General features: G+C 62.0%; 50 protein-coding genes (1 of these 50 running past the window's edge). 29 read left to right on the plus strand and 21 right to left on the minus strand.

Annotation, left to right across the window (positions count from 1 at the left end; all coding sequences use genetic code 11):
- Positions 1-235: 235 nt before the first annotated feature.
- The 3 genes from THIDRDRAFT_RS16740 to THIDRDRAFT_RS16750 form a co-directional block, all read right to left on the minus strand.
- Complete coding sequence (locus THIDRDRAFT_RS16740; RefSeq protein ID WP_007042072.1) at positions 236-613, minus strand: sulfur globule family protein; 378 nt, start codon at positions 611-613, stop codon at positions 236-238.
- Between the two features lie 223 nt (positions 614-836).
- On the minus strand, positions 837-1,646 hold the full coding sequence (locus tag THIDRDRAFT_RS16745; protein WP_007042073.1) for a uracil-DNA glycosylase: 810 nt from the start codon (positions 1,644-1,646) through the stop codon (positions 837-839).
- Between the two features lie 10 nt (positions 1,647-1,656).
- Entirely contained in the window at positions 1,657-3,207 is a 1,551-nt protein-coding gene (locus tag THIDRDRAFT_RS16750; RefSeq protein ID WP_007042074.1) for a 2-isopropylmalate synthase, read from the minus strand.
- Positions 3,208-3,351: 144 nt separating this feature from the next.
- Between THIDRDRAFT_RS16750 and THIDRDRAFT_RS16755 the strand changes: the two genes are divergently transcribed.
- Both THIDRDRAFT_RS16755 and THIDRDRAFT_RS16760 read left to right on the plus strand, forming a co-directional pair.
- On the plus strand, positions 3,352-4,866 hold the full coding sequence (locus THIDRDRAFT_RS16755; RefSeq protein WP_007042075.1) for an AAA family ATPase: 1,515 nt from the start codon (positions 3,352-3,354) through the stop codon (positions 4,864-4,866).
- 138 nt (positions 4,867-5,004) lie between these two features.
- Complete coding sequence (locus THIDRDRAFT_RS16760; protein WP_007042076.1) at positions 5,005-5,925, plus strand: DnaJ C-terminal domain-containing protein; 921 nt, start codon at positions 5,005-5,007, stop codon at positions 5,923-5,925.
- A gap of 5 nt (positions 5,926-5,930) precedes the next feature.
- On the opposite strand, the gene nadC is transcribed toward THIDRDRAFT_RS16760, so the two are convergent.
- Positions 5,931-6,764, minus strand: coding sequence for a carboxylating nicotinate-nucleotide diphosphorylase (gene nadC, locus THIDRDRAFT_RS16765; RefSeq protein ID WP_007042077.1), 834 nt, complete (start codon positions 6,762-6,764; stop codon positions 5,931-5,933).
- Between the two features lie 143 nt (positions 6,765-6,907).
- Between nadC and ampD the strand changes: the two genes are divergently transcribed.
- Positions 6,908-7,492: a 1,6-anhydro-N-acetylmuramyl-L-alanine amidase AmpD gene (ampD, locus tag THIDRDRAFT_RS16770; RefSeq protein ID WP_050984752.1), complete on the plus strand. Its 585-nt coding sequence runs from the start codon at positions 6,908-6,910 to the stop codon at positions 7,490-7,492.
- A 5-nt stretch (positions 7,493-7,497) separates the two neighbouring features.
- Here the strand turns inward: ampD and THIDRDRAFT_RS16775 are convergent, their stop codons facing one another.
- Together THIDRDRAFT_RS16775 and THIDRDRAFT_RS16780 are read right to left on the minus strand one after the other, a co-directional pair.
- Positions 7,498-9,183: a hypothetical protein gene (locus THIDRDRAFT_RS16775; RefSeq protein WP_007042079.1), complete on the minus strand. Its 1,686-nt coding sequence runs from the start codon at positions 9,181-9,183 to the stop codon at positions 7,498-7,500.
- A 296-nt stretch (positions 9,184-9,479) separates the two neighbouring features.
- Positions 9,480-10,124 carry a GNAT family N-acetyltransferase gene (locus THIDRDRAFT_RS16780; protein WP_040845182.1) on the minus strand — a complete coding sequence of 215 codons (645 nt, stop codon included), beginning with the start codon at positions 10,122-10,124 and terminating at the stop codon, positions 9,480-9,482.
- 369 nt (positions 10,125-10,493) lie between these two features.
- On the opposite strand from THIDRDRAFT_RS16780, the gene THIDRDRAFT_RS16785 reads away from it, so the two are divergent.
- Positions 10,494-11,132: a pseudouridine synthase gene (locus THIDRDRAFT_RS16785; protein WP_007042081.1), complete on the plus strand. Its 639-nt coding sequence runs from the start codon at positions 10,494-10,496 to the stop codon at positions 11,130-11,132.
- Here THIDRDRAFT_RS16785 and THIDRDRAFT_RS25735 read toward each other — a convergent pair.
- Positions 11,102-11,410 carry a hypothetical protein gene (locus THIDRDRAFT_RS25735; RefSeq protein ID WP_007042082.1) on the minus strand — a complete coding sequence of 103 codons (309 nt, stop codon included), beginning with the start codon at positions 11,408-11,410 and terminating at the stop codon, positions 11,102-11,104. The genes THIDRDRAFT_RS16785 and THIDRDRAFT_RS25735 overlap by 31 nt on opposite strands.
- A 455-nt stretch (positions 11,411-11,865) precedes the next feature.
- Between THIDRDRAFT_RS25735 and THIDRDRAFT_RS16790 the strand changes: the two genes are divergently transcribed.
- The 4 genes from THIDRDRAFT_RS16790 (at position 11,866) to THIDRDRAFT_RS16805 (ending at position 17,796) form a co-directional block, all read left to right on the plus strand.
- Positions 11,866-13,998, plus strand: a complete 2,133-nt coding sequence (locus THIDRDRAFT_RS16790; protein WP_007042083.1) for an HAD-IIB family hydrolase — start codon at positions 11,866-11,868, stop codon at positions 13,996-13,998.
- Positions 13,995-14,837, plus strand: a complete 843-nt coding sequence (locus THIDRDRAFT_RS16795) for an HAD family hydrolase (protein ID WP_007042084.1) — start codon at positions 13,995-13,997, stop codon at positions 14,835-14,837. The genes THIDRDRAFT_RS16790 and THIDRDRAFT_RS16795 overlap by 4 nt, the downstream gene beginning before the upstream one ends.
- 67 nt (positions 14,838-14,904) lie before the next feature.
- A complete protein-coding gene (locus tag THIDRDRAFT_RS16800) occupies positions 14,905-15,798 on the plus strand; it encodes a carbohydrate kinase family protein (protein WP_007042085.1) in 894 nt (297 codons plus the stop codon).
- A 24-nt stretch (positions 15,799-15,822) separates the two neighbouring features.
- Positions 15,823-17,796, plus strand: coding sequence for an amylosucrase (locus THIDRDRAFT_RS16805; protein ID WP_007042086.1), 1,974 nt, complete (start codon positions 15,823-15,825; stop codon positions 17,794-17,796).
- A gap of 122 nt (positions 17,797-17,918) precedes the next feature.
- On the opposite strand, the gene THIDRDRAFT_RS16810 is transcribed toward THIDRDRAFT_RS16805, so the two are convergent.
- Entirely contained in the window at positions 17,919-18,263 is a 345-nt protein-coding gene (locus THIDRDRAFT_RS16810; protein WP_007042087.1) for a phenylpyruvate tautomerase MIF-related protein, read from the minus strand.
- Positions 18,264-18,355: 92 nt separating this feature from the next.
- Positions 18,356-19,168 (minus strand): UDP-2,3-diacylglucosamine diphosphatase, encoded by an 813-nt coding sequence (locus THIDRDRAFT_RS16815; protein ID WP_007042088.1) that lies wholly within the window; start codon positions 19,166-19,168, stop codon positions 18,356-18,358.
- Between the two features lie 327 nt (positions 19,169-19,495).
- On the opposite strand from THIDRDRAFT_RS16815, the gene THIDRDRAFT_RS16820 reads away from it, so the two are divergent.
- Positions 19,496-20,713: an argininosuccinate synthase gene (locus THIDRDRAFT_RS16820; protein WP_007042089.1), complete on the plus strand. Its 1,218-nt coding sequence runs from the start codon at positions 19,496-19,498 to the stop codon at positions 20,711-20,713.
- A gap of 100 nt (positions 20,714-20,813) precedes the next feature.
- Here the strand turns inward: THIDRDRAFT_RS16820 and THIDRDRAFT_RS16825 are convergent, their stop codons facing one another.
- Positions 20,814-22,031 carry a PQQ-dependent sugar dehydrogenase gene (locus tag THIDRDRAFT_RS16825; RefSeq protein ID WP_007042090.1) on the minus strand — a complete coding sequence of 406 codons (1,218 nt, stop codon included), beginning with the start codon at positions 22,029-22,031 and terminating at the stop codon, positions 20,814-20,816.
- Between the two features lie 46 nt (positions 22,032-22,077).
- Positions 22,078-22,509, minus strand: coding sequence for a gamma-butyrobetaine hydroxylase family protein (locus THIDRDRAFT_RS16830; protein ID WP_007042091.1), 432 nt, complete (start codon positions 22,507-22,509; stop codon positions 22,078-22,080).
- A gap of 610 nt (positions 22,510-23,119) precedes the next feature.
- On the opposite strand from THIDRDRAFT_RS16830, the gene THIDRDRAFT_RS16835 reads away from it, so the two are divergent.
- From THIDRDRAFT_RS16835 to THIDRDRAFT_RS16840, 3 genes are all read left to right on the plus strand, one after another.
- A complete protein-coding gene (locus THIDRDRAFT_RS16835; protein WP_007042092.1) occupies positions 23,120-24,049 on the plus strand; it encodes a hypothetical protein in 930 nt (309 codons plus the stop codon).
- Positions 24,036-24,233, plus strand: a complete 198-nt coding sequence (locus tag THIDRDRAFT_RS25740) for a hypothetical protein (protein WP_139058783.1) — start codon at positions 24,036-24,038, stop codon at positions 24,231-24,233. The genes THIDRDRAFT_RS16835 and THIDRDRAFT_RS25740 overlap by 14 nt, the downstream gene beginning before the upstream one ends.
- An 83-nt stretch (positions 24,234-24,316) precedes the next feature.
- Positions 24,317-24,640, plus strand: coding sequence for a hypothetical protein (locus THIDRDRAFT_RS16840; RefSeq protein WP_007042093.1), 324 nt, complete (start codon positions 24,317-24,319; stop codon positions 24,638-24,640).
- A 146-nt stretch (positions 24,641-24,786) separates the two neighbouring features.
- Here THIDRDRAFT_RS16840 and hemH read toward each other — a convergent pair whose 3' ends face one another.
- From hemH to THIDRDRAFT_RS16860, 4 genes are read right to left on the minus strand one after another with little or no spacing between them, the layout of a single operon-like run.
- The gene (gene hemH, locus THIDRDRAFT_RS16845; RefSeq protein ID WP_007042094.1) at positions 24,787-25,887 is read right to left on the minus strand and encodes a ferrochelatase; all 1,101 of its coding nucleotides are present in this window, start codon (positions 25,885-25,887) and stop codon (positions 24,787-24,789) included.
- Positions 25,884-26,450 (minus strand): hemerythrin domain-containing protein, encoded by a 567-nt coding sequence (locus THIDRDRAFT_RS16850; RefSeq protein WP_007042095.1) that lies wholly within the window; start codon positions 26,448-26,450, stop codon positions 25,884-25,886. The genes hemH and THIDRDRAFT_RS16850 overlap by 4 nt, the downstream gene beginning before the upstream one ends.
- A 46-nt stretch (positions 26,451-26,496) precedes the next feature.
- Complete coding sequence (locus THIDRDRAFT_RS16855) at positions 26,497-28,203, minus strand: potassium channel family protein (protein WP_007042096.1); 1,707 nt, start codon at positions 28,201-28,203, stop codon at positions 26,497-26,499.
- A gap of 20 nt (positions 28,204-28,223) precedes the next feature.
- Positions 28,224-28,607, minus strand: a complete 384-nt coding sequence (locus THIDRDRAFT_RS16860; RefSeq protein WP_007042097.1) for a DUF6394 family protein — start codon at positions 28,605-28,607, stop codon at positions 28,224-28,226.
- Positions 28,608-28,775: 168 nt separating this feature from the next.
- Between THIDRDRAFT_RS16860 and THIDRDRAFT_RS16865 the strand changes: the two genes are divergently transcribed.
- On the plus strand, positions 28,776-31,460 hold the full coding sequence (locus THIDRDRAFT_RS16865) for a DUF2339 domain-containing protein (protein WP_007042098.1): 2,685 nt from the start codon (positions 28,776-28,778) through the stop codon (positions 31,458-31,460).
- Between the two features lie 40 nt (positions 31,461-31,500).
- Here THIDRDRAFT_RS16865 and THIDRDRAFT_RS16870 read toward each other — a convergent pair whose 3' ends face one another.
- Together THIDRDRAFT_RS16870 and thrC are read right to left on the minus strand one after the other, a co-directional pair.
- Positions 31,501-33,084: an alpha-isopropylmalate synthase regulatory domain-containing protein gene (locus THIDRDRAFT_RS16870; protein ID WP_007042099.1), complete on the minus strand. Its 1,584-nt coding sequence runs from the start codon at positions 33,082-33,084 to the stop codon at positions 31,501-31,503.
- A gap of 111 nt (positions 33,085-33,195) precedes the next feature.
- The gene (gene thrC / locus THIDRDRAFT_RS16875) at positions 33,196-34,587 is read right to left on the minus strand and encodes a threonine synthase (RefSeq protein WP_007042100.1); all 1,392 of its coding nucleotides are present in this window, start codon (positions 34,585-34,587) and stop codon (positions 33,196-33,198) included.
- A gap of 399 nt (positions 34,588-34,986) precedes the next feature.
- On the opposite strand from thrC, the gene THIDRDRAFT_RS16880 reads away from it, so the two are divergent.
- The 13 genes from THIDRDRAFT_RS16880 to pyrC all read left to right on the plus strand — a co-directional run bounded on the left by THIDRDRAFT_RS16880 (position 34,987) and on the right by pyrC (position 51,063).
- Positions 34,987-35,244: a DUF4212 domain-containing protein gene (locus tag THIDRDRAFT_RS16880; protein WP_007042101.1), complete on the plus strand. Its 258-nt coding sequence runs from the start codon at positions 34,987-34,989 to the stop codon at positions 35,242-35,244.
- 14 nt (positions 35,245-35,258) lie between these two features.
- Positions 35,259-37,064, plus strand: coding sequence for a sodium:solute symporter family protein (locus THIDRDRAFT_RS16885; protein WP_007042102.1), 1,806 nt, complete (start codon positions 35,259-35,261; stop codon positions 37,062-37,064).
- Positions 37,065-37,225: 161 nt separating this feature from the next.
- A complete protein-coding gene (locus THIDRDRAFT_RS16890) occupies positions 37,226-39,094 on the plus strand; it encodes a putative nucleotidyltransferase substrate binding domain-containing protein (RefSeq protein WP_007042103.1) in 1,869 nt (622 codons plus the stop codon).
- 25 nt (positions 39,095-39,119) lie between these two features.
- A complete protein-coding gene (locus THIDRDRAFT_RS16895) occupies positions 39,120-39,797 on the plus strand; it encodes an exonuclease domain-containing protein (protein ID WP_007042104.1) in 678 nt (225 codons plus the stop codon).
- Positions 39,798-39,963: 166 nt separating this feature from the next.
- A complete protein-coding gene (acs, locus tag THIDRDRAFT_RS16900; RefSeq protein ID WP_007042105.1) occupies positions 39,964-41,910 on the plus strand; it encodes an acetate--CoA ligase in 1,947 nt (648 codons plus the stop codon).
- 276 nt (positions 41,911-42,186) lie between these two features.
- Positions 42,187-43,020: a LabA-like NYN domain-containing protein gene (locus tag THIDRDRAFT_RS16905; RefSeq protein ID WP_007042106.1), complete on the plus strand. Its 834-nt coding sequence runs from the start codon at positions 42,187-42,189 to the stop codon at positions 43,018-43,020.
- A gap of 183 nt (positions 43,021-43,203) precedes the next feature.
- Positions 43,204-44,922, plus strand: coding sequence for a type IV-A pilus assembly ATPase PilB (gene pilB, locus THIDRDRAFT_RS16910; protein ID WP_007042107.1), 1,719 nt, complete (start codon positions 43,204-43,206; stop codon positions 44,920-44,922).
- Positions 44,923-44,942: 20 nt separating this feature from the next.
- Positions 44,943-46,196: a type II secretion system F family protein gene (locus tag THIDRDRAFT_RS16915; RefSeq protein ID WP_007042108.1), complete on the plus strand. Its 1,254-nt coding sequence runs from the start codon at positions 44,943-44,945 to the stop codon at positions 46,194-46,196.
- A 3-nt stretch (positions 46,197-46,199) separates the two neighbouring features.
- On the plus strand, positions 46,200-47,090 hold the full coding sequence (locus THIDRDRAFT_RS16920) for a prepilin peptidase (RefSeq protein WP_007042109.1): 891 nt from the start codon (positions 46,200-46,202) through the stop codon (positions 47,088-47,090).
- A 9-nt stretch (positions 47,091-47,099) separates the two neighbouring features.
- Positions 47,100-47,708: a dephospho-CoA kinase gene (coaE, locus tag THIDRDRAFT_RS16925; protein WP_007042110.1), complete on the plus strand. Its 609-nt coding sequence runs from the start codon at positions 47,100-47,102 to the stop codon at positions 47,706-47,708.
- Between the two features lie 142 nt (positions 47,709-47,850).
- Positions 47,851-48,105: a hypothetical protein gene (locus THIDRDRAFT_RS16930; RefSeq protein ID WP_007042111.1), complete on the plus strand. Its 255-nt coding sequence runs from the start codon at positions 47,851-47,853 to the stop codon at positions 48,103-48,105.
- A gap of 207 nt (positions 48,106-48,312) precedes the next feature.
- Positions 48,313-49,917, plus strand: coding sequence for a phosphoenolpyruvate carboxykinase (locus THIDRDRAFT_RS16935; RefSeq protein WP_007042112.1), 1,605 nt, complete (start codon positions 48,313-48,315; stop codon positions 49,915-49,917).
- Positions 49,918-50,019: 102 nt separating this feature from the next.
- Complete coding sequence (pyrC, locus tag THIDRDRAFT_RS16940; RefSeq protein WP_007042113.1) at positions 50,020-51,063, plus strand: dihydroorotase; 1,044 nt, start codon at positions 50,020-50,022, stop codon at positions 51,061-51,063.
- Between the two features lie 17 nt (positions 51,064-51,080).
- Here pyrC and THIDRDRAFT_RS16945 read toward each other — a convergent pair whose 3' ends face one another.
- Positions 51,081-51,863, minus strand: coding sequence for an MlaA family lipoprotein (locus THIDRDRAFT_RS16945; RefSeq protein WP_007042114.1), 783 nt, complete (start codon positions 51,861-51,863; stop codon positions 51,081-51,083).
- A 136-nt stretch (positions 51,864-51,999) separates the two neighbouring features.
- Between THIDRDRAFT_RS16945 and rnt the strand changes: the two genes are divergently transcribed.
- Positions 52,000-52,680 (plus strand): ribonuclease T, encoded by a 681-nt coding sequence (gene rnt, locus THIDRDRAFT_RS16950; protein ID WP_040845197.1) that lies wholly within the window; start codon positions 52,000-52,002, stop codon positions 52,678-52,680.
- Between the two features lie 67 nt (positions 52,681-52,747).
- Here the strand turns inward: rnt and grxD are convergent, their stop codons facing one another.
- The 3 genes from grxD to THIDRDRAFT_RS16965 all read right to left on the minus strand — a co-directional run bounded on the left by grxD (position 52,748) and on the right by THIDRDRAFT_RS16965 (position 56,574).
- Complete coding sequence (gene grxD / locus THIDRDRAFT_RS16955; RefSeq protein WP_007042116.1) at positions 52,748-53,083, minus strand: Grx4 family monothiol glutaredoxin; 336 nt, start codon at positions 53,081-53,083, stop codon at positions 52,748-52,750.
- Positions 53,084-53,157: 74 nt separating this feature from the next.
- A complete protein-coding gene (locus tag THIDRDRAFT_RS16960; protein ID WP_007042117.1) occupies positions 53,158-54,942 on the minus strand; it encodes an N-acetylglutaminylglutamine amidotransferase in 1,785 nt (594 codons plus the stop codon).
- Positions 54,943-55,029: 87 nt separating this feature from the next.
- The gene (locus tag THIDRDRAFT_RS16965) at positions 55,030-56,574 is read right to left on the minus strand and encodes a hydantoinase B/oxoprolinase family protein (protein ID WP_007042118.1); all 1,545 of its coding nucleotides are present in this window, start codon (positions 56,572-56,574) and stop codon (positions 55,030-55,032) included.
- 230 nt (positions 56,575-56,804) lie between these two features.
- Here THIDRDRAFT_RS16965 and THIDRDRAFT_RS16970 point away from each other — a divergent pair, with 230 nt between their 5' ends.
- Positions 56,805-57,383, plus strand: coding sequence for a superoxide dismutase (locus tag THIDRDRAFT_RS16970; RefSeq protein ID WP_007042119.1), 579 nt, complete (start codon positions 56,805-56,807; stop codon positions 57,381-57,383).
- Between the two features lie 165 nt (positions 57,384-57,548).
- On the plus strand, positions 57,549-57,671 hold the 5' portion of the coding sequence (locus THIDRDRAFT_RS16975) for an aspartate aminotransferase family protein (RefSeq protein WP_040845184.1). 1,056 nt of this gene lie beyond the right edge of the window; the window shows 123 of its 1,179 coding nt (coding positions 1-123); its start codon is at positions 57,549-57,551; its stop codon lies beyond the right edge, outside the window.

Here is a 57,671-nt window from a genome sequence, read left to right on the forward strand (position 1 = left end):
CCTTCTATGCGGTTTCTGTCCGTCGGCTCGCACTTTTACACTCGGGCTTCCTCCAGACATCCCCTCGCGGGTTTGCCCTTGCCGTCAGCTAGTAGTTACAGTCCACTTCGTGGACACAGGTACTCCTACAGGGGACTTTCACCCCATGAGTTCACGCCCATGCCGGGCGTACACGAAAAAGCCAGGCAAATGCCTGGCTTTTTCGAGCAATGCTCTAGCGCTCTAGCGCTGGGGCTTACTTGGACTCGGACTGAGCCGGAGCAGCCGGAGCGGGAGCGACAGGCGCGTAAGGAGCGGCATAGGGGAAGGCGTAGGGATAGCCGCCACCATAGTAGGGAGCGCCATAACCGCCGTACGGATAACCACCGTAGTAAGGAGCGCCATAACCATAGCCGTAGCCGCGGCCATAACCACGGTTGTAGCCACGACCGTGACCACCACCGCTCATGCTCATGTTGAAGTCGCCGTAGCCATCACCGAAGAAATCGTCCATCCAATCGCCCATTCCATTGCCGTAGCCAGGACCACCCCAGCCCGGACCCCACCATGCGGAAGCGGAAGCGGAAACACCCAGCAAGGCGGCGACGGCGGCAGCAGTAGCAAGCTTCTTCATCTGTATCTCTCCGAGAATTTTATGTCGTTGGCAGCAAGCGCGGCCACGTTCACTCCAGCGGCCACGGGAAAGATTATATTAGAAAATAATTAAATAAGAAATTACATTTAGCTATCGCATTTGGTTTCTTTATTGCCAAAAACGATTAAGACTCCTTCCAGCACCCATCAGGTCACCGAACCGAATCCTCGCCCAATATCCAAGAGGCGTCCAGCGCCAAGGCTCACCCCGTCCCCGATGCATCCAACCGCCGTCGCACGATCGTCAGGTCGCCCCAAACCTTGGCCTTCTGCTCAGGAGAGCGTAGCAAATACGCCGGATGATAGGTGACCCGAACCGGAATCCGCTCGGGTCCAAATTCCAGCCAGCGACCACGCAACCGACCGACGCTCTCGTCCGTCTGCAAGAGATGCTGTGCGGCGATCCGTCCGACCGCCAGGATCAGCTCGGGCCGAATCAGTCGCAGCTGACCGAGCAGAAAGCCCTGGCATCGCTGCGATTCCTCCTGACGCGGATCGCGATTGCCCGGCGGACGACATTTGAGGACATTTGCAATATAGACGCTTTCGCGCGGACAGCCGATCGCCTCCAGCATGCGGTTCAAGAGCTGCCCGGCACGCCCAACGAATGGCTCGCCCAGGCGGTCCTCGTCGGCGCCCGGAGCCTCGCCAATGACCAGCAGCCGAGCCTGGCGATTGCCCACGCCAAAGACCGTTTGGGTACGCGTATCGCAAAGCCCGCAGGCACGACAGGCGACGACCGCTGCCTCCAACGCGTCCCAATCCATGGTCTGCGAATCCGACGCCGTCGTCTTGGCTGGAGCCGCCGGCTCGATGATCGCAGATTCACTCGGCACCTCGACGCTGGGTGGCGGATCCTGCGGCGGGCTCTCCGGGCGAACCGATCGCTCAGGCACGACGGAGGCCGCCTCCTCGATCGGCGAGGCTGCGATCAGAGGCTCCATGCCGGGTCGCAGTGTCCAGATACTGACGCCCATGGCCGCCAGATAGTCTCGGCGGCGCGTCTCATCCATCACACCGACCTCAAACCTGGCCGGTCTGCGGATGGGCGCGCTCGGCCGGCTGCAGAATCTTGTTGCAGGCGTTGATATAGGCCCTGGCCGAGGCGATAAGGATATCGGTATCGGCGCCCTGGCCATTGACGATGCGCCCACCCTTCTCCAAGCGCACCGTCACCTCGCCCTGGGCGTCGGTGCCGCTGGTGATGGCGTTGACCGAATAGAGTTTGAGCGTCGTCTCGCTCTCGACGATCGATTCGATAGCCTTGAAGGTCGCGTCCACTGGACCGCCCCCGGTTGCGGTTCCCGCCTTCTCCACCCCATCGAGCGCGAGCACCAGCTCGGCCGTCGGGGTCTCGCCCGTCTCCGAACAGACGCGTATCGAGACCAGCTTGACGCGCTCGTTGGTGATGCCCAACGTGGTGTCCGTGACCAACGCCTGCAGATCCTCGTCGAAGATCTCGTGTTTCTTATCGGCCAGATCCTTGAAGCGCGAGAAGGCGGCATTGAGCTCCTCTTCAGAATTCAGGACCACGCCCAATTCCTGGAGCCGCGCGCGGAAGGCGTTACGTCCCGAGTGTTTGCCGAGCACCATGCGGTTCTCGGACCAACCGACGTCCTGGGCGCACATGATCTCGTAGGTCTCGCGATTCTTGAGCACACCGTCCTGATGGATGCCGGACTCGTGGGCGAAGGCGTTGGCACCGACCACCGCCTTGTTGGGCTGCACGGCAAACCCGGTGATGCCCGAGACCAATCGCGAGCAGTTCATAATCTGAGTGGTGTCGAGACGGGTGTCGCACTCTAAGAGGTCCTGACGGGTGCGCACCGTCATCACGATCTCCTCCAACGCGGCATTGCCGGCGCGCTCGCCGAGACCATTGATGGTGCACTCGACCTGACGCGCGCCATTGCGCACCGCCGCCAGTGAGTTGGCGACCGCAAGCCCCAGATCGTTGTGACAGTGCACAGAGAAGATCGCCTTGTCGGCATTGGGGATACGCGCGCGCAGGGTCGCGATCAGACTGCCGAACTGATCCGGGATGTTGTAGCCCACGGTGTCCGGGATATTGACGGTCGTGGCGCCCGCGTCGATCACCGCCTCCAGGATCCGGCACAGGAAATCGATCTCCGAGCGCCCGGCGTCCTCGGGCGAGAACTCGACGTCGTCGGTATAGCGACGCGCGCGCTTCACCGCGTAGACCGCCTGCTCCAGGACCTGATCCGGGCTCATGCGCAGCTTCTTCTCCATATGGATGGGAGAAGTCGCGATGAAGGTGTGGATACGCCCGGCGTTGGCACCCTTGAGCGCCTCGCCCGCACGGTCGAGATCATTGTCGAGCGCACGAGCCAGACCGCACACCCGGCTGTCCTTGACCGCCTCCGCGACGGCCTTGACCGCCTCGAAGTCCCCCGGACTCGCGATCGGAAAGCCGGCCTCGATCACATCCACCCGCATGCGCTCCAATGCCTTGGCGATGCGCACCTTCTCGTCGCGGGTCATGGAGGCCCCGGGACTCTGCTCGCCATCGCGCAGCGTGGTATCGAAGATGATCAGTTGCTCTTTTGCGGTCATGGATGATCTCTGAACGTTGACTGAGGTTACATCGAGCATCTCATTTTAGGCGATGAAGCACTCAACGCGAGTCTCTCTTGTGAAACCCTGAAATACCTGATAATCCTGATTCCAACATCGACCGCGCAAGACGACAATCCACCGATGACCCCAGATCTCCACGACCTGGAACTGTTGTTGCGTTCCGACACACCCATCGTACTCATCGAATCCCTGGAGGAATCGCGGGTGTTGGAGCTGTTCGCCCGGCTGGCGATCCGCATCTCCGAGCCCTCGTTCCGCTGGACCGTGACCGATGGGCTGCAGCGCATCGAGTACGACACCAATCCGCAACGTACGCTCGCCGAACCAACCGACGTGCTGAAACACATGCGGGTGACGCCGCAACGCGGCATCTACATCCTGCTCGATTTCCACCCCTATTTGGACGACCCGCTGCATGTGCGTCTGCTGAAGGAAATCGCACTCGGCTATGGCGAATTGCCGCGCACCCTGGTGCTGGTCAGCCATGCGATCGACATCCCACCCGAGTTGAGTCACCTGAGCGTGCGCTTCACCCTGCGATTGCCGGACCGCAACCGCGTCCTGGCGCTCATCCACGAGGAGGCCAAACTCTGGCAGGAGATCGGCGATTCGGGGGCGGTGCGCACCAACCGGACACTACTCAATCAGCTCGCAGACAATCTGCTCGGCATCACCGAATCCGATGCGCGCCGTCTCATCCGCAACGCCATCCGTAACGACGGGGCCATCACCAAAGAGGACGTCGAATCGGTCAAACGCGCGAAATACGAACTCCTGAGCCCGGAAGGGATCATCAGCTTCGAATACGACACCCGCTCCTTCGCGGACATCGCCGGACTGTCCAATCTCAAGACATGGATCGACCGACGGCGCGACGCCTTCCTCGATCCGGAACGCCAGCGCGACCATCCGCGCGGCATCCTGCTGCTTGGCGTTCAGGGCGGCGGCAAAAGCCTGGCCGCCAAGGCCGTCGCCGGCCGGCTCGGCGTACCACTGCTGCGGCTCGACTTCGGCGCCCTCTACGACAAATACATCGGCGAGACCGAAAAGAACCTGCGCAAGGCGCTCGAAACCGCCGATCTCATGTCACCCTGCGTCCTCTGGATCGACGAGATCGAAAAAGGGATCGCCACGGGCTCGGAAGACGAGGGCGTCGGACGCCGGGTACTGGGGACGCTCCTGACCTGGATGGCCGAGCGCAAAAGCCGCGTCTTTTTGGCGGCGACCGCCAACGACATCTCGCGTCTACCGCCGGAGCTCATCCGCAAGGGTCGCATCGACGAACTCTTCTTCGTCGACCTGCCGCCGCCCGAGGTTCGCCGCGACATCTTCGCCATTCATTTACGCCAGCGCGGACTGGATCCGGACCGATTCGACCTCGACCGCCTGACCGAGGCGAGCGAGGGATTCACCGGCGCGGGCATCGAGCAGGCGGTCGTCTCCGCGCTCTATGCCGACTCGACCACCGAGAGCACGCCAGACACCGAGCGATTGCTCGACGAACTGACCAGCACCCAGCCGCTCTCGGTCGTCATGGACCACCAGCTCCAGCGGCTCAGAGACTGGGCTAAGAGCCGCACCGTGCCGGCCCATGCCAACGCCAACACAACCGGCCCGAGCAGCAAGCACCCGTGAGCAGATCCCGGATCCATCAGCTCACGCCCGGTCCATCCCCGGATCGCACGAACTGCAATCCCGCTGCATGCCCCCATTTACAACGCCAAATCGGGCGTCCTCGCCCGATCGCCACCACGCCGACCCTGAGACGCTTTGATGCATTACAAGGACTACTACAAGACACTCGGAGTCGCCCGCACCGCGACCCAAGACGAGATCAAGCGCGCCTATCGGCGCCTAGCCCGCAAGTATCACCCGGACGTCAGCAAGGAACCGAACGCCGAGACGCGATTCAAGGAGGTCAACGAGGCCAACGAGGTATTGCACGACCCCGAGAAACGGGCCGCCTATGACGCGCTGGGCAACAACTGGCGCGCCGGACAGGACTTCCGCCCGCCGCCGGGATCGGCCTATCGGGACTTCGATTTCAATTCGAACGAGAACACCGAATTCAGCGATTTCTTCTCCAGCATCTTCGGCCGCGCCTTCCGTGGCGAAACCGGAGGCACGCGCCAGCGACGCGGAGAGGACAAGACCATCAAATTCGCCATCGACCTCGAAGATGCCTACAAGGGTGCGACCCGCCAGCTCAAAGTAGAGGGCTCCAGCGGTGCCGGCCCCGGCAAACAGAAGGGCAAGACGCTGAACGTCCGCATTCCACCGGGCGTAACACAGGGACGCCAGATCCGACTCACCGGTCAGGGCTCGCCCGGTACGGGCGGTGGTCCAGCCGGCGATCTCTATCTGGAGATCGAACTCAAGCCACACCGGCATTTCACCGTCGAGGGCCGAGAGATCCAACTACGACTGCCGATCGCCCCCTGGGAGGCGGCGCTCGGCGCGCAGGTCACGGTTCCCACACTGGGCGGCACCGTCACGCTCAAGATCCCCGCTGGATCCCAGTCGGGCAAGAAGCTGCGACTCAAGGGGCGCGGACTGCCAGGTTCACCGCCAGGCGACGAGATGATTCTGCTGGAAATCGTCACCCCGGCCGCAACGACCGAGGCCGCAAAGGCGGTCTACCGCGACATGGCCGAACGCCTTCAGTTCGACCCTCGGGCCGAACTGGGGCTCTGACCGACTCACGCCGAGACGAACCGCATCGAGAGGTCCACGGCCCGCACATCCTTGGTTAGGGCGCCGACCGAGATGCGATCGACGCCCGTCTCGGCAATGGGCCGAACGGTCTCCAGATCGACGCCACCGGAGGCTTCGAGCAGTGCGCGCCCCGCGTTCAGCGCAACCGCGCGACGCAGATCGTCGAGCGAGAAGTTGTCCAGAAGCACCATCCCCGCCCCGGCGTCCAGTGCCTCCTGGAGTTCGGCGATGGACTCGACCTCGATCTCGATCGGAACCTCGGCGCCCAAGGCACGCGCCGCCTCCAACGCCGCCCGAACCGAGCCGGCAGCGAGGATGTGGTTCTCCTTGATGAGGATGGCGTCGAAGAGACCGATGCGGTGGTTATGGCAGCCACCGCACAGCACGGCGTATTTCTGCTGAATGCGCAGCCCGGGCAGCGTCTTGCGGGTATCCAGTACCCGAGCCGGTAGACCGGCCACGGCATCGGCATAACGCCGGGCCAGCGTCGCGGTACCCGACAGGGTCTGGAGCAGATTCATGGCGGTCCGTTCGCCGGTCAACAGGGCGCGGACGCTGCCTTCCAACACGCACAGACGCTGACCAGGCTGGACCGTATCGCCGTCTCCCGCCTCCCACCTCAAACGGCAGGCGGAATCCAGCACCCGAAAGACGGTCTCGAACCAGGCGCAACCGCAGAGCGTCGCCGACTCCCGTGTGATGAGTTCGACCCGCGCGATCTGCTCGGCGGGCAACAGCGAAGCGGTGAGATCGCCACTCCCGACGTCCTCCTCCAAGGCGGCGCGAACCTGACGCTCGATCAGGTCCAGCGACGGCATACATCGGCTCGGATCGTCCGCTGAAGAAGGGATCGACTCGACATTCTGACTGGGGTTGGACGTCACTCGGTTGGCTCCTTGGCATCGGACGGGGTCGACAGGATAAGATGGATTCTCGTCCTTGCGGAGCCTGAATGCAGTCAATGACCGAGCGACATGATGAATCGGCGGGCGAACCGGCGTCCGAACTGGATGCCGAGGGCTGGATCGGCGGCGCGCTGCGGCGCCCCTCTCCCAATCAGGACGACCGTCCAGCGGGCACCCAGATCGACCTACTGGTGATCCACAATATCAGCCTGCCCCCGGGAACCTTCGGTGGCGGCTGGATCGACGACCTCTTCCTGAACCGACTCGATCCCAGCGCCCATCCCTATTTCGCGCCCATCGCCCATGTCAGGGTCTCCTCGCACCTGCTGATCCGCCGCGACGGCGCGCTGATCCAGTATGTCCCCTGCGAACGCCGCGCCTGGCATGCCGGGGTCTCGTCATTCGAGGGACGCGAGCGCTGCAACGACTATTCGATCGGCATCGAGCTGGAAGGCGCCGACCTGATCCCATTTACCGACGCGCAGTACCGACGACTCGCCGACTGTACTCACTGGATTCGCACGCGTTATCCCGCCATCACCCGCGAGCGCATCGCGGGACACAGCGACATCGCGCCCGGACGCAAGACGGATCCAGGCCCCGCGTTCGACTGGCCGCGCTATCTGGATCGCAGCCAATAGTCCGCTCAGTTCTCGGCGAAGTCGGTCCAACCCTCCAACCAGCTGGTCCGAGCGCCGGGGCGAATCGCACCGATGAAGCTGGCCGCCTCGTCCCAGAACTCGCCCTGAGGTGGCTGAACGGCCAATCGCACCAATCGCTCGTCGTATTCCGGGACGAAATCGACCGCCGTCCAGACTGGCCCGGCATGCGTGAGAAGGCGCTTCGGGATGATGGCCTCATGGCCGACATCGACGGGTAGGAGACTCGCTTCATCGAAGCCTCCATCATCGTCGCCATCACCCTCCTCGACCTCGAACAGCCAATCTTTGAGGCCCCCGGCGAAGACCAATCCCTCAAGACGCAGCGCCCCCTGCTCGATCTGCTCCACCGTCGAGCGGTCGCGAATATCGATGGCTTCGAGGGAGAAATCGGTGATCAGAACATTCTGCAGCATGCCGGCGGTTCCGCGTCGGAGCACCATACCGCGTTGCCCAACGGCCGGATTGCGACCACCGATGATGGTCACGTTCGAAAGCGTCGGTGCGGATCGCGGGATCGCGTCATGATCGCTATCGAGGTTATCCGCCTCGATACCAGTATCGCCAGCGTTCGAATCCTGCTGAATCACGATGAATTGGCCGAAGCCGGTCCAGCCGCGATCCCAGTCCAGACCATCGTCCGCCGCGCCGGATATGACCACATGGCTCAGGTTTGCGCTGCCGCCAAACAGCTCGATTCCGTCATCGAGCCCCTGATGGACCTGGACGAAGCGAAGAATGGTCCCTTTGCCGCATCCACCGAGCGTCAGTCCATTCAGCTCGTTGTCCTTCGAGATCTCATAGCCGGCATATTCGATGCGAACGTATTGCAAAATGCCGCAGCTATCCGAATCGGCCTGACCGCCGAAGAAGCCGCGCGGATCTCCCGCGTCGATGCCCTCGATATGCGCGACCGGGGTATTGACCGGCGCATTCCCGAGCAGAACCACCCCACCCCAGTCGCCCCGATGACGCTCTCCGACCGGACTGGCGCTGGTGAAAACGATCGGATCCTGAGCCGACCCGTGGGCGTTGATACGGGCATCCCGGGTGACGATCAGCGCGGACCCCGGCTCGCCGATCACCCGAACGCCCGGCTCGATGGTCAGAACCGTATTGCCTTCGACGAAGACCAGACCGCTCAGACGGTAGGTCGATCCCGAGTGCCAATGGGTATCCTGAGCGAGACTCCCCTCCACCCGAACCTGAATCATCCGCTGAAGGAGACCCGTCGCGCTGGCCACATAGATACCGACGCCCAAGGAGACCAGAATCAGCATCAGCAGCAATGCCTTCACCCCACCCTTGCCCGCCGCCGGACCGCGATCCAATGGCGGCGATCCAACTGCGGTAGCGGAGACAGGGCGCGTCAACGGCACAGCATCACGATCGAGGGGCGACGAATCACTATCCCCCTGGTGGATGTGCGCAGAAAACGCCACGACCTCCTCCGCAAGCGAGCGGAGACCGGAATCGGACGATTCCAGCATCTTTCCGAGCAGGTCGTCGCGATAATCCGCGTCCTTGCGCAGGGCATGAAAATGCACGTAGTGAACCCCAGGAACGCTACCGGGCGGCGCCTGATCCACTGCGCGTTTCAGGGTCCAAAGAAGAGAGACGAATCGGGCGTTCTTGCTATCGTCATCTTGACCATCGGGTGCGAACGAAGACATCGGAAACCACCGAGCGAAGACCAGCCTAGCCGGGCGATAAGGGGCAAGAACCTCGGGCCGCGCAAGCAACCTGGATCCCACCGCTTGCCAGCTGAAACCTGGAGAGGAAGAGCATCAGTAGATTCACGCTATCAAGGGATTCTTACCGAATGACGACCTGCTCGCGACGATTTCGCGACCGAGCCCCAAAGTGTGACGAAGTTCGCTTGCGATCGGTGACCGCGCAATTTCCGAGCGCGACCGGTGACCCAGCTCGACACAACCCTGGAGAATCGCGAGGCGATTCGGCCAAACAGCTAGACCCGACCGTGCCCCAAGTGCGAGCCGCTCCGCAGGGAATCGATACTCCAGGGCCAACGCTCCAACCACCGTACCCAGAATGCCTGCCCGAGATCGAAGGTTAGACCCAGCGCATGCGAGGCGATCCGGGAGCCGGACTCGAATGCCAGTTCGGGAATCGCCCAGGGCGCAAGGTTCGCGTCCGCTGACGCCTTCGGTACAGGCGGGGGAAGCTCGTAGTCGAATTCCAGCTCTCCGCCCTCGCGCCAGCTAAACTGTCCATCCAAGCGCGACGCCAGTGCGCGCATGCCCATATTGGACGCCAAAATTTCACAGCGAACGCGCCGGAAGCCCTGCTCCGAGGCAGCCGCGATAAGCGCCTCCAGCAGGGCCGTTCCCACACCACGACCTTGCGCGACGTCGATCACTGCCATGGCCAACTCGCAGCCATCGGAGTCTTGCCCTTGGCGAATGCAGCGCCCTGCCCCCAACGGCTCGATCTCCTCACCGCCCGGACCCAGCCGGACGACGCCCAGCGCGATATGGTCACGACCATCGGCGCTGGTAAAAAAGTCCAGATCGGACTCGGTCAGCGCGGGCTTGATACCGAAAAACCGCATCCGACGGGAGGCTGCGGACAAGCCATCGAAACAGACATTCATGAAATCCCGATCATCGGGACCAATGGAACGAACGCGACATAGAGTTCCATCCTTGAGCCGAACGCGTTTTTGAAAAGCCCTTGCGAACGGATCTTTATCGGACATCGAGAACCTCGGCCATGCGGCCTGTTGCGGTCCAGCCCTAGGTGCCGATCAGGAAACGTGGATCGACAGTGGGCGCCTGGACGATTGTGCACTGCAACACAAGATGGCGGCAGATGCCAAAAGATCCATGGAAATGCGTTTGTACTCAGCGTTCTTCCGATGAATGGTTCCTTCAAGGCGCGCTGTCGCAAGACGACCGTCACGCCCGGAGCCCTGCCGAGACGCATTGTAGAATGGCCCCATTCCGAATCACTGGACTCCTGCATGCCCCGCCTCGTCCTCTTCAACAAGCCATACGGCGTTCTCAGCCAATTCACCGGCGCACCGGCAGGCTCGGGCGTCACGCTTGCCGACTATCTACCGTTGCCGGACGTCTATCCGGCGGGCCGATTGGATAAGGACAGCGAGGGGTTACTACTGCTGACCGACGACGGGGGGCTGCAGCACCGCATCAGCCATCCGAGACACAAGGAATGGAAGACCTACTGGGCTCAGGTCGAGGGCACGCCCAATGAGACTCAGCTGAAACAGCTTCGGCGTGGTGTGACGCTGAAAGACGGGCCAACGCGGCCGGCCCGTGTCCGCAGCCTGGCAGAACCGGATCTCTGGCCGCGCGACCCACCGGTGCGCTTTCGCAAAAGCGTCCCGACTGCCTGGATCGAGATCGAGATCCACGAGGGACGCAACCGACAGGTCCGACGCATGACCGCCGCCGTCGGGCTGCCAACCCTGCGGCTGGTGCGGGCCGCGATCGGAACATGGCGACTCGATACGCTCGCGCCTGGCGACTATCGGGTGATCGAGATGAATTCAACAGCGCGGGGCCGTCGCGAACCGACCCCGGAGGCACGCGAACGCAAAACCCGGCCGCGTCAGTCGCGCCAGCGATCCCGACGACCGTGATGGCCCCAATGACGATGGCCATGACGATAGTCTCGCCGTGACGAGTGACGGTGGCGCCAGTGATGACGCGAAGGCACCTCATAGTAGCGCTCGACCACCACCGGAGCGGGCCGATAGACCCGAGGCGGCGGAGCCGCATCGAGCAAGATGCCGGTGAATAGACCACCGACGAATCCGGCGGCCGCTGCGGCCCCCGCATCGCCCCTGTAGGCGTAGGCGCCAGTGGCACTGGTTGAGAGAACAACTAAGGTTGCTGCCAGAAGTATCGATCGTTTCATTAGGGATGACCTCGCCATTGGGAAACCTTCCACCTTCAATCGAGCCGAACCCCTCGCCCCTGCGTCTGCAATTCACGCATGCGGAGGATCTAGAATCGGCCAAGATGGCTGAAGAATACGCGGGGCAAAATGAACGAAGGCTGAATGGATACGACAGAGGTGTATTGATGCGCCAAGATAAACCCGCGACTGTCCAAGGCGGACCCGCAGACGACGCGGTCCGCCCCGGCTGAACGCCCCTTGTTTGAAGCCTATCTCCCCGGACAACACCGCAATATGCGCTCTGCGCAAAAAAGCTGAATCACAATGGAAGAATCGCGTTTTACATCGATCATCCGCGACTAGAAGACCGGCTCGGATTTGGAATCACGACGCTATCCCCGTATCTTAGAAGGGGTCGACGCTGTAAGACGGCGCCGCGCTCTGCGGTCGCCGAGAACGAAAGGAAATCCCTGATGTATATCCTGCTCCTAAGCATCCATGGACTGATTCGCGGCCATGACCTGGAATTGGGACGCGATGCAGACACAGGCGGACAAACCAAATATGTCGTCGATCTGGCCCGCGCGCTAGGCCGATGCGACGAGGTCACCCAGGTCGACCTGGTCACGCGACGCGTCCAAGATCCGGCGGTCAGCGCCGACTATGCCCAACCCATCGAGACGCTCAGCGAAAACACCCGTATCGTTCGCATCGACGCAGGCCCGGACGGCTACATCCCCAAGGAGCAGCTCTGGGATCATCTGGACAGCTTTATCGACAACCTGGCGGCCTTTCTGCACGAACAGGGACGCTGGCCCGACATCGTCCACAGCCACTATGCCGATGCCGGCTATGTCGGCACCAATCTGGCCAGCCTCATCGGCGCCCCGCTGGTCCATACGGGTCACTCACTCGGACGCGACAAACGCCAACGGCTGCTTGCAGCCGGTCTCGACAGCGACGAGATCGACGCCCGCTACAACATGCTTCGACGTATCGATGCCGAGGAATCGGTGCTCGCAAACGTCGATCTGGTCATCACCAGCACCCATAACGAAATCGAGGAGCAATACGGCCTCTACGACTGTTCGCGACCGGACCGCATGGTGGTCATCCCGCCCGGCACGGACCTGGACCGCTTCCATCCGCCGGCGAAGAACGACCCGCCGATCCCCTTCGCAGACGAGGTGGCCCGTTTCCTCGACGATCCCAGCAAGCCCATGATTCTGGCGCTCTCACGCGCCGACCACCGCAAGAACATCGTCGCCCTGCTCGAAGCCTACGGCGAATCCGCCGAGTTGCAGAAGCAAGCCAACCTGCTCATCGTCGCCGGTAACCGGGACGACATTCGCGAGCTGGAGGAAGGCGCCAGAAACGTTCTGACCGATATCCTCATCACGATCGATGCCTACGACCTTCACGGCAAGGTCGCCGTCCCCAAGCACCACGCCACGGACGAGGTCCCCGAGATCTTCCGCCTCACCACACTCAGCGGCGGCGTCTTCATCAACCCGGCGCTGACCGAGCCCTTCGGCCTGACCCTTCTGGAGGCGGCCGCCTCGGGACTCCCACTGGTCGCCACCGAGAACGGCGGTCCGGTCGACATCATCGGCAACTGCGACAACGGAATCCTGGTCGATCCGCTCGACCGCGCCGCGATCGCCGAGGCCCTGCTGCGCATCCTCAAGGACCGCGCGCTGTGGCAGACATATTCCGAGAAGGGACTGGTCGGTGTGCGCGCGCACTATTCCTGGCAGGCGCATGCCAAGGAGTATCTGCGCCGGATCGAGCCGTTGCGCACCAAGCACGAGCCGATCCCGGACACGCCGCCCATGCGACGCAGCATGATCTATCGCGACCGCGCCCTGTTCACCGACCTCGACCAGAGCCTGCTGGGCGATCCGGAAGGTGTCGAGCAGTTCGTCGCCATGATGCGCAGAAACAAGCGCTGCGCCAATTTCGGCATCGCTACCGGACGCCGGCTCGATAGCGTGCTCACCGAGCTCAAGAAGCATCGAATCCCGATCCCAGACGTGCTCATCACCAGCCTGGGCACCGAAATCCATTACTCGGCGCGACTGGTACCGGACGATTACTGGCACGACCACGTCGATCATCTCTGGAAACCCAAGGCGGTCCGCCGCGCGCTCCAGGATGTCCCCGGACTCATTCCCCAGACCAAGATCGAGCAGAGCTTCTTCAAGATCTCGTATCACTACGACCCCACGATCGCCCCGAGCGTCGAGGAGATCTCGACGCTACTGCGCACGCGCGAGCTGACGGTAAACGTCGTCCATGCCTTCGGCCAATTCCTCGATGTAATCCCGGTGCGCGCCAGCAAGGGCCTCGCCGTGCGCTATGTCGCCCACCGTTTCGGCATCCCGCTCGAACATGTGCTGGTGGTCGGCGGCTCGGGCGCGGACGAGGACATGATGCGCGGCAATACCCTCGCGGTGGTGGTCGCCAACCGCCACGAGGAGGAACTCTCCCAGCTCACCGAGGTGGACAACATCTATTTCGCCAAGCAGGCGCACGCAAAGGGCATCCTAGAGGCCATCGACTACTACGACTTTTTCCGTTCCTGTCGCGTTCCGGGTGCCTCATGATCCAGCCACTCCTGCTCTGCACCGATCTCGACCGCACGCTCATCCCGAACGGGACCGAACCGGAGTCGCCAGAGGCCCGCGATCGATTCCGCCGCCTCGTCGCCAATCCGGCCATCACCCTGGCCTATGTCAGCGGTCGCGACCTCGGCCTGGTGGAATCGGGCATCACCCATTACGCGCTGCCCCGACCGGATTATCTGGTGGGCGACGTCGGAACCAGCCTCTACATGCGCGTCGCCGACGACTGGCAACCCGTCGAGGACTGGGCGACCGAGATCAGCGAACATTGGGGAGAGGAAGGACGCGCGCGCATCCGCGAACTGTTCGCCGAACACCCTGCGTTACGCCCTCAGGAACCCGAAAAGCAGGGGCGATTCAAACTCAGCTATTACACCGCAACGGACATCGACCCCGATCGATTACGCTCGGAGCTCTCAGCCATTCTGTCCGACGCGGCGATCCCCGCCAGCCTGATCTGGAGTCTGGACGAATTGGCCGACCTGGGCCTGCTCGACGTCCTACCCGAACAGGCCACCAAGTTCCATGCGGTGGATTTCCTGATGCGCAGACTCGACCTAGATCACCAGGCGACACTGTTCGCCGGTGACAGCGGCAACGATCTGGAGGTGCTGACGAGTCACATCCCATCGGTGCTGGTCGCCAACGCCCATCCAGGGATTCGCCAAGAGGCGCTGGCAGGCTCCAAGGAGCACGGATTCGAGGATCGGCTCTATTGCGCCAGCGGCGACTGGGAAGGGATGAACGGCAATTACAGCGCGGGAATCCTGGAGGGCGTGGGACATTTCCGCCCGGATCTCATCCCGTTGATGACGCCCTGAACAGCCAGCATAGACCGACCGACAGAGCCGGCGCGCAAAACGACGCACCAGAAGAGGACATCCCATCGTGAAGACACCCTCAATCTGTATCTTCGGCGAGGTGCTGCTCGACTGCTTCCCGGACGGTCGCCAGATCCTGGGCGGCGCCCCATTCAACGTCGCCTGGAACTTGCAAGCGTTCGGCGCCGCACCGCGCTTCCTCAGCGCGGTCGGAACCGACGAGGCGGGCGAACGCATCCGCTCCGGCATGGTCGAGTGGGGCATGGACACGAGCGGCCTGCAGACCGACCCCGACCATCCGACAGGACGGGTCGAGGTCAGTGTTCACAACGGCGAACCCAGTTACGATATCCTCCTCGACTGCGCCTACGATTTCATCCGCGCCCCCAAGGATGCGGGGGACTGCGGGGTGCTCTATCACGGCACGCTCGCGCTGCGCCGCCCGGTATCGGCGGCGGCGCTACAGTCGATCAAGGCATCCACGCCCCATCAGGTCTTTCTCGACGTCAACCTGCGCGAGCCCTGGTGGTCGCGTGACGCGGCGCTGACCCTGGTCACCGAGGCCGACTGGGTCAAGCTCAACCGTGACGAACTCCTGCGTCTGAGCGAGCCGGACGACGCCCGCACCGACATGATCGACCTGGCTCGAACATTCCTCGATCGTCATCAGCTCAACGGCATTGTGGTGACGCTCGGCGAGGCCGGCGCGCTCGCCCTCACGCCCGAGACCGAACCGGTTCTGGTTGCGCCACAGCCAGCCCTGGAGGTCGTGGATACGGTCGGCGCCGGCGATGCCTTCGCCTCAGTGACCATCCTCGGCATCACGCGCGGCTGGCCGCTCGCGACGACCCTGGAGCGCGCCCAATCGTTCGCCTCTCTGGTTGTCGGTCAACGCGGAGCGACCGTCGCCGACCCCGAGTTTTACCGGCCCTTCATCGATCGATGGGGTCTCCACTCCTAGCCTCCAACGCCCTCTGGAGTCTGCATGTACGAACAGGTTTCACACGCCCTGCTGAACGACATCCTCGACGAGTTCAGCCATCGGGTCGTGCGTGAAGATTTACGCCATTTCTACACCCGCCTCGGCGCCAACTTCTACGCGATCCACTCGCTCTTCGAGCATCTCTACGGCCACCGCGAGGACTTCAAGGAGCATATGGTGGCGCTGACCGAGCGCCTGGCCCAGGCCTACATCGACCGGCCCCACGCGCTCAAACAGCTCGACATGGAGCGCGAGGAGGACCACAACTGGTTCCTGAGTCCGGAGTGGGTCGGCATGGCCCTCTACCTCGACGGCTTCGCGGGCAACCTGGAGGGGCTGATCGATCGCCTGCCCTATCTGCAGGAGCTCGGCGTCAACATGGTCCATGTGATGCCGATCCTGCGCTGTCCGCTCGGAGCGAGCGACGGCGGCTATGCCGTGAGCGATTTTCGCAACATCGACCCGCGCGCCGGCACGCTCGAGGACATCGCAGCCCTATCGGAGAGCATGCGCAAGCGCGGGATGCTGCTCACGCTCGACGTGGTGGTGAACCACACCTCCAACGAACACGAATGGGCCCAGAAGGCACGCGAAGGCGACAAGAGCCACCAAGACTTCTATTACGTCTTCCCCAATCGGGACGTGCCCGACATGTTCGAGGAGACCCTGCCCGAGATCTTCCCGGAGAACGCACCAGGCAACTTCACCTGGGACGAGGAGATGGGCAAGTGGGTGATGACGGTCTTCAACGAGTACCAGTGGGACCTCAACTACTCCAACCCGGCCGTCTTCATCGAGATGGTCGACATCATCCTGTTCTGGGCCAATCAGGGCGCGGATATCGTGCGCTTGGACGCGGTCGCCTTCCTGTGGAAGAAGATCGGCACCACCTCGCAGAACGAACGCGAGGCGCACCTCATCCTGCAGCTGATGAAGGACTGCTGTCAGGTGGCCGCGCCTGGCGTGCTCTTCATCGCCGAGGCGATCGTCGCCCCCTCGGAAATCATCAAATATTTCGGCGAGGACGCCGTGATCGCCAAGGAATGCGAGGTCGCCTACAACGCCACCTTCATGGCCCTGCTGTGGGACGCAGTCGCCACCAAGAACGCCAAGCTGCTCGACCAGGGCATCAAGAGTCTGCCCCACAAGCTCGATCGCGCCACCTGGCTCAACTACATCCGCTGTCATGACGACATCGGCCTCGGCTTCGACGACGCCGACATCCGCACCTGCAACTATGATCCCTACGCCCACCGACGCTTCCTGGTCGACTGGTTCACCGGCGCCTTCGAGGGATCGCCGGCCCGAGGTCGCCCCTTCGGCGTCAATCACAAAACCGGAGACGCGCGCATCGCCGGCGCCCTGGCCTCGCTCGCCGGTCTGGAAACGGCCTTGGAGATCAACGATCCAGAGGCGATCGAGCATTCAGTCGAGCTGATCCTGACGCTGCACGGCATGATGCTGTCCTTCGGCGGCATCCCACTCCTCTGGTACGGCGACGAGATCGGAACCTTCAACGACTGCTCCTTCCTTGATGACGTCAACAAGGCGAACGACGCCCGCTGGATCCACCGTCCACGCATCAACTGGGACCGCGCCGACCGGCGCTTCGATCACGGCACCGTCGAGCAGCGCATCTTCGACGGCCTCAAGCGGATGATCGCGGTACGCAAGAACACACCAGCCTTCGCCGACTTCAACAACCGCGAACTCATCGACGTCAGCAACCCGCATCTGTTCGTCTTTCTGCGCACCCATCCGACCATGCCGACCAGCTCGGTACTGGTCGTGGCGAACTTCGACCTGACGCCACAATATCTGGATCTGGAGGAGCTGAGTCAGCGCGGACTCTTCCGTTACGGACAGCTACAGGATCTGGTCACGGGCGACTCACCCGCACTCTTCAACAACCGAGTCGTCGTCCCGCCCTGTCATTTCTACTGGTTGGCGAACCAGCGCGCGCGCGCAACCTTCTAAGGCGATATCCCAAAAGAATCTCCCCGTAGGATGCGGTGAGCCTGTGAACCGCATCGTTCGCAAGCGATGCGGTTCGTTCCTCACCATATCCTACGATCGGTCCGTTCTTTCGCGGAAACCGCCTAAAAGGTCCCGGAGTTCCAGCCGAACAGATGACGTGGCGGAGAGGCGAACTCGATATAGACGCGCCCAGGCGGCACGGCGAGCAGCTCGGACATCAGCTCGCAAAGGACGCGGGAGAAATCCGGCGTGCGATCCTCGGGCAAACCGAGACTCTTGAGTTCGAGATAGGCGGCCGGATCGAAGGATCCGCCGAAGACGATGTCGCGCCCCTCTTCGAGCACGACCATCACATAGGACTCGGGCTTGCCGAGCATCTCAGCGACCGCGCTGGAGGCGCGAGCAAGGAGCGCCTGACGGGCGTCTGGCGCAACGGTGACGTTGGTGAGGATGCGCAGTGTCGGCATGGCGGTATCCCTCTCGGCGATGATGGAGACGCCCAATCATAGAGATCGGGCCGCATCCTGTCTCCCTCACGCCCCGCGACACTCCCCCCGACTTAACTGGCCTGAGCCAATACGACCGCTGGCTCCAATGTGGTGAGGGTCTCCGGATAGGCATCCGTCCAGCGCAACAGTTCGAGCCGGCCATCGTGATGCTCGACCAACGCGGTGCAGCTTTCGACCCAATCGCCGCAGTTGCAATAGGAAATACCCTCGACCTCGCGCATCTCGGCATGATGGATATGGCCGCAGATCATGCCGTCCAGATTGCGATGCTGGGCCTCGGTCGCGACGGCACGCTCGTAATTGCCGATATAGCTCACCGCATCCTTGACCTTGTGCTTCAGATAACCGGCCAGGGACCAATACTTGAGGCCGAACAACGAGCGCACCCGACTCAGAACCCCGTTGAGCGCCAGCAGCTGATCGTAGGCCTGCGATCCGAGCTTGGCCAGCCAGAGGCTGTTCTGCACCACGCCGTCGAACTTGTCGCCGTGCAGCACCAGGAAACGCCGACCGTCAGCGGTCGTATGCACCACCTCGTCGCGCACCACCACATCGCCGAAGCGTGCGTCCAGATGCTCGCGGAAGAGACCGTCGTGGTTGCCCGGAATGAAGATCACCTCGGTCCCGCGCCGCGCCTTGTCGAAGATCTCGCGCGCCACCTGATTGTGCAGTTCCGGCCAATAGAGCCCGCCCTTCATCGCCCAGAGATCGACGATGTCCCCGACCAGATAGAGCTGCTTGCACTGGGTCGACTGCAGGAAATCGAGCACGAAACGGGCCTGACAGCCTCGAAAGCCAAGGTGGATATCCGACAGGAAAATGCTGCGGTACTTCAGGGGGTGCATGCGCTTGATCTCGGACATCGCGGTAAGCGCCTCTGACGCAATCTGGTGTCTGAAATAATGGCGCCATGTTCCACGAACTTTGTTTCAGACTGATTGAGGCCAGGTGAAGAGGCGATGAAGAATGCTGATTTAATTCAGTTTTCTGACAACATAATGTCAAGCCCGTGGCAGCCAGAAGACAGCCATCACCGAACCCAAAACAACCGACGCATCCACGCTCCGAAGATCTCGACCGACGAGAGGTCGAACGCGACCGAAACTGGAGCCTCCCGCAGCCCAGGGCGCCGTTCTATACTGTGCGATTGCCCGATGGGGCCTGTTAAACCGTAGATTTGGAGCAAGACGATGGCGCAGAGCGCAATCAAAAAGGTGGTCCTGGCCTATTCCGGCGGACTGGATACCTCAGTCATCCTCAAATGGCTGCAGGAGGAATACGGCTGCGAGGTGGTGACCTTCACCGCAGACATCGGTCAGGGCGAAGAGGTGGAGCCGGCGCGCGCCAAGGCGAAGGCGGCCGGCGTGAAGGAGATCTACATCGACGACCTGCGCGAGGAGTTCGTGCGTGACTTCGTCTTCCCCATGTTCCGCGCCAACGCCATCTACGAGGGCGAGTACCTGCTCGGCACCTCGATCGCCCGTCCGCTGATCGCCAAGCGCCTGATCGAGATCGCCGCCGAGACCGGCGCGGACGCCATCTCGCACGGCGCCACCGGCAAGGGTAACGACCAGGTGCGCTTCGAGCTCGGCGCCTATGGACTCAACCCCGACATCAAGATCATCGCCCCCTGGCGCGAATGGGATCTGCTCTCGCGCGAGAAGCTGATGGCCTACGCCGAGAAGCACGGCATCGCGGTCGAGATGAAGCGCGACGGCAGCAAGTCGCCTTATTCGATGGACGCCAACCTGCTGCACATCTCCTACGAGGGCTACGATCTGGAGGATCCCTGGGTCGAGCCGGGCGCCGACATGTGGCGCTGGAGCGTCTCGCCCCAGGAGGCGCCGGACACGCCGACCACCATCGAACTGACCTTCGAGCAGGGAGACGCGGTAGCCATCGACGGCAAGCGCATGACCCCAGCCGAGATCCTGGCCGAGCTCAACCGCATCGGCGGCGCCAACGGCATCGGCCGCGCCGACATCGTCGAGAACCGCTATGTCGGCATGAAGTCGCGCGGCTGCTACGAAACCCCCGGCGGCACCATCCTGCTCAAGGCCCACCGCGCCATCGAATCGCTGACGCTGGACCGCGAGGCCGCCCACCTCAAGGACGAGCTGATGCCGCGCTACGCCAGCCTGGTCTACAACGGCTACTGGTTCGCCCCCGAGCGCGAGATGCTGCAAGCCGCCATCGACCAGACCCAAAAGGTCGTCAACGGCGAGGTCCGACTGAACCTCTACAAGGGCAACGTCATGGTCGCCGGCCGCAAATCAGCGACCAACAGCCTCTTCGACGCCTCCATCGCCACCTTCGAGGAAGATGCCGGCGCCTACGACCAGGGCGACGCCACCGGCTTCATCCGCCTCAACGCCCTACGTCTGCGAGTGCAGGGCCGGAAGAAGTAGCGGCGTAGCGGTCAGCCTCCAGCCGCCAGCTCCCAGCCTTTGGTGCTTGGGATGCATGGCGGCTTTTATCCTTGGCATGAGCAGCTTGCAGCCATAAGGTTCAGCGGCGCTCGATCTCTTGGCCAGCTGGCCGCTGGAGGCTGGTAGCTGGAAGCTGAAGAATCCGCAGCAACGCCCCGTCGGACTCGTCCGTCAGGACGTAGAGATACCCATCCGGCCCCTGGCGCACATCGCGCACCCGCTTTCCGATCGTCAGCTTCTCCTCGCCGACCACCCGCTCCCCGTCGAGCTGGACGTGGCGGATCTGTCCGAAACTCAGCGAACCGGAGAAGAGATCGCCCGTCCAGCCCGGATAGCGGTCGCCGCTGTAGAAGGCCAGTCCGCTCGGCGCGATCGATGGCGTCCAGACCACTTTGGGGTCCGGCACGTCCGATCGGCTATGCACGTCCGAGATCGCCGGACCGAAATACTCCATGCTGTAAGTAACCTCCGGCCAGCCGTAGTTTTGGCCGGGCCGGATCAGGTTCAGCTCGTCCCCGCCGCGCGCACCATGTTCGCTCGCCCAGACCCGACCGCTCGCCGGATCGCGCGCCAGACCCTGGATGTTGCGGTGACCGAAGGTATAGATCTCGGGTCTAGCCCCGCTCTCGGCGACGAAGGGATTGCCGGGGAACGGCTTGCCATCCTCGGTGAGCCGCACCAGCTTGCCAAAGTCCGTCCCCAGGTTCTGCGCCTGCTTGCGAATGAAGTCGCCATCGAACGACAACGGCGGATTGCCGCCGTCGCCCAGGCTCATCAGCAGACTCCCATCCGGCAGCCACAACAGCCGCGAGCCGAAATGCGCACCGCCCTTTTTCGTGTCTGGATTCCGGAAGAGCACCTTCAGATTCGAGAGGCGCGCCCCGTCCTCTTCCAAGCGCGCCCGGGCCAGAAGGGTACGGTTCGCCTCCTTGCTGCCCACCGCATAGGTCAGATAGATGAGCCGGTTGGTCGCGAAATCAGGATGGAGCGCGACATCCATCAACCCACCCTGCCCGTGCGCCAGGACATCGGGCACACCTGCAATCGGCGTCGACACCAAGGCCCCATCGCGGATCAGCCGCAACCGACCGGGCCGCTCGGTGACCAGCGCCGAGCCATCCGGCAGCCAGGCGATGGACCAGGGATGCTCCAGCCCGTCAACGACCACCTCGGTCCGCCAGCCGGATGCCTCCGGGACGTCGGCGGTCGACTCCACCGGAGCGGCTGAAGCAACCGAGCCCAGTGAAAGAGAGCCCCCGAACAGCAGCGTCAGAAAGATCGAACGGCGAATGCGCATGGTCGTCCTCCATCGGTTGAACAGGCAAAACCCGGATCGGGTGAAATCAAGAAGCGGCGACGTCTGGCAGCCGGGATGGCGCCTCACCACGCGCCTTCAGCTCCTCGAAAGGATCCGCTCCCTGGCGCTCATGCCCGGCATCCTTAAGCTGTCGCAGATAATCGAACCAGAACGGCTGCCAGGCACGCCCGAGCTTGTAGAGATAGCCCCAGTCGTAGAGCCCCGAGTCGTGCCCGTCGTCGAAGACGATCTTCAGCGCATATTGACCGATGGGCAGCAGATCTTTGATGTTCACAGCCTCCTTGCCGACCTGGAGCTTCGCCGTCGCCGGAGAATGACCGCGCACCTCTGCGGACGGGGAATAGACCCGCAGATACTCGCAAGGCAGACAGAAACGCGCACCATCGTCGAAGGCGATTTCAAGGATGCGGGACTGCTGATGGAGACTGATCTCGGTTGGATGTGGATGCTGATTCATGGGATAGATTCGAATGTCGATGAGAGAACTGGTAGATGGGGACGAAACAGCCCAGTAGGATGCGGTGAGCAAGTGCGAACCGCATCATTCGAGGCACGGAGGTCTTCGTGATCGATGCGGTTTGTCCCTCAGCGCATCCTACGACTCTGATGCCGGAGGCGGAAACTGGTGACGGAGAGCCGGAATTCATTTTGGGTAACACACTCCGGCTTGATCTGCAGCACGATTGGTGCGTTCCTCCCTGTGCGGTTGCGCCGAATAAGCGACTGCCGGCCCTGATACTGCCAGCGATGACGTTCAGATTGCCCACTCAGGGAGCAAGAGTATAAGATCGATCCGTTTGCGCTTGACGGACCAGGCGTGTCCGATCATCCATGCCGTTTCTGTCTAGCAGGCTGGGGAAAACAGAACAGCGGGTGAGCTGCCTAGCCAGCGACGCTGATCCGGCGCAGCGTTGGTGCGGGAAATCTGCGATCCGCGTCAACTGACTGCTCTGTGGAGCCGCAATGCTATACAGAATCTGCCTATCTCGATAATTAGTGATTCTGTCTAGCGCTAGAATTACAGAATCTTTCTAATCAACTGTTATGGCTACAAATAGACAATCGTTATGAAACCAGATGAATGGTGGCAAAACTTCGCTTTAGGCGTTGAAGTGGACATCTCTGGTACGTTTATTTACAACGGAATACAGCGACTAGACAAGCTTGAAAATTTAGGTGCGGCGACAGATATTTTCGAGGTTTTATACAATTTATCTGTAGGAATTGAGCGCCTACTTAAAGTGGCAATTATTTTAATCGAGTACAGCGATGAGCTTGATATTGAGGCGTTTGAAAGAAGTCTTATATCTCACAATGTAATGGATTTGGCAAATCGAGTTGACACGGTTAGAAGCTTGTCGCTATCTGGTGTTCATAAGGAATTCTTGTCGCTACTTTCAAAGTTTTATAAGACGCATCGATATGGCAGATTTTCCTTGGGTAGCGTTCCAGATATTAGAGCTGAAAAAGATGATTTTCTGAATTATTTAGAAAAGCATCTTAAAATTGAAACTCAAAATCACAATGAGTTTTTCCCTGTCTATAATACGGATCAGATTCGCAAGTTCGTTGGTAAAATCGTTTTCAAAATCGCAAAAAGCGTTTTCACTGTAATCGGAAGACAGGCTACGGAACTAAATATATATACGGATGAGTTAAGAGGAGATTCAAAGGCAATTCGAGTTTTCTACGGCGAGAAACTAGATTTTATCGAAGAGAGAATAAAGAAAAAGGAGTTGTTGTTATTTCTAATGCACCCGGATAGCACTGGAAGTCATATAGACCTTTTGCGATCATTCCAAGCTTTAGATTTGGATCCTGAAATGGCTCCCAACTACATAAGTGCATTAATAAATGATACTCACCTGTATGAAGTGGAGGAGGAGATAGATGAACTCTATACAGAGCTTGATGATATCAGTCGAAGAATCAGTTTTGTAGAGATAATGGATAATGAATATCTATCTTATGACGATGAAGAAGATGAAGAGCCATAACAAGGCGAATCCAGCCGACGCGCCAAAGGCGCGCGCGGCTGATTTGCATCGTTATGCGCAGCAGATGAAGAGCGATGAACTATCTTGGCAAACCAAAAATACTAATAGATTGACTATCACATTCGGCGAATTATCCAGCGGATGGCTGGCTCTATATAAAGAAAGATCAAAAAGCTATTACTAAAGACACACTCTGCTGGCCAGGGGTAGCTAAAGATCGAAAAAGGGGACAGATTTATTTTGCACGGTTCATAAAGATCACAAACCATGAAATACACTGGCACTTGGTACATTGATGAAATGGAACTCTGGGACGAGGATTATTTCAACATGGACGTCCGTGCCTATATCACAATCGGCAAGAGCAGGACGGGCGAATTTCAGTTCGGGCTTGTTTCCGGTGATATTGATGGCAAGATCATCAGGAGTGCTGAAACGGAGAGATTCGAATTCACTTGGAGCGGAAGCGACGAATCCGATGCTGCATCAGGCTCCGGCTGGATCAAATTGAAAGACGAGCAGACCATCGAAGGAATGATTAAATTCCACATGGGCGACAGCTCGGGATTTTTGGCTAAACGCGCGGAATAGCCTGTGCAGGGCGGAGTAGTAGGTGTATTCCACTGCAGGGTAGCCACTTCCATTCGGCGGAATACGCTGCGCTATTCCGCCCTACGGTTGATAGGGATGGCGTGGGTGATGACAGGCGTTTCCCGATGGGAAACGCCTGTTTTGGGTCAGGCTTTGGCGCCCATGTGGCGTGCCCGGTCGGCGCGTTCGGCGAGACCGGCGGCGTCGACGGCTGGGCCTTGGACCTCTGGCCAGCCGCTGCAATGGCGGTGGATGAGGTCGGCCAGCATCTGCATGTGGTCGGGGTTGTCGTTGAGGCAGGGGATGTAGCTGTAGGACTCGCCGCCGGCTTCGAGGAAGAGGTGGCGGTTTTCGATCGACATCTCTTCGAGCGTCTCCAGACAGTCGACCGAGAATCCGGGCGAGATCACCTGGATCGACTTGATGCCCTGTGCGCCCAAAGCCTCCAGTGTGGCGTCGGTGTAGGGCTGGAGCCATTCGCTTTTGCCGAGGCGCGACTGAAATGAGAGCAGCCAGCGATCCGACGGCAGGTCGAGTTCGGCGGCGATCAGACGCGCGGTCTTCTGGCACTGGCAGTGGTAGGGGTCGCCCTTCTCGAAATACTCCTTGGGGATGCCATGGAAGGAGAAGAGCAGCCGCTCGGCTTGGCCGTGTTCGGCCCAGTGGGCGCGGATGCTGGCGGCGACGGCGGTGATGTAGGCCGGCTCGTCGTGGTACTGGTTGATGAAGCGCAGCTCCGGCAGCCAGCGCCAGCGCCGCAGCTCATCGGTGACGGCGTCGAAGACCGAGCCGACCGTGGTGGCCGAATACTGCGGATAGAGCGGGAGCACCAGCACCCGCCGAGCATTGGCGGCCTTGAGTTCGGCCAACCCGGCGGCGACCGATGGATTGCCGTAGCGCATGGCGAGCGCAACCCGCACCGGACCGCCAAACCACTGGGAGAGCAGATCCTGCAACGCGGTCTTCTGACGCCGCGAGATCTCCAGCAACGGCGACCCTTCAGGGGTCCAGATCGATTGGTAGGCTTTGGCCGAGCGCGCTGGGCGGGTACGCAGGATCACCCCGTGCAGGAGCAGCATCCAGGGCAGGCGCGCCATTTCCACGACCCGAGGGTCGGAGAGGAATTCGGCCAGATAGCGACGGACGTCGGGAACGCTCGGGGTATCCGGCGTCCCCAGGTTGACGAGCAAAATACCGAGACATTCCGGGTTATCGTGTCGATAGTCGAGCGTATCCACAAAGGTCATTCGGAAATCTCGGGGCTATGGGCCTGTTCGTAGAGGCAACGGTAGAGCGCCCGGAAACGGACGGGGTCTGGAGTGCCGAACAGGGGGTCCTCGGCGACGGGGGCCTCGGCCTCGATCGCGGCCCAGTCGTCGTCATCGAGATACTGCTGGGCGATGGGGAAGGCCTCCGCGTCCTCCAGTTGGAGATGGGCGCGCATGGTGGCCACCAGTTCGCGGCCGTTGGCCTCGACGTCCTCGCGCAGCAGCACCTCTTCATTGATGATGCCTTCGAGCGACTTGCTGAAACGTTTGCTCACGGCGCTCAGACCTGCATGCTGACGCATCAGCACATCGAAAACGTCGTGCTGGCCGGCACCCTTTTCGAGCACGCGCCGGAAGATGATGTCCTCGGTCGGGTGGTGGACGATGTCGGCGTAGGTGCCGATGTATTCGACCATTTCCTGCATCAGCTCGAAGTCGGGCTCGACGCCCTCATGGAATCGGTCGAGCAGTCCCTGGAGTAGATCAAGCACGCGCGTGAGACGCGCGTGGTCCTGGGCGAGATTGGTCATGACCGCGTGCATGTGCCTCCTCCTTATGGTAGGCGAGCGACAATTGTCCAGTATGCCATTATCGAAGTCGTTGCCAAGCCGCAATCCAGCGCCAAATAGGCCCCTCGCGAGGCGACTCCCCGGTCACAACATAGCGTAACGCATGGATGTTCTGGAGCACCCAGTCCATGCGCCGATGTGCCTCCTCGCGACCGCAGAAGAGCAGATGGTCGCCAGGTTCGAGCCGCTCGTCGAGCTCGGGCAGCAAAAAGCGCTCCCCATCGCGGATCAGCAGCAGCGGGATGGCGCACAATCGCCGCTCTCGATTCCTGGGGTCGCGCAGCAGCGTATCGAGCGTCGCCACCAGATGGCGCATCTCGTCATCATGCAGGGCGAAGGCGCCCTCCTCGTCCACCATGACCTCCCAAACGTAGGGCATGCGTTCGTCGATCAGGGCGATGATGCGGCTCACCAGCTGACTGGCCCATTCCTCGTCCTGGAAGCGTGCCAGGGTCGAGAATTCGGCCAGCAGCGGTGTGACCAAACGGATGCGGATACGATTGGCGATGATGGTGCTGGGATTCATGATGGCATGCGCCCCGACACGATCGAACAGCTCCTGATTCTGGATATGGTTCTCGCGCGCGATCACGAACAAATCCGGGTTGAGATCGAGCGCGGTCATGATGATGGAGAGATTGTCGGCGTCGTGGTCGGTCCCGGCCACCAGCCCGACCGCGCGCCGGATCTCGGCCTGCTCCAGGGTGACCGCCTCAGTGCCGCGACCATGGATCACACCCTCGGGTGGAATTCCGGTCTTGTGCGGAGAGGCCTCGATGACCGACAGCTCGAACCCCTGCCCCTTGAGATGCTGGTACATGGCCTTGCCGAAGCGTCCGTAACCGCAGATGACCCAGAGCCCCTTGGTGGGCGGATAGCGCGGCTCCGTCAGCGCCTCGCCGCCGAATCCGGACAGCCAGTCGACCAAGAGGGTCTGACAGGGCGCCTGAATGGCGGTAGCGATATAGAGCGCGAAGGTATCGAAGGGGTCGTAGATATGATCGGTGCCGAAGGAGGCCATGTTGGCCTCGACCTCGTGCGAATCGGCGCGGCAGATGACCTTGACCTTGGGCTGCAACAGCTTGGCCGCGATGGCGATCTTGAGGTTGGCCTCGTTGACGTTGGTCAGGGCGACCACGCCCCGGCACAGCGGATGGCTCAGCCCGGCCGATTCGAGCGCCGCCGGACTGCGGGCGTCGGCACAGAGCGCCGGCACGAACTCGCGCTGATTGTCGAGCCGGAGCAGATTGATACGGTCCGGGTCGACGTCGATCACGACCGCCTGCAGATGGCGGTCGGTGAGCCCGCGCACCAAGGCGCTTCCGGTCTGACCATAACCACAGACTAGATAGAAGGGACGCGAGCCCGCGCGCACCCGCATGCGGAATCGGCGTTCGGCGATCGCCCGCTGCAAGGTGGTGTCCTGCAGCAGCGCGATCAGGTTGCCGATGGCATAGATCCAGACCGCCACGGTGGAGAAAACGGTCAGGGAGACCCACAACCGCTGGGCATCGGTGAATGCATTGGGCAACTCGCCGAAACCGATGGTCGTCGACATGTAGCTGACGAAATAGAAGGCATGGAAGAGGCTCATGCTGGTCGGACGACCGTCGGCGTCCTGGGCCGGTATGAGCGCCATGCCCGCCATGGCGACGGCATAGACGACGATGAGGATCAGCAGCGGCGCACGCATCCGCCGCAGGACGAGGAAAAAGATGGTATCCATGAGCGTGGCGCGGACGGCCCTCAGCGACGCACCATCACGGTCTCGATCACCAGCAAGACGACCGACACCACGTTGGCGATCATGGCGCCGCCAGACAGAGAGACGACGCTGGCCATGACCGAAGGCGTCAATCCAGCATCGGTCGCGTAGACCGAAAAGGTCCACAGCAGCGTGGCGGCCAACAGCTGCAGCATGGCGACCAGGCTGGTGGACAGCAGCACGGCCCCGATCTGACTGCGATCGCCGAACTTAAGGACCGTGGCGACCATGTTGACGACCACCACCGCAAACAGCTCCCAGGCGTGATGGTGATTCGGGTTGTCGAGCTCCCCGACGAAGAAGCCGAAATTGAGGGTCAGTGCGAGGACGATGAAAAAACCAAAGACGACCTTCTCTGGATTCATGGGCTGAATTTCCTGATTGACGACGGGGTTGCGCGGTTATTGTCGCGGGTCGCGCGCAAAAGGCAATGCCTGACACCGAAGCGAAACGCCCGGCCGATGCGGGCATGGACCCGAGGCCGACGAGAGCGGCTATGCTGTCGTGAGCCACTCTTTCGAAGGTGAACGACCATGCCGATCCGAGACGTCCTACTCACGCTGGTGCTCTCGCTCGCCGGGCTCGCCTTCGGCCTCTGGAACGACGAGCTGCTGCTGTACGGACTGATCGGATTCCTGCTCGGCCGCCAGCTGTCGCTGAGTCTCTCGGTCGACGACCTGCGCGAACAGATCGCCCGCCTGAAGAGCACGCCGGACCCGGCCGCTTCCGCGCGCACCCAGACCGAGTCAGATCGGGCCACAGGAAACCCCACGCAACCGGCAGCCGAACGGGCGCCAGAGCCGGACAGCGAACCGCTCTCGCTGGACCTCGATTGGCAGACGACGCCAGAGCCGACCGTGGCGGAACCAGAGACCGCGCGCCCGACGCCGCGCCCCGACCCCATCCTCGGGCTCATCCAGTTGGTCCGCGACTGGTTCCTCGGCGGCAACCTCTTCGTGCGCGTCGGCATCCTGCTGGTCTTCTTCGGCGTCGCCTTCCTCATCAAATATGCGGTCGATCAGCGGTGGCTGAGCTTCACGCTCGAATTGCGCCTGGCTGCGGTGGCGGCCGGCGGCGCGGCCCTGCTCGGGCTCGGCTGGCGGCTGCGCAAGAGTCGCCGCGACTACGCCCTGCTGCTGCAGGGTGCGGGCATCGGCATCCTCTATCTCGCGGTCCACGGCAGCCATCAGCTCGCCCATCTGCTCGACGCGGGACCGGCCTTCGCCGCGCTGACCGCGATCGGTCTGGGCGCAGCCGGACTCGCGGTGATCCAAAACGCACCCTCGCTGGCCTGGTTCGGCTTTGCTGGCGGCTTCCTCGCCCCGATCCTGGCCAACGCGGGCACTGACGACCATGTCGCGCTGTTCGCTTACTACGCACTGCTCAACGCCGCCATTCTGGGGGTCGCCTGGTTTCGCAGCTGGCGCGCGCTGAATCTGCTCGGATTCGCCTTTACCTTCGGGATCGCGGTCGCCTGGGGCGTGCTGCGCTACGCGCCCGATCGCTTCGCGAGCACCGAGCCCTTTCTGGTGCTCTACTTTCTGTTCTATGTCGCCATCACGGTGCTCCACGCACTGCGCCAGCCGCCACGGCTGCGCGGCTATGTCGATGCCACGCTGCTGTTCGGCACGCCGATCCTGAGCTTCGCCTGCCAGATCGCGCTGGTCCGCCATTTCGAATACGGCATCGCCTGGTCCGCCCTCGCCATGGGGCTGTTCTATCTGGCGCTCTCCGCCGGTATGCGCCGGATGCGGAGCGAGGGACTCGACCTGCTCGCCCAGGCATTCCTGGCGCTCGGCATCATCTTTCTCTCGATCACCATCCCCTTCGCACTGGCCGCCGAGACCACGGCCGGTGCCTGGGCGCTGGAAGGCGCGGGTCTGGTCTGGATCGGTGCGCGCCAGGGACGCCCTCTGGCACGCGCCTTTGGGCTGCTGCTTCAAGCCGGCGCTGCGCTCGCATTCATCGCCGGTCTGCCCTACACGACACCATATCCATTCGCCAATGCCGCCTATCTCGCCTCGGCCATGATCGGCATTGCGGGTCTCGTCAGTGCCTACTGGCTCGACCGCTGCGACGCGAAGCGGGCGCGCTGGGAATGGGGCGGCGCGCCCTGGCTTCTGCTCTGGGGCCTGGCCTGGTGGTTCGGCGCTGGCGCGCTGGAGCTGGACCGCATCGGCCCACCGGACGCCTTCGCCGCGCATTGGCTCTGGTACGGAATCGGATCGCTCCTGACCGCCGAACTGCTGGTGAGCCTGCTGTCCTGGAGACGCCTGGATCACGCCTTGAGCGCAGCGGCGCTGATCGGGCTGGCGGCCCTTGCCGTCAGCCTGGACAGGCTGACACATCCGGCCGAGTCGGGCGGAATGCTCGCCTGGCCATTCTTTCTCGCAGCGGCTTATCTGACGCTCTGGCGCAGCGAGCAGCGCGAGCGCCATGCCCTCTTGCCCTGGGGTCACGCCGCGCTGGCGCTGCTGCTGGTGGCGCTGGCGCAATGGGAGACGAGCTGGCGTCTGCTCGAACAGTTCGGTGCGATCGAAGGCTGGAGGGTCGCGGCCATCGCGCTGGTCCCGCTGCTCGGGCTGCAGTTGGTATCAAAGGCACGCTTCTGGCCGATCGGCGCCTGGCGCTTGGTCTATCGGGTCCTGATCGGTGGTGTGCTGGCGGTGGGGCTGTTGCTCTGGTCGCTCTGGTCGGCCGAATCGCCTGGCGGAACCGGCTCGCTACCCTGGCTCCCCGTGCTCAATCCGGTCGATGCGCTCACGGGTGCCGCGATCCTGGTCCTGGCACGTTGGTGGATCGGACTGGCGGAACAGGGTGTCATGGCCTCGCACTGGCGCGACGACCGGCTTTTCTGGGGACTGCTGGGCGGCCTAGCCTTCCTGTGGATCAACCTCATACTGCTGCGCGCGTTGCACCACATCGGGGGCATCGACTACAGCGTGCACGCACTCTTCCGCTCCGATCTGGCGCAGACCTCGATCTCGGTGCTGTGGGGACTGACTGGAGTCGGTCTGCTGCTGGTGGCTCGGTGGCGGGGATCGCGTCCGCTGTGGATGACGGCCGCGCTCCTGTTCGCGGCCGTGGTCCTCAAGCTGTTCGCGATCGATCTCGCCGCCAGCGGCACCATTGAGCGCATCGTGTCCTTCCTCGCCGTCGGCGGTCTCCTGGTCGGCATCGGCTGGCTTTCGCCGCTTCCACCGAGACGCCACGACTGAGACGGGGTGGATCGCCCGAACCAGGCGACTCGAACGCCCGTCAGCAGAGTGGCTCGGCGATGTCGGACGTCGGCGTCGCCTCCTTCTCCTTGGCCAGTGCCCGGTGCACCAGGATGTTGAGCATCCTGACGGTCGCGCCAATGGCGGCAAAGACCTGATTGGCGTGAACGCCCCGGGTGCGCAGGTCGCCCCGGTCGGTCTGCCAGGTGATGCTGCACTCGGTCAGCGCGTCGGTACGACCGCCCTTGGGGATACGCACCTCGAAGTCGGACAGCGCGGGCAGATTCAGCCCCTGTTTCTTGAGGATCTTGCCCAGTGCGCTGGTGAAGGCGTCATAGCCCCCGTTGCCGGTTCCAGACGCCGTGTAGATCTGATCTTCGAGACGCATCTTGATGGTGGCCATCGAGCCCAGATCCAGGCTGGACGAAATGCTGCAGGCCAGCAGCTCGACGTGGTCGTAGTCCTTGCTCTCCAGCACCTCGGCGATAATGAAGGGCAGGTCCTCGGTGGTGATGGTCTTCTTGGAGTCGCCCAACTCGACGACACGCTGGAGGACCTTGCGCTGGTTCTCCTCCGAAAGATGGATATCCAGCCGCTCCAGATTCTTGGCCAACGACGCCTTGCCGGCGAGCTTGCCGAGCGCATATTTGCGTCGGCGGGCGAAGCGCTCGGGCGACAGTCGGCTGTGATAGAGACTGCCCTTCTTGTCGCCGTCGGCATGGATGCCAGCGGTCTGGGTAAAGACGTCGGCGCCGACGATGGGGGCGTTGTCGGCGATACGCTTACCCGAGAAATACTCGACCAGCTCGCTGACCCGCGCCAGATGGCTCTCGTCGATGCCGACCTCGAACCCGAGCTGATCGCGGAGGTTGACCGCGACCTCGGCCAGCGAGGCATTGCCGGCGCGCTCGCCCAGACAGTTGACGGTGCAGTGCAGGGCGGCGGCTCCGGCCTGAGCGGCGGCGAGCACGTTGGCCGTGGCCAGCCCGTAATCGTTGTGCGGATGGAAATCGAACTGGAGTCCCGGGAAACGCTGGACCATGTCCGATACGGAGGCGAATACCCGTTCCGGCGTCATGACGCCGAGCGTGTCGGGCAGCATGAAATGCCCGACACCGAGATCGGCCAGACGCTCGACCAGACCGAAAACATACCCCGGGCTGTCGCGATAGCCGTTCGACCAGTCCTCCAGATAGAGGTTGACCGCCAGACCGCGATCGAAGGCGATGGCGATGGTGTCGCGCACGTCGGCCACGTGCTGGTCGAGCGTCTTGCAGAGCTGACCGTGACAGTGCTTTTCGCTGCCCTTGGCGAGCAGATTGATGACCCGCCCGCCGGCGCCATGAATCCAGTCGACGCTCTGTCCGCCATCGACGAATCCCAGCACCTCGACACGCTCGGCAAGCCCCTTGTCCTCGGCCCAGGCGACGATCTGGGACACGGCAGCGGCCTCGCCACTGGAGACGCGCGCCGAGGCCACCTCGATGCGGTCGACCCGAACCTGCTCCAGCAACGCCTTGGCGAGATTGACCTTCTCGGCGGGCGAGAACGACACCCCCTGGGTCTGCTCGCCGTCGCGCAGCGTCGTATCCAGAATGCGAACGTAACGGCTGGCGTCGGTCATGAGGTCGATCTCGCGCAAGGAAGGGGAATGACGGGCACGCGATCCGCGCGCCCCGCAGGATGAAACGAACGCCCCCGAGCAATGGAGACGCGGTGATGACTCACAGACATCTCAAACGCCTTCCCCCAACGCGTCACGCAGATGGCCCTTGACCGCCTCCTGCGTGGCGTCCAGTTCGGTGCAGCGCGTTTCCTTGTCCATGAGCCCCTGCAGTGACGGCGGCTGGGCCGCCTCCAGACCGATCGCCTCACGCACTGCCTCGGCGAACTTGGCCGGATGGGCCGTGGCGAGACAGACGACATCGCGCATACCGCGCGCCGCGTGTACGCCGACCGCCGTATGGGGACAGAGGATGTAGCCGCTGCCGGAATAGGTGGAACGGATCTGTTCGAGCGTCTCCTCGTCGCTGGCCGAGGCGGCATCGAAGTCGGCCTGGACCTGGTCGTGACGGGCCGCATCGACCTCAAGACGACCGGTCTCGCGCATGGACTCGAACGCCGCCCGCACCTGGGCGCTGTCGCCGTCGAGCAGGAAATAGAGATAGCGCTCGAAATTGGAGGCGATCTGGATGTCCATGGCCGGACTCAGAGTCTGATAGACCGCGTCGCCAACCGCATAGACGCCGGTATGCACGAACCGGGTGAGGATATCGTTGCGGTTGGTGGCGACCACCAGACGCTCGATCGGTAGCCCCATACGCTTGGCCAGATAGCCGGCGAAGACGTCGCCGAAATTGCCGGTCGGCACGGAGAAGCTCAGGCGCCGCTCCGGATCGCCGCCGCTGACACGCGCCCAGGCGTAGAAGTAGTAGACGCTCTGCGCCAGGATGCGCGCCCAGTTGATCGAATTGACCGCACCCAGGTGGTAGGCCGACTTGAAGGGTAGATCGTTGAACAGCGATTTGACGATGCTCTGGGCGTCGTCGAAGGTTCCGCGCACGGCGATGTTGTGCACGTTCGCATCCAGAACGCTGGTCATCTGGCGTTCCTGGATCGGCGAGACCCGCCCCTTCGGATGCAGGATGAAAATCTGGATGCGTTCCTTGCCGCGCACGCCGTAGATGGCGGCGGAGCCGGTGTCGCCGGAGGTGGCGCCAACGATGTTGAGCTGGCCGCCGCTGCGCGCAAGCAGATACTCGAAGAGGTTGCCCAGGAACTGTAGCGCCACGTCCTTGAAGGCCGCAGTCGGGCCGTGGAAGAGTTCCAGGATGCGGTTCCCGCCCGCCTCGACCAGGGGCGTCACCTCGGGATGCGAGAAGGTCGCATAGGAGCGATCGATCAGGGAGCGCAGATCCTCGCGCGGGATTTCGTCGCCAATGAAGGGTGTCATGACCTCCAGCGCGAGTTCCTGGAAGTTGAGGCCGGCCCAACGGCGAAGCTGGTCGGGTGTGACCTGGGGGATCTCGGCGGGAACCAGCAAACCGCCATCGGTTGCCAACCCCATCATGACGGCGTCGGCGAAACCGATGGGATCGATCCCACCACGGGTGCTCTGATAGTACATGGTGCTCTCTAAGGACTCTTTGGCTCGGGCGCCGAGGCGCGGCGAGCGAGGCTCGGCAGGGGCTCAAACCCTGCAGGTTAAGAAACCCGCGCCCGCTTGACAACAGATCCCTTCCATCAAGATTCGGAAGAAACCCGCGTCGGCGATGCGGAATCCGCGATCTCAAACCTCCCAAACAGACATTCATTTGGTCGAACGCGTTGACAGAACCGAGAAACCGACCAGACAATGCGACGAGATCCGATCATTTGGCAGAGATGGACGGCTCTATATAAAAACGAATGGGGGGGCACATCTGCTGCATGTCGATTCAATGACCACCTGCGTCCGTGGGTTCGGTCTACGCCCCGTCACCCCGCCCTTTCCTGAGACAAGAAACATCTACGGAGTGACATCATCATGACAAGCGACAAAAGGACGGACTATTGGAAGGCGAATCTACGCCTTCTAGTCGTTCTACTGCTTATTTGGTTCAGTGTTTCATTCGGCTTTGGCATCCTGCTCGTGGAGCCATTGAATGCCATCCAGCTCGGTGGCTACCCGCTCGGTTTCTGGTTTGCGCAACAGGGATCCATCTATGTCTTCGTCGTTCTCATCTTCGTCTATGCAGGTCTGATGAACCGGCTCGACAAGAAATTCGACGTCGGCGAAGACTGAGGGAGTGGTGAATCATGACTGAACTCGATCTCTGGACCTACAGCGTCGTCGGCGCGACCTTCGCGCTCTACATCGGCATCGCCATCTGGGCTCGCGCCGGAACCACCGGCGAATTCTACGTCGCCGGCGGCGGCATTCACCCGATCGCCAACGGCATGGCGACTGCGGCAGACTGGATGTCTGCGGCTTCCTTCATCTCGATGGCGGGTCTCATCGCCTTCAACGGCTACGGCGCGTCCGTATTTCTCATGGGTTGGACCGGCGGCTACGTGCTCCTGGCCCTGCTCCTGGCCCCGTACCTGCGTAAGTTCGGCAAGTTCACGGTGCCCGAGTTCATCGGCGACCGTTACTACTCGCAGTCGGCGCGCATCGTCGCGGTCATCTGTCTGATCCTGGCCTCGATCACCTACGTTATCGGCCAGATGAAGGGTATCGGCGTCGCCTTCTCGCGCTTCCTTGAGGTTCCCTATGACATGGGCCTCTACATCGGTATGGCCATCGTCGCCGTCTACGCGGTGCTCGGCGGCATGAAGGGTATCACCTACACCCAGATCGCCCAGTACGTGGTGCTCATCTTCGCCTACACGGTCCCGGCCGTCTTTATCTCGCTGAACTTGACCGGCAACCCGATCCCGCAGATCGGTCTTGGCGGCGACTACATGGCAGACGGCGGCGCCAGCGGTCTCACACTGCTCGGCAAGCTCGATCAGGTCGTCACCGAACTCGGGTTCAAAGAATATACGACCCAGGTGATGGGCAGTACGCTGAACATGTTCGCCTATACCCTGTCGCTCATGATCGGTACCGCCGGTCTTCCGCACGTCATCATCCGCTTCTTCACCGTACCCAAGGTCCGCGACGCGCGCTACTCGGCCGGCTGGGCGCTGGTCTTCATCGCCCTCCTCTACACCACCGCGCCTGCGGTCGGCGCCATGGCCCGTCTGAACCTGATGGACACCATCCAGACCGGACCGATCGGCGCCGAGACCGGAAACCTTGCCTACGACGAGCGCCCGGACTGGTTCAAGAAGTGGGAAGAGACCGGCCTGCTGCAGTACGAGGACAAGAACGGCGACGGCCGCATCCAGTACTACAACGACAAGGACCCAGAGTTCGCCGCAAAGGCCGAGTCGTTCGGCTGGAAGGGCAACGAGATGGTCAAGGTCGACCGCGACATCATGGTGCTCGCCAACCCGGAGATCGCCAACCTGCCGGCCTGGGTGATCGCGCTCGTGGTCGCGGGTGGTCTGGCCGCCGCGCTGTCCACGGCCGCCGGTTTGCTGCTCGCCATCTCATCGGCCATCTCGCATGACCTGCTCAAGGGCGTCTTCGCCAAAGGCATCTCGGAGAAGACCGAGCTGATGGCGGGACGGATCTCGATGATCGTGGCCATCCTGGTCGCCGGTTATCTGGGCCTCCATCCGCCAGGTTTCGCGGCGGGAACCGTGGCCATCGCCTTCGGTCTGGCGGCCTCCTCGATCTTCCCGGTCCTGATGATGGGCATCTTCGCCAAGCGGATGAACCGAGCCGGGGCGATCGCGGGTATGGTGTCCGGCATCACGGTCACGCTGCTCTACGTGTTCCAGCACAAGGGCATCTTCTTCATCCCGGGCACCGAGTTCCTGATGCCCGAGCTGGGGATGGGACCGGACTGGTTCCTGGGTATCTCGCCGAATGCCTTCGGGGCCGTGGGCGCACTGGTCAACTTCGCCGTCGCCATCCTGGTCTCGACCGTGACCGCACCCCCGCCGGAGCATATCCAGCATCTGGTCGAGGACGTCCGCGTCCCACGTGGAGCCGGCACAGCGGTGGATCATTGATCCGCTCCGCCTGATCGACACGTTGGACAAGCCCCGCTTCGGCGGGGCTTTTTGCGGCCACCTGAAGCACGCCGTACCCAGACGACGCCAAACTCCGATGAAATCGCCATGATTCGTCTGCAGTTTCAGGTTTCTTGACAGCAACGACAGGGTCTATCGCGATGGATATCGAACTGATCGAGATCCAGGAATTCCTGGCCAGCCACCCTCCCTTCGATCAGCTACCCGAGGAGACGCTCGCGCGCCTCCCGAAACGGCTCTCGATCCGCTATTTCCGGCGCGGAAGCGACTTCCCACCCGAGGACGAAACTCCGGCGTGTCTCTACATCCTGCGCAAGGGCGCGATCGAGCTGCACGACCTGCAGGGAGAGCTGATTGGCAAGCTGGCGGAGGGCGACCTCTGCGACATCCACTGCCACGCGAATCGCGATGAGGTCGACTATCAGGCCAGCCCCGTCGAGGACACGCTCGTCTATGCACTGCCCTGCGACGAACTGACCCAGCTGAGGCGCGAGCACACCGCCTTCGCCGAGCATTTCGAGCAGTCCATCTCGAACCGTCTGCGCAAGGCGCTGGACGTGATGATCGAGACCCCTCCGGCAGGCACCGGACTCATGACGGTCAAGGTGCGCGACATGATCAATCGCGCGCCCATTACCACGCATCCGGACACCAGCATCCGCGAAGCGGCCACGATCATGTCCGAACACCATGTCTCCTCGCTCCTGGTCATGGAAGACGAACGGCTGGCGGGCATGATCACGGACCGGGATCTGCGCAACCGCTGCGTCGCCGCCGGACTGCCAACGGATCGTCCGGTGCGCGACATCATGACTTCAGAGCTGACCAGCGTGGACATGGAGACGCTGGGCTTCCAGGCGCTCATCACCATGACACGGCTCAACGTCCACCACCTACCGGTTCTGGACGACGACAAGCGGGTTGCCGGACTTCTGTCCTCCACGGATCTGACTCGCTTCCAGAGCGCCAATTCGGTCTATCTGGTGGGCGATATACATCGCGCCGACTCGGTCGAGACACTGGTGCACATCAGCTCCAAGGTGCCCGAGCTACAGGTCCATCTGGTCACGGCCGGCGCCACCTCGAATCATGTGGGACAGGCCGTCAGCGCCATCACCGATGCCATCACGCTGCGACTGATCGAGCTGGCCGAGGCCGATCTGGGCGCGCCGCCCGTGCCCTACGCCTGGCTGGTCGGCGGGTCCCAGGCCCGACGCGAGCAGTCGTCCCATTCGGATCAGGACAACGCCCTGCTCCTCTCGGACCTGGCCAAACCCGAGCACGAGCCCTATTTCAGCGCCCTCGCCAAATTCGTCAACGACGGGCTCAACGACTGTGGCTTCATCTACTGTCCGGGCGATGTGATGGCCTCCAACCCCAAATGGCGCCAGCCGCTGCACATCTGGAACAAATATTTCGTCAACTGGATCCTCAAACCGGAACCCATGGCGCTCATGCTGTCGAGCGTCTTCTTCGACCTGCGTCCGGTCCACGATCCAGAGCACCTCTTCGGCGAGTTGCAGGAGCGCGTTCTGCAACGCTCGCGCACCAACCGCATCTTCATCGCCTACATGGCGGCCAACGCGCTCAAGAATCGTCCACCACTCGGATTCTTCCGCAATATCGTGCTGATCCACGGCGGCGATCACGACCACACCTTCGATATCAAGCATCGCGGCACCGTCCCCATCATCGATCTGGCTCGGGTCTATTCGCTCTCGGCGGGGCTGAGCGAGACCAATACCATCGAGCGTCTGCAAGCGGCCGCCGAATGCGGGGCATTGAGCAAGGACGGCGCCGCAAATCTGATCGACGCCTTCGAGTTCATCGGCACGCTGCGCATGCGCCACCAGGCGCGTCAGCTGCGCCAGGGGGGCAAGGCAAACAACTTCCTGGCACCGGACGAGCTGTCGCCCTTGGAGCGCGGACACCTGAAGGACGTTTTCCTCTATATCAACACCATGCAGGAGTCGCTCGGACAACGGCATCAAACCGGGCGCTTCGCCTAACGCCGCCCGTTACCGAGTCCCATTGATGCCACTATTCATCGACTGGCGAAGACGCTGGCGTCTGCGCACCGCCCCTCGGGGACCGCTGCGCGGCTATCTGGAGCACCCCTTCCCGCTCGCCAACCGGGATTACCGTGACGTCGAATATCTGGCGATCGACCTGGAGACGACCGGTCTCGACTGCAAACGCGACCTGATTCTCAGCGTCGGCTATGTGACCGTGCGCGGCATCCAGGTCGATCTCTCGACCGCATGCCACCGGGTGGTGCGGATCGATCGCGCCATCCCGGAGGCAAGCGCCGTAATACACCAGATCACCGACGATCAATCGGCACGGGGACAGGAACTCGCCGAGGTCATGGAAGAAATGCTCGAACATTTGGCTGGGAAGGTGATGATCGCCCACCACGCCCACATCGAGGAGAGTTTTCTGTCGAAGGCCTGCAAGGAATGCTGGGGAAAGGGTCTGCTGATGCCGGTAATCGACACCCAGGAATTGGCCTTCCGGACCTTCGAGCGGCGCCAGATTCCATTCAAACCATCCGACCTGCGCCTCCATGCGCTGGGGCACCGCTATAACCTGCCCCGTTACAGCGCCCATAATGCGCTGAGCGACGCGATCGCTGCAGCCGAGCTTTTCCTTGCCCAGGCCGCCTATCGCGATGATGGAAAAAATCTGAAACTCGCCGAATTTCTCTGTTAATAATAGGTAGAAACCCCTAAACGAGATGGTTCACGGCTAGATACTTTTGCGTTTGCCGGTTTACTATTCGCTATCACCCGCAGCCAGCGCACAATCACACCTGAACAATAGAATGGGTCTGCTGGCGCCGATCACATGACAACCCAGAGCTGAGGAGATGACACTTATGTCAGAAGAAAAGGTCTATGCAGTACCAGCGGAAATCGCCGCGAAGACCCACGTCAATGCCGAGCAGTATGCGGCGATGTACCAGCGTTCAGTCGATGATCCCGAGGGTTTCTGGGCGGAACAGGCGGAGCAGTTCGTCACCTGGAGCAAGAAATGGGACCGCGTGCTCGACTACAGCTTCAACCCGGATAATCTGTACGTCAAGTGGTTCGACGGCGGCAAGCTGAACGTCTCCTACAACTGCCTGGACCGCCACCTGGAGACCCGTGGCGATCAGGTGGCCATCATCTGGGAAGGCGACAACCCGAACGAGGACCGTAAGATCACCTACCGCGAGCTGCACGCGGAGGTCTGCAAGCTGGCAAACGTCTTCAAGGCACGCGGCGTCCAGAAGGGCGACCGCGTGTGCATCTATCTGCCGATGATCCCCGAGGCGACGGTCGCCATGCTGGCCTGCACCCGCATCGGCGCGGTGCACTCCATCGTCTTCGGCGGCTTCTCGCCCGATTCGTTGCGCGACCGCGTGCTCGACTCCGAGTGCAAGCTGGTCATCACCTCCGACGAGAGCGTGCGCGGAGGACGTCACATCCCGCTCAAGAAGAACGCCGACGTCGCGCTGCAGGAATGCCCCAACGTCGAGACTCTGGTCGTCGTGCGTCGCACAGGCGGCAGCGTCGAATGGACCGAGGGCCGCGACCTCTGGTACGACGAGGCCATGACCACCGCCTCCACCGACTGCCCGCCCGAGGACATGGATGCTGAGGATCCGCTCTTCGTCCTCTATACCTCCGGCTCGACCGGCAAACCGAAGGGTGTATTGCACACCACCGGCGGCTATCTGGTCTATGCGGCCATGACCCACAAATACACCTTCGACTACCAGGACGGCGAGGTCTATTGGTGCACCGCAGACGTCGGCTGGGTCACGGGACACACCTACATCGTCTATGGTCCGCTGGCCAATGGCGCAACCTCGCTGATGTTCGAGGGCATTCCGAACTATCCGGACATGTCGCGCTTCTGGGAGGTCGTCGACAAGCATAACGTCGCCATCTTCTATACCGCCCCGACCGCCATCCGCTCGCTGATGCGTGCCGGCGAGGAGCCGGTCAAGAAGACCTCGCGCAAATCGTTGCGCATCCTGGGTTCGGTCGGCGAGCCGATCAATCCCGAAGCCTGGGAGTGGTACTACCGCGTGGTCGGCGATGCGCGTTGCCCGATCGTCGATACCTGGTGGCAAACCGAAACAGGCGGCCATCTCATCACTCCGCTACCGGGCGCCACGCCGCTGAAGCCGGGCTCGGCAAGCCGTCCCTTCTTCGGCGTCGCTCCCGCGCTGGTCGACCCGGCCGAGGGCACCCCAATCCAGGGCGCAGGCGAGGGTGCGCTGGTGCTATCGCACCCCTGGCCGGCGATGATGCGCACCGTCTACGGCGACCATCAGCGCTTCATCGACACCTATTTCAAGCAGTACCCCGGGAACTACTTCACCGGTGACGGCGCCCGACGCGATGCTGACGGCTACTACTGGATCACCGGGCGTATCGACGACGTGCTCAACGTCTCCGGCCACCGCCTGGGCACGGCCGAGATCGAGTCCGCGTTGGTGTTGCATCCGCACGTTGCCGAGGCGGCTGTCGTCGGCTATCCGCACGACCTCAAGGGTCAGGGCATCTACGCCTACGTGACCCCGATGGCCGGCGTCGCCCCGAGCGACGAACTCAAGAAGGAGTTGGTCGCCATGGTACGCGGAGAGATCGGCCCGATCGCGACGGTCGATGTCATCCAGTGGGCACCTGGCCTGCCGAAGACGCGTTCCGGCAAAATCATGCGCCGCATCCTGCGCAAGATTGCAGCCAACGAAATCGATTCGCTGGGCGATACCTCGACCCTCGCCGATCCGACCGTGGTGAACGATCTGATCGATAACCGCGCAAATCGCTAAGGCGTAAGACGCATGCCCGCCGATCCACGTGATCGGCGGGCGCTCCCTGCGTTCCGGTGCCTGCAGCCCGCTCCACCCCACAGGCCGCGCTGTGCTACCTTCTTAATCCCCACGTCCTTCGTCGAGGCCGCGCCCCTCCCGCCAGCCGGCCCCAACCGTCGAAATACTAGGGATGCCCGAGATCCATAACGGATTTTCACTACCACAACGGCCAACCACCGACCTCTGAAGAGGCCAGTCGCTTGGCTAATCAATGCTGTATGAACGAGGTTTAGTTTGGGTGCGAATTTTCGAGTAGGCGTCTTCGTCGACGCCGAAAACATCCGCTACAACGGTGGTTACCAGATGCGCTACGATGTGCTGCGACATTTCGCGGCGCGCGAAGGCGGCATTCTGCAACGACTCAACACCTATATGGCGTTCGATGTGGAACGCTCGCGGGAGGATCTGGAATACAAAAAGAAGGCGCAAACCTATCAGCAGATGGTGCGCGACTTCGGCTGGAAGATCACCGTCAAGGAGGTTCGCCGTTACACGGACGAAAACGGCAACGTCACGACCAAGGCCAATGCCGATCTGGACATGGCCGTGGATGCCATGCTACAGGTCAATCGGCTCGATCAAGTCTTGCTGGTCACAGGCGATGGCGATTTCCTCCAGGTGGTCGAGGCTCTGCAGAATACCGGCTGCCGGGTCGAACTGGTCGGCTTCAAAAACGTCTCGCGCCGACTCAAGGAGAAGGTCGACAATTTCTATTCCGGCTTTTTGATACCGGACCTGCTGCCGATTGCCTATGAGCCTCGCAACGAATGGGGGCAGCCGTCCTCATGCGTCCGCGGCGTCTGCACCAAATGGTTCCCGGATAAGGGCTACGGTTTCCTGCGGATCATGAACGACATCTCGCCCAACCTCTGGATTACCGACCCGCGAGAGCCACTTTCGCCCTATACGAGCGTCTTCTGCCACGCCAACGAGCTCGCCGACGAGGTTACGGAGGACCTGCTCATGAATCGCGAAACCATCCTCGAGTTCTATGTGAACGAGAGCGAGCAGAAGGACAACGGCTTGGTCGCCAACAATGTCAGATTGGCGTTTTCGGTGAATCGGTAGGAGATTCGAATGACCAACCGCATCGGGTAGCCATCGATCCGCGAGCTGGGCCTGGCGATCAACAGTCCCCCCCGCCTCGACTGGCTCGCCGCAGAACATCTCGCCCCACGAGCACAAGCCAACCGCATCGGCTCGGACTCGGTGAGGGATAATGCGCGGATGTCACGACGGGAAATGCAGCCAATGTCGACGGAGCAAGCCAGCACAATCAAACCTTCCGGCCTCGCCTGGCGGCTGGTCAGAGATCAGCTCATCTCCGAGCAGCAGATGCTCGCGAGCTACGAGGAGGCGGCCCAACAAAACAAGGGCTTCGTCCGTCATCTCGTCGAGCAACGATTGCTGGATAGCCGGCGCATCGCCATTGCGGCCTCGCACGAATTCGGGGTGCCGCTGCTCGACCTGGCCGCCCTGGATCTGAGCAATCTCCCCACAACCCTGGTCGACGAGCGACTGATCAGCAAGCATCGGGCGCTGCCGCTGATGCGCCGCGGCAATCGGCTCTTCGTCGCCGTCTCCGACCCGACCAACGATAAGGCGCTGGAGGAGATCCGCTTCAACACCGGGCTGGCGATCGATGCCATCCTGGTCGAGGAAGACAAGCTCAATGCCGCCATCGCAACCGCAATCGAGGCCCAAGACACCACCACGATCGGCGATTTCATGGACGCCGAGCTCGAGAAACTCGAGATCGCCACAGACGACGAGGAGGCCGCCGAGGACGTCGATGCCAACATCGACGACGCGCCCATCGTCCGTTATGTCAACAAGATCCTGGTCGACGCCATCACTGCCGGTGCCTCGGACATCCATTTCGAGCCCTTCGAGAAATTCTTTCGCGTCCGCTTCCGTCAGGATGGCTTGCTGCGCGAAGTGGCCAACCCACCGCTCAACCTCGCCACCCGTCTCACCGCACGCCTGAAGGTCATGTCACGGATGAACATCGCCGAACGGCGTATCCCCCAGGACGGACGCATCAAACTCAAGCTGAGCCGCACGCGCGACATCGATTTCCGTGTCAATACACTGCCGACGCTCTACGGCGAGAAGGTGGTTCTGCGGATTCTGGACTCCAGCTCGGCACAGGTCGGCATTGAGGCGCTCGGCTTCGAGGCCGAGCAACGTGAGGCGTTTCTCAGCGCGATCAAGAAGCCCTATGGCATGATACTGGTCACTGGACCGACCGGCTCGGGCAAGACGGTGTCGCTCTACACCGCCCTCAACATTCTCAACGAACCAGATGTCAACATCTCCACGGTCGAGGACCCGGTCGAAATCCAGGTCGCCGGGATCAATCAGGTCAACCTGAACAACAAGACCGGCCTGACCTTTGCCGCCGCGTTGCGCGCATTCCTGCGCCAAGACCCGGACATCCTGATGGTGGGTGAGATTCGCGACCTGGAAACGGCGGAGATCGCCGTCAAGGCGGCGCAAACAGGCCATTTGGTGCTATCGACGCTGCATACGAACGACGCGCCTCAATCACTGACGCGTCTCGCCAACATGGGGGTTGCGCCCTTCAATATCGCCTCATCGGTGCTGCTCATCATGGCCCAGCGTCTCACGAGACGGCTATGCGTCCATTGCCGCGCGCTGGTGGACCTGCCCCGGGAGGCATTGCGCGAGGAAGGATTCACCGACGAGGAGATCGACGAGGGACTGGAAATCTATGGACCCGTCGGCTGCGAACACTGCACCAAGGGTTACCGCGGGCGGGTCGGCATTTTCCAGGTGATGGAGGTTTCCGAGGACATCTCACGCCTGATCCTTGAGGGTGGAAACGCCATGCAGCTGGCCGAACAGGCGGAACGCGAGGGCGTGTCGGACCTGCGCCGTTCAGGTCTGCGCAAGGTAAAGGCGGGCATCACCAGCTTGGAAGAGATCAATCGGGTCACCAAGGAATAATCTAGCTCGGAGTAATCGCGATGGCGCTGGCAACGGCAGGCAAGGTCAAACCGAAGGCCAAGGCTCAGGCCGACAAGGCTCGGGTATTCACCTGGGAGGGCATGGATCGACGCGGTGCCCGCGTGAAGGGCGAATCCCGCGCGCCCAGCATCAACGCGGTCCGTGCCGATCTGCGTCGGCAGGGCGTCAACCCGACCAAGGTCAAGCCGAAGCCCAAGCCACTGTTCAGTAGCAAGAAAAAGATCACGAGCGCCGACCTTTCCGTCTTCACGCGCCAGCTCGCAACCATGATGGGAGCCGGCGTGCCGCTGGTACAGGCCTTCGACATCGTGGCGCGCGGACACGAGAACCCCTCGATGCAGGACCTGCTGCTCTCCATCAAAACCGACATCGAAAGCGGAACCGGAATGGCGCCCGCCATGGCCAAGTATCCACTCTATTTCGACGATCTGGTGTGCAACCTGGTCGCCGCCGGCGAGCAGGCGGGCGTGCTCGACATCCTGCTCGACAAGATCGCGATCTACAAGGAAAAGACCGAGTCCATCAAGGGCAAGGTCAAGAAGGCACTCTTCTATCCGGCAGCGGTCATCGCGGTCGCCATCATTGTGACCGTGGTCATCCTGCTGTTCGTGATTCCCCAGTTCAAGGAACTCTTCACCAGCTTTGGCGCCGACCTGCCGGCCTTCACCCTCATGGTGATCGGGCTCTCGGATATCATCAGGGCCTGGTGGTGGGCGATCTTCCTGGGGATCGGCGGTGCGGTCTATGTGATCAGTTACAGCTTCAAGCGCTCGCGACGCTTCCGCGAGATCGTCGATCGCGCGGTCCTCAAGATCCCAGTCATCGGCGGCATCCTCAACAAGGCCGCGCTCGCCCGCTTCGCACGAACGCTCTCGACCATGTTCGCCGCCGGCGTTCCGCTGGTCGAGGCGCTGCAGTCGGTCGCCGGCGCGACCGGCAACATCGTCTATCAGGATGCCGTCATGACGATGCGCGAGGAGGTGGCGACCGGTCAGTCGCTGCAGCTGGCGATGAGACAACGCGACATCTTTCCGCACATGGTGATCCAGATGACGGCCATCGGCGAAGAATCGGGCGCGCTCGACGACATGCTGGGCAAGGTCGCCGACTTCTACGAGGAGCAGGTCGACAATGCGGTCGACAGCCTGAGCAGCCTGCTCGAACCCATGATCATGGTGGTGATCGGCGGGCTGGTCGGCAGTCTGGTGGTCGCCATGTATCTGCCCATCTTCAAGCTGGCGGCGGTCGTTTGAGCTATGCCGATCGATGATCTGATTCTGGTGCTGGAGCAGCACCCCTGGCTGCTCCACGGCGGAGCCCTTCTACTCGGCGCCATCCTCGGAAGCTTCCTCAACGTGGTGATCCTGCGTCTGCCACGCATCCTCGAAGCGGGCTGGCGACACGATTGCGCCGAGTTCGTCGCCGAGACGGAAGCGGAATCACCGCAGCCTCACGAACAACTGACACTCTCCAGCCCGCCCTCGACCTGCCCGGCGTGCGGACATCGCATCCGCGCCTACGAGAACATTCCGATCCTCAGCTATCTGCTGCTGCGTGGCCGCTGTTCGGACTGCAAGACCCGAATCAGCCCGCGCTATCCGCTGATCGAGGCATTCACCGCGCTGCTGACACTGGTCGTGGTACTGCATTTCGGGATCGGCTGGCAGACCCTGGCCGCCTTGGTTCTCACCTGGACCCTGATCGCGTTGGCCTTCATCGATCTGGACACCCAACTGCTCCCGGACACGCTCACCCTGCCCATGGTCTGGCTGGGCCTGATCCTGAGTCTGTTCGATCTCTTCACCGACGACCGGTCGGCAATCATCGGTGCCGTGGCCGGCTATCTGAGCCTCTGGACCGTCTTTCATCTCTTTCGACTCGCGACCGGCAAGGAGGGCATGGGATACGGCGACTTCAAGCTGCTCGCCCTCTTCGGCGCCTGGCTCGGCTGGCAATATCTGCCCCAGATCGTCCTGCTGTCTGCACTGACGGGCGCCGTCCTTGGAGGACTGCTGATCGCCTTCGGACGCCACCAATCCGGAAAGCCGCTTCCCTTCGGTCCCTTTTTGGCCACCGCAGGCTGGATCAGCCTCATCTGGGGCGATCAGATCAATGAAACCTACCTGCAAATAACCGGACTTGGATAGATCTCACGCATGCTGACCATTGCATTGACGGGCGGCATCGGCAGCGGCAAAACCACCGTAGCCGACCGTCTGGCCGAGTTGGGCGCGGGGGTCATCGACACCGACCAACTCTCGCACGAGCTCACTGCGGATGACGGGCCAATGCTGCCGGATCTCCGCGAGGCGTTCGGCGACGGCGTCTTCCACTCCGACGGGCGGCTCGACCGCGCGGCCTTGCGCCAACGGGTCTTCGACGATCCGAGCGCACGCAAACGACTAGAGTCCATTCTGCACCCACCCATCCGCCGCATGATGCTCGAACGCCTGGAGGTACTCGACACGCCCTATGCGGTGATGGTCGTCCCCCTCCTGTTCGAGACCGGACAGCAGCGTCTCGCCCAACGTATTCTTGTGGTCGATGCACCGGAAGACGTTCAGATCGAACGGGTTCGAACACGCAACGGCCTAACGGTCGCCGAGATCGAACGCATCATCGCCTCCCAAGTCCCTCGCAACACGCGTCTCGCCAACGCCGATGACATCATCGACAACGCGGGGTCTCCGGAGACACTGGAGCCCCAGATTCAGCGTATTCATCGACATTATATGGACCTGGCCGTTCGAACACCCTCCAGATAGCCCTGATCGGCAAACCAGATGACGAAGGCCTAATCGGCCATTGATTGCGTGTACGCTATTCGCTATTTTCTGCCGAAGCGCTGCGATAAAACACGCAGCGTGAAAACTTAATGTACGTTCGAGCACGTTAAGGGAGATAGCGATGACCAGAATCCCACCCGACCTCGCCACCCGACTCATCCTTGTCGCCTCACTCATCGGAGCCCCGAGCGCCTTCGCCGCCTCAGCCTGCAAGGGCCTGGAGCGACCGACCTGTGAGGGCAAAATGGACTGCCGCTGGGTCAAGGGGTACAAGAAACAAAACGGCTCCCAGGTCTCCGGCTATTGCCGGTCCTCGCAGAGAAAGACGCACAACTCGGATCAAGGCATGGACAAGGCGTCCTCATCCAAGCAATAGATTCATGCCCGAACAGCCGAGCCTTCCAGGCTCGGTTTCGCCCCTGCTCCACGCCTCAAGCACCGATTCTTGACGCGGCGCAGACAAAAATCCGACAGCCCACAGTCGGCATTCGTTGTCTATTTTAGCAAGGCCGCTTTATGGTGTAGTCTCGATTCAGCCACCACTCGCTCGCCTCATCAGGCTGAATTCGTTGGAGTCTCTACCATGCGTGTTTCCGGACGTCCGAACAGCGAACACACCCTCGACCAAAACGGCCTCTACAATCTTGAAACCGTCTACTGGAACCTACCCACGCCCGCGCTCTACGAGCAAGCACTGAGGGCACGCGAAGGCGTCCTGTCCCACCTAGGTCCGCTCGTCGTACGCACTGGCCACCATACCGGTCGCTCGGCGAATGACAAGTTCGTCGTGGAAGAGCCCAGCAGCAAGGACCACATCTGGTGGGGGGAGGTCAACCGGCCGATCGACGAAGCCCATTTCGATCTGCTGCACCATCGACTGGCCTCCTATCTGCAGATGAAGGAGGTCTATGTGCAGGACTGTTTCGTCGGCGCCGATCCGAAATACCGCATGCCGGTCCGCGTCGTCTCGGAGCACGCCTGGCACAGCCTGTTCGCGCGCAATCTCTTCATCCAACCAACCCCCGAGGAACGGGAAACGCTCGTGCCGGAATTCACCGTCATCGACGTACCGCGCTTCCACGCCATCCCGACCCTGGACAACACCCGCAGCGAGACCTTCGTCATCCTGAACCTCGCCAAGCGTCTGGTGCTGATCGGCGGGACCAGCTATGCCGGCGAGATCAAGAAATCGCTCTTCACTGTGATGAATTATCTGATGCCGTTTCGCGGGGTGCTGCCGATGCATTGCTCGGCGAACATCGGCCCAGATGGCCAGACCGCACTCTTCTTCGGACTCAGCGGCACCGGCAAGACCACGCTCTCGGCCGATGCCTCGCGTACACTCATCGGCGATGACGAACACGGTTGGAGCGCCGACGGCGTCTTCAATTTCGAGGGTGGCTGTTACGCCAAGATGATCAAACTCTCGCCCACCGCCGAGCCCGAGATCTACGCCACGACTCAGCGCTTCGGAACCGTGCTGGAGAACGTCACGGTCGAGTCGGAGGATCGCCACCTCAACCTGGACGACGATTCGCTGACCGAAAACACCCGTGGTGCCTACCACATCAGCGCCATCCCGAACGCCAGCGAGACCGGCATCGGCGGACATCCGTCAGCCATCCTTTTCCTGACCTGCGATGCCTTCGGGGTGCTTCCGCCGGTCTCCAGGCTCTCGCCGGAGCAGGCCATGTATCACTTCATCTCGGGCTACACGGCGCGCGTCGCCGGCACCGAAAAGGGAGTCACCGAACCTTCTCCGGTATTCAGCGCCTGCTACGGCGCGCCCTTCATGCCACTGCATCCACAGCGATATGCCGAACTGCTCGGCGAACGGTTAGCCGAGCACGGCACTCAGGTCTGGCTCATCAATACCGGCTGGAGCGGCGGACCCTACGGCGTCGGCGAGCGGATCCGAATCCCGCACACCCGCGCCATGGTCCATGCAGTGTTGGACGGCAAACTCGACGGCATACCGACTCGCCCAGACCCCTTCTTCGGCCTTCAGATCCCCGAGTCCTGCCCCGAGGTGCCGAGCGAAATCCTGGATCCGCGCAGCACCTGGAAGGACGGTGCGGCCTACGACGCACAGGCCGCCAAGCTCGCCGGAATGTTCCGCGCCAACTTCGCCAAGTTCTCCGATCAGGTCGACCCGCGCATCACCGCCGCCGGCCCGAACGCGAACTGAATCGGCAAGACCCCCGGGCCAGGGCATCAAGGCCGCAGTACGACCGACCACAGGCCGCCCTCGACAGGGCGGCCTGTCCTTTGAACGCGACCCGCAGAGACGATGAATCCAACCACGACACTCGAAATCACCCGCCCGGACGACTGGCACCTGCACGTCCGCGACGGAGCCGCGATGGCGCACGCCGTTCGACTGAGCGCGCGCCAATTCGCCCGCGCCATCATCATGCCCAACCTGCGCCCCCCGGTCGTCACCATGGCGCAGGCGCTCGACTACCGCGCACGCATTCTCGCGGCGCTCCCTGAAGGGAGTGACTTCCAACCACTGATGACGCTCTATCTCACCGATCGCACCTCGCCGTCCGAGATCTCCGAGGCCCGCGCCAGTGGTGCCGTCTTCGCCTGCAAGCTCTATCCTGCAGGCGCCACAACCAACTCGGAGAGCGGCGTCACCGATCTCAGGCTGGTCTATCCGGCATTGGAGGCGATGCAACGCGAAGGGCTGCCGCTGCTAGTGCATGGCGAGGTCACGGACGCCGAGGTGGACATCTTCGATCGTGAGCGGCACTTCATTGATCAGCGGCTCGCGGGCATCGTCGCCGACTTTCCAGAACTCAAGGTGGTCTTCGAGCACATCACCACGCGCGAGGCCGCCGACTTCGTGCGCGAGGGATCCAGCACACTCGGCGCCACCATCACGCCACACCATCTGCTCTACAACCGCAACGCCATCCTGGCCGGCGGTATCCGTCCGCATTTCTACTGCCTGCCCGTCCTCAAGCGCGAGTCGCACCGCGCCGCCCTGATCGAGGCCGCGACCAGCGGAAACCCCAAGTTCTTCCTCGGAACCGACAGCGCACCGCATCCGATGCAGGACAAGGAATGCGGCTGCGGCTGCGCGGGGATCTTCAGCGCCCATGCCGCAATCGAGCTCTACGCAGAGGCATTCGAGCAGGCGGGGGCACTTGAGCGGCTGGAGGCATTTGCGAGCCATTACGGCCCAGACTTCTATGGTCTGCCGCGCAATAGCGCGAAAATCAGGCTGAGCCGCGAACCCTGGCGGGTGCCGAGCGACTACGCCTTCGGCGAGAACCGGGTCGTTCCGCTACGGGCAGGAGAATCGATCGGGTGGCGCCTCCTCGACTGAAGAGGCGCTCGGCGCGACTAAGGCGTTGACGGCTTCTCTTTCGCGTCGAAATCGACGTCGTTCCAGAAGTCGTTTTCCCCATCATCCGTCGGCGGGTTGCCATCGTAGACGAGACTCAGGCGACGCTGCAGATAGACGTCACGAAGGAAGCTGTATGGATCGATGGCCGCATCCTCGAGGATCTGACCGGCGGTCAGGAGATCGGCGCGTCGATCGACAACACGCAAACCGACCAGCCCCCAGCGAACTTTATCCTCGCGCACATTGACCAGGGGATCCGTGTAGATATCGCCGGCTAAACCGATGGTGTCTCGAATCGAACTGGGCCCCAGGAACGGCAGCACGAAATAGGCACCCGGCTCCACGCCCCAGTAGCCCAGCGTCTGACCGAAATCTTCCTTGTAGCTCGGCAGCCCGACATTGGTGGCCACGTCGACGAATCCCAGCACGCCGACCGTCGAGTTGATGAAAATACGGCCGACATCGCTGCCCGCGCGCGACATCTTGAACTGCAGGACATTGTTCACCGCCGAGGTCAAGTCGGCGAGGTTATTGAAGAAGTTGGTGACGCCTCGATCGACCGGCTCGGGCGTCACCGCCTGGTAGGCCTTGGCCACGGGCTGCATGAAGGCACGGTCGAAGTCGGTGTTGAAGCGATAGACAGCGCGATTGTAGGGTTCGAGTGGATCCCTCGGATCCGCGACCCGCTCAGGATTCGAGGCACAGCCGACCACCAACAGGGCCGTGAGCAACGCCCCAAGACGAGTCAGCCTTTCCCCTCGCATCTCTTCAGCCTTCATGCCTAACGCCCCTCCCGACGGATTGGGCGCATGCTATCACACCGCAAAGCCATCAACAGCGCTCCCAACAATGTTCGAACGACCGACGGGACAGGATCTATTTGGCATTCTTCGTCTCGCCACTTATGCTGTCGCGATGAGAGACGAAGACCTGATCCCTGACGGCATTGCCCAACGCTTCCGCGGCTTCCTTCCCGTCGTCGTCGACGTGGAAACTGCGGGCTTCGATGCGCAGCGCCACGCACTCCTTGAAATCGCTGCGGTCATCATTCGCATGCGACCCGATGGCCTGCTCGAACCGGCACAGACACTGGCCTGCCATGTTCTACCGTTCGTAGGCTCGGAAATCGACCCACGCGCGCTCGCCTTCAACCGGATCGATCCCGACCACCCCTTCCGCGACGCCGTCTCGGAACAGGATGCCCTCAACCGAGTCCTCACGCCGATCCGTCGCACGGTGAAATCGACCGGATGCAACCGGGCCATCCTGGTCGGACACAACGCCCATTTCGATCTGGGCTTCGTCAAGGCGGCCGTGGAGCGAACCGGGTTCAAGCGCAACCCATTCCATGCATTCAGCGTCTTCGACACCGTGACCCTGGGCGGACTCGCCTTCGGTCAAACGGTCTTGGCGAAGGCATCGAAGGCGGCCGGCATGCAGTGGCTCCACAGCGAGGCCCATTCAGCCATCTACGATGCGGAACAGACGGCACGACTCTTCTGTACCATCGTCAACCGCTGGTACGAGCTGGATCCGGTGAAATACTGGGAGCGCGGACCGGAAGGAATGAACGAGATGATCGTGGATTCGAATTGAAGTCGCACGCCGAACGCACCCAAGGGCGCGTTCGACCGACACGGACAGCGATCGACCTCGCGGACGCTCAGGCCCCTGCGGACTCACCCTTAGCGGCCGCCTGCTCCGCCAAGCTCTTGAGCTCGCCGCTGGCATGGAGCTCCAACGTGATGTCACAGCCACCGACCAACTCACCATCAATATAGATCTGCGGAAAGGTCGGCCAGTCGGCATAACGCGGCAGGTTTTCGTAGATCTCGGGATCCTGCAGCACGTTGATATAAGCGAACGGCACACCGCACTCCTGGAGCGCAGCAGCCGCACGCATCGAGAAGCCGCATTGGGGAAACTGCGGCGTCCCCTTCATGTAAATCACGACCGGGTTGCTCTTGACCTGATCGCCGATTCGTTCCAATACGTCCATCACTCACCTCGCCTTGAATGGATAACCGAGCTTGGCGTGAGAGTCGGGACGCGACGGAACATTTCAAGCCAACGCTACCTCGCCCCATCGACATGACGCTGCAGCCAGAGCTCCAGCAAGGCCAAGTGCCACAACTTGCTGCCCTGAATCCGAGTGTGGTGCATGTCGGGCGCGGCGAGCATCTGGTCGACATACTCACGTCGATAGAGACCACGCTCGCGGCAGGCGCGCGAGTCGAGCGTATCGCGCATGAGTTCCAGGAACGCACCGCGCACATATTTAAGCGCCGGCATGGGGAAATAGCCCTTGGGGCGATCGATCACGGCATCCGACAACAGCCCACGGGCGAGCGCCTTGAGCGGGTACTTGCCGCCCTCGCGCAGTTTGAGCTCCGGCGGACAGCGCGCGGCCAGCTCGACCAACTGATGGTCCAGGAAGGGAACGCGTGCCTCCAGACCCCAAGCCATGGTCATGTTGTCGACCCGCTTGACCGGATCGTCGACGATCAGGGTGGTGACATCCAGGCGTAGAACGGCATCCATGAAGGTCTCGGCCCCGGCCTCCTCGAAACGCTGGGCGACCAGCGCCGAGGTATGGTCGGCTCCACCGTAGGGATCCGTCACCATCCGCAGATATTCGTCGTGATCGCGATCGAAATAGTGCTTACCGAACCGCTCCAAGGGCGAACCGCTGCGTTCGGCCTGCATCCGCGGATACCAGAAATAGCCCCCGAAGACCTCGTCGGCCCCCTGGCCGGACTGCACCACCTTGATCTCGCGCGACACCTGCTCGGAGAGCAGATAGAAGGCGACCGCGTCCTGACCGAACATGGGCTCGGCCATGGCGTCGATCGCCTCGGGAAGACGCATCAACACCTGATCGTTGGGGACCAGGAACTTGTGGTGCTTGGTGCCGTAGCGTTCGACCACCAGATCGGAGTATTGGAACTCACTTCCTGCCTCCTCCGGGGTGTCCTCGAATCCGACCGAAAAGGTGTGCAGATCCGACACGCCAGCCTCGGCCAGCAAGGCCACCAGCAGGCTTGAATCCAGCCCCCCCGACAGTAGAACGCCGACCGGCACGTCGGCGACCTCGCTGCGGATTTTCACGGCATGGCGCAGCGCGGCATGGATCGCGTCGAGCCAGTCGGACTCGCTCAGCGGCGAATCGGGGCGAGTGGCCTCCAGTCGCCAGTAGGCGCCCTCGGTCAACTGGCCCTGGGCGTCGATGCGCAGCCAATGACCGGGAGACAGCTTGCGAATGCCGTTGAGAACAGTGCGCGGCGCGGGGACCACGGCATGCAGGGTGAACAGATGATGGAGCGCGACCGGGTCGAGACTGGTATCGACACCGCCAGCCGCAAGCAGTGCCTGTGGACTGGAGGCAAACCGGAGAACTCCGCCCTGATGTGTCCAGTACAGCGGCTTGATACCGAAGCGGTCACGCGCCAGGAAGAGCGATCGCTGGCCTGCGTCCCAGATGGCGAAGGCGAACATGCCGTGCAGACGTTCAACCGCATCCGGCCCCCAGGCATGCCAGGCCTTGAGGATGACCTCGCTGTCTCCGTCGGAGAAGAAGTGATAACCCAGCCCCTTCAACTCGGTGCGCAAATCGCGGTAGTTGTAGATGGTGCCGTTGAAGACCAGGGCGAGCCCCAACTCGGCATCCACCATCGGCTGATTGGAGCGAATCGAGAGATCGATGATGGAGAGCCGCCGATGACCGAAGGCGAGCGCCCCGTCGCTATAACTGCCACCATGATCGGGACCTCGGCGCACCAGGGCGTCCATCATGGACTGGACGCGCCTCAGCTCGGCCGGAGCCCCGTCGAAACGCAACTCACCGCAAATACCACACACAGACAATACCTCCCAACGAGCCAGCCATCCCGGCCCGCGCAGCCTGTCGAGACCGATCGCTCGACACTAATACTCAGATGATTCAGTTCAGCCCGGATCGCCCCAGCCCCCGCCACCGGGGGTCTCGACGCAGATCAAATCGCCGGGTTCGACACCAAGGCTGACCTTCGACGCCAGAGGCTGTCCATTGAGCCGATTGTGCCCCTTGGACCCCGATTGACCGCCAGCGATCCCCCAAGGGGCAAATCGACGCCGCTCGGTCAACAGGGTCACCTGGCTCGGGGCGAGAAACCGAAAGGCGCGGATCAGCCCATCGCCGCCGGGGCGAGCACCCAGCCCACCGGATCCGGCGCGCAAACTATAGCGCTCGACTCGGAGCGGGAAACGGGATTCGAGCACCTCGACCGGGGTGTTGAGCGTATTGGTCATATGCGTCTGCACCCCACTCCAACCGCCGCCCCGCGCGCCCGCGCCCATGCCGCCGCCGATCGTCTCATAGTAATCCCAAGCGCTCTCCGGGTTTGCGCACCCCATGGCCAGATTGTTCATGCTGCCATGACTCGCGGCCGGAATCGCCTCGGGCAGGGCCTGGGCCAGCGCCCCCATCACCACGTCGACCACGCGCGAGCTGGTCTCGACGTTACCGGCGGCAACCGCAGCGGGACGCCCGGCATTGAGGAAACAGCCCTGAGGGACCTGCAACCGAATGGGGCCGAAACTTCCCGCGCAGGCCGGCGTCTGCCGGGGCATCAGACAGCGGAAGACGTACAGCACGGCGGCGGCCGTCACCGCCAAGGGACAGTTGATGTTGCCCTCGACCTGCGGGGCTGTCCCGCTGAAATCGAGCGTCACTTCGCCGTCCGAAACCTGCATCGCCAGCCGGATCGGAATCTCGACCCCGCCCTGCCCGTCGTCGTCCATCCAATCCTCGAAACGATAGACCCCATCAGGAATCGCGGTCAGCGCACTGCGGGCGAGCCGCTCGCCATAGTGGTTCAGCGCATCGAGAATTGCTGCATAACCAGACCCACCCAACTCAGTGACCAAGACGCCCAATCGACTCAGTCCGACACGATTGGCGCTCAACTGGGCCAGAAAATCGCCCCGAGCGTCCTCGGGGTTGCGTGTGGCCCCGAGAATGCGATCGAGCACGTCGGCATCGATCGCTCCAGAGCGCACCAGACGGGTCGGCGGAAGGATCAACCCCTCATCTTCCAGCCGACGCGAGACCGGCATAGAGCCCGGAGAAGCCGCACCGATATCGGCATGATGGGCGCGATTGGCGACGAAGGCGATCAAACGCCCATCCAGGAACAGGGGTGCGATCAGGGTCACGTCCGGCAGATGGGTTCCACCCAGAAAGGGGTCGTTCAAGACCAGCATGTCGCCGTCGGCCCAATCGACGGCGGCGACGATCTCGGCCATCGCATGGGCCATGCTGCCCAGATGCACAGGGATGTGCGCCGCCTGCGCGCTCAGCCGACCTTCCCGATCGAAAATCGCACAGGAGTAATCGAGACGATCCCGGATGTTGGGCGAGAAGGCCGCCTGGCGCAGCACCGCGCCCATCTCATCGCATACCGCATCCAGGCGGCTGGCAAACAAGGCAAGTTCGATCGGGTTCACTGACATGCGGAAATCCTTGATCTCAAGGGGGGTGCGATGGTTGAGGCATCATGGAGGACGATGCGGCAATCTTGCAAAACGCCATTCACGCCCGCATGGTGCGGGCAGCCTTCAAACAGGCTGCGGCCGCACAGACGCTTGAGATGCGGACGAACGCTCCAATGTTCTCCCCATCGATTGCTCCTCTGCGAGCGCACCTGAACATCAACCGACCACCATTGATTGGAGAAAACATCATGGCGCACGAACTACCGGCACTTCCCTACGAAAAGAACGCCTTGGAGCCTGTCATCTCGGCCGAGACCATCGAGTATCACTACGGCAAGCATCACCAGACCTATGTCACCAACCTGAACAACCTGATCGCCGGGACCGAATTCGAGACCATGAGCCTGACGGATATCATCATGAAATCCTCGGGCGGACTCTTCAACAACGCGGCGCAGGTCTGGAACCACAGCTTCTACTGGAAGTGTCTCAGCCCGAACGGCGGCGGCGCGCCGAGCGGAGCCTTGGCCTCGGCCATCGACGCCAAGTTCGGCTCCTTCGATGAGTTCAAAAAACAGTTCTCACAGTCCGCCGCGACCAACTTCGGCTCGGGCTGGACCTGGCTCGTCAAGAACGCGGACGGCTCGATCGAGATCTTCAACACCGCCAACGCCGGCACTCCGATGACCGAGGGCAAGACAGCCCTGCTGACGATCGATGTCTGGGAGCACGCCTACTACATCGATTATCGCAATGCGCGACCGAAGTACCTGGAAAGCATCTGGAACAAGATCGACTGGTCCTTCGTCGAGGCAAACTTCTCGTAAAAATAAAATTTGTGGGCGAATAAAGGGTTTATGGTGCTCATGCCTTGTCTGAACTAGACGCTTAGCGTTATATTTTCGCACTTCGCCTTACGACAAAGGCGGTTTCCCTTGCGGAGGAACCGCCTTTTTTATTTCTTATTGCTGTTTGATTGGGGCCCCGACGCCATGAGCGAACCCTTGATGGCCACCTACAAACGCCTGCCTGTCACCTTTGAGCGCGGTGAGGGAGTCTGGCTCTGGGATACTGACGGGAAGCGTTACCTCGACGCACTCTCGGGTATCGCCGTA

Source organism: Thiorhodococcus drewsii AZ1 (assembly GCF_000224065.1).
In the GTDB taxonomy this organism is placed as follows: domain Bacteria; phylum Pseudomonadota; class Gammaproteobacteria; order Chromatiales; family Chromatiaceae; genus Imhoffiella; species Imhoffiella drewsii.

Excerpts from the sequence above, each read along its gene's own strand:
- THIDRDRAFT_RS16740 (WP_007042072.1), bottom strand. The coding sequence starts at position 613 with ATGAAGAAGCTTGCTACTGCTGCCGCCGTCGCCGCCTTGCTGGGTGTT.
- THIDRDRAFT_RS16745 (WP_007042073.1), bottom strand. The coding sequence starts at position 1,646 with ATGGATGAGACGCGCCGCCGAGACTATCTGGCGGCCATGGGCGTCAGT.
- THIDRDRAFT_RS16750 (WP_007042074.1), bottom strand. The coding sequence starts at position 3,207 with ATGACCGCAAAAGAGCAACTGATCATCTTCGATACCACGCTGCGCGAT.
- THIDRDRAFT_RS16755 (WP_007042075.1), top strand. The coding sequence starts at position 3,352 with ATGACCCCAGATCTCCACGACCTGGAACTGTTGTTGCGTTCCGACACA.
- THIDRDRAFT_RS16760 (WP_007042076.1), top strand. The coding sequence starts at position 5,005 with ATGCATTACAAGGACTACTACAAGACACTCGGAGTCGCCCGCACCGCG.
- nadC (WP_007042077.1), bottom strand. The coding sequence starts at position 6,764 with ATGCCGTCGCTGGACCTGATCGAGCGTCAGGTTCGCGCCGCCTTGGAG.
- ampD (WP_050984752.1), top strand. The coding sequence starts at position 6,908 with ATGACCGAGCGACATGATGAATCGGCGGGCGAACCGGCGTCCGAACTG.
- THIDRDRAFT_RS16775 (WP_007042079.1), bottom strand. The coding sequence starts at position 9,183 with ATGTCTTCGTTCGCACCCGATGGTCAAGATGACGATAGCAAGAACGCC.
- THIDRDRAFT_RS16780 (WP_040845182.1), bottom strand. The coding sequence starts at position 10,124 with ATGAATGTCTGTTTCGATGGCTTGTCCGCAGCCTCCCGTCGGATGCGG.
- THIDRDRAFT_RS16785 (WP_007042081.1), top strand. The coding sequence starts at position 10,494 with ATGCCCCGCCTCGTCCTCTTCAACAAGCCATACGGCGTTCTCAGCCAA.
- THIDRDRAFT_RS25735 (WP_007042082.1), bottom strand. The coding sequence starts at position 11,410 with ATGAAACGATCGATACTTCTGGCAGCAACCTTAGTTGTTCTCTCAACC.
- THIDRDRAFT_RS16790 (WP_007042083.1), top strand. The coding sequence starts at position 11,866 with ATGTATATCCTGCTCCTAAGCATCCATGGACTGATTCGCGGCCATGAC.
- THIDRDRAFT_RS16795 (WP_007042084.1), top strand. The coding sequence starts at position 13,995 with ATGATCCAGCCACTCCTGCTCTGCACCGATCTCGACCGCACGCTCATC.
- THIDRDRAFT_RS16805 (WP_007042086.1), top strand. The coding sequence starts at position 15,823 with ATGTACGAACAGGTTTCACACGCCCTGCTGAACGACATCCTCGACGAG.
- THIDRDRAFT_RS16810 (WP_007042087.1), bottom strand. The coding sequence starts at position 18,263 with ATGCCGACACTGCGCATCCTCACCAACGTCACCGTTGCGCCAGACGCC.
- THIDRDRAFT_RS16815 (WP_007042088.1), bottom strand. The coding sequence starts at position 19,168 with ATGTCCGAGATCAAGCGCATGCACCCCCTGAAGTACCGCAGCATTTTC.
- THIDRDRAFT_RS16820 (WP_007042089.1), top strand. The coding sequence starts at position 19,496 with ATGGCGCAGAGCGCAATCAAAAAGGTGGTCCTGGCCTATTCCGGCGGA.
- THIDRDRAFT_RS16825 (WP_007042090.1), bottom strand. The coding sequence starts at position 22,031 with ATGCGCATTCGCCGTTCGATCTTTCTGACGCTGCTGTTCGGGGGCTCT.
- THIDRDRAFT_RS16830 (WP_007042091.1), bottom strand. The coding sequence starts at position 22,509 with ATGAATCAGCATCCACATCCAACCGAGATCAGTCTCCATCAGCAGTCC.
- THIDRDRAFT_RS16835 (WP_007042092.1), top strand. The coding sequence starts at position 23,120 with ATGAAACCAGATGAATGGTGGCAAAACTTCGCTTTAGGCGTTGAAGTG.
- THIDRDRAFT_RS25740 (WP_139058783.1), top strand. The coding sequence starts at position 24,036 with ATGAAGAGCCATAACAAGGCGAATCCAGCCGACGCGCCAAAGGCGCGC.
- THIDRDRAFT_RS16840 (WP_007042093.1), top strand. The coding sequence starts at position 24,317 with ATGAAATACACTGGCACTTGGTACATTGATGAAATGGAACTCTGGGAC.
- hemH (WP_007042094.1), bottom strand. The coding sequence starts at position 25,887 with ATGACCTTTGTGGATACGCTCGACTATCGACACGATAACCCGGAATGT.
- THIDRDRAFT_RS16850 (WP_007042095.1), bottom strand. The coding sequence starts at position 26,450 with ATGCACGCGGTCATGACCAATCTCGCCCAGGACCACGCGCGTCTCACG.
- THIDRDRAFT_RS16855 (WP_007042096.1), bottom strand. The coding sequence starts at position 28,203 with ATGGATACCATCTTTTTCCTCGTCCTGCGGCGGATGCGTGCGCCGCTG.
- THIDRDRAFT_RS16860 (WP_007042097.1), bottom strand. The coding sequence starts at position 28,607 with ATGAATCCAGAGAAGGTCGTCTTTGGTTTTTTCATCGTCCTCGCACTG.
- THIDRDRAFT_RS16865 (WP_007042098.1), top strand. The coding sequence starts at position 28,776 with ATGCCGATCCGAGACGTCCTACTCACGCTGGTGCTCTCGCTCGCCGGG.
- THIDRDRAFT_RS16870 (WP_007042099.1), bottom strand. The coding sequence starts at position 33,084 with ATGACCGACGCCAGCCGTTACGTTCGCATTCTGGATACGACGCTGCGC.
- thrC (WP_007042100.1), bottom strand. The coding sequence starts at position 34,587 with ATGTACTATCAGAGCACCCGTGGTGGGATCGATCCCATCGGTTTCGCC.
- THIDRDRAFT_RS16880 (WP_007042101.1), top strand. The coding sequence starts at position 34,987 with ATGACAAGCGACAAAAGGACGGACTATTGGAAGGCGAATCTACGCCTT.
- THIDRDRAFT_RS16885 (WP_007042102.1), top strand. The coding sequence starts at position 35,259 with ATGACTGAACTCGATCTCTGGACCTACAGCGTCGTCGGCGCGACCTTC.
- THIDRDRAFT_RS16890 (WP_007042103.1), top strand. The coding sequence starts at position 37,226 with ATGGATATCGAACTGATCGAGATCCAGGAATTCCTGGCCAGCCACCCT.
- THIDRDRAFT_RS16895 (WP_007042104.1), top strand. The coding sequence starts at position 39,120 with ATGCCACTATTCATCGACTGGCGAAGACGCTGGCGTCTGCGCACCGCC.
- acs (WP_007042105.1), top strand. The coding sequence starts at position 39,964 with ATGTCAGAAGAAAAGGTCTATGCAGTACCAGCGGAAATCGCCGCGAAG.
- pilB (WP_007042107.1), top strand. The coding sequence starts at position 43,204 with ATGTCGACGGAGCAAGCCAGCACAATCAAACCTTCCGGCCTCGCCTGG.
- THIDRDRAFT_RS16915 (WP_007042108.1), top strand. The coding sequence starts at position 44,943 with ATGGCGCTGGCAACGGCAGGCAAGGTCAAACCGAAGGCCAAGGCTCAG.
- THIDRDRAFT_RS16920 (WP_007042109.1), top strand. The coding sequence starts at position 46,200 with ATGCCGATCGATGATCTGATTCTGGTGCTGGAGCAGCACCCCTGGCTG.
- coaE (WP_007042110.1), top strand. The coding sequence starts at position 47,100 with ATGCTGACCATTGCATTGACGGGCGGCATCGGCAGCGGCAAAACCACC.
- THIDRDRAFT_RS16930 (WP_007042111.1), top strand. The coding sequence starts at position 47,851 with ATGACCAGAATCCCACCCGACCTCGCCACCCGACTCATCCTTGTCGCC.
- THIDRDRAFT_RS16935 (WP_007042112.1), top strand. The coding sequence starts at position 48,313 with ATGCGTGTTTCCGGACGTCCGAACAGCGAACACACCCTCGACCAAAAC.
- pyrC (WP_007042113.1), top strand. The coding sequence starts at position 50,020 with ATGAATCCAACCACGACACTCGAAATCACCCGCCCGGACGACTGGCAC.
- THIDRDRAFT_RS16945 (WP_007042114.1), bottom strand. The coding sequence starts at position 51,863 with ATGAAGGCTGAAGAGATGCGAGGGGAAAGGCTGACTCGTCTTGGGGCG.
- rnt (WP_040845197.1), top strand. The coding sequence starts at position 52,000 with ATGAGAGACGAAGACCTGATCCCTGACGGCATTGCCCAACGCTTCCGC.
- grxD (WP_007042116.1), bottom strand. The coding sequence starts at position 53,083 with ATGGACGTATTGGAACGAATCGGCGATCAGGTCAAGAGCAACCCGGTC.
- THIDRDRAFT_RS16965 (WP_007042118.1), bottom strand. The coding sequence starts at position 56,574 with ATGTCAGTGAACCCGATCGAACTTGCCTTGTTTGCCAGCCGCCTGGAT.
- THIDRDRAFT_RS16970 (WP_007042119.1), top strand. The coding sequence starts at position 56,805 with ATGGCGCACGAACTACCGGCACTTCCCTACGAAAAGAACGCCTTGGAG.